The sequence below is a fragment of the uncultured Cocleimonas sp. genome (assembly GCF_947495625.1).
Classification (GTDB): Bacteria; Pseudomonadota; Gammaproteobacteria; order Thiotrichales; family Thiotrichaceae; genus Cocleimonas.
Genome location: NZ_CANLZW010000002.1, coordinates 115,344 through 171,962, shown reverse-complemented (window position 1 = coordinate 171,962; position 56,619 = coordinate 115,344). Strand labels below are relative to the sequence as shown.

The window sequence follows — 56,619 nt, the reverse complement described above, 5'->3', positions numbered from 1 at the left end:
GTAAGCGTTATAACCGAGAAACCTTAAACGTTCATTACAAAGGTAAAAATATCTACGAAGTTCTGGAAATGACCGTCGAAGAAGCCCGAGTCTTTTTCGATGCGATACCAGGCATCAAAACTAAGCTGCAAACCTTATTAGATGTTGGTTTGTCGTATATCACCCTGGGTCAAAATGCGACAACCATTTCAGGCGGTGAAGCACAACGCGTTAAACTCGCAAAAGAATTATCTAAACGCAGTACCGGAAAAACCATCTATATATTGGATGAGCCAACAACCGGATTACATTTCCACGATGTGAAAGTATTGTTATCGGTATTACACCGCCTACGTGACGAAGGTAACACCATCATCGTTATCGAACACAATCTCGATGTTATAAAAACCGCAGACTGGATTATCGATTTAGGCCCTGAAGGTGGAAGCCGAGGCGGACAGATAATCGCCACAGGAACACCAGAAGATGTGGTTAAAGTTAAGGGTTCGTTTACGGGTGAATATTTGAAGCCGATGTTGTAGAGGTATCTAAAAAAGTGCCTATAAGTAGGGGGGTGACATTAAACTTATATTTTTGTGCTTTATTTGCCTATTTGCATAATTAGGACTACGTTTAGTTAGTTATTCATAATTCATCAGTTATATAAATATAATCACTAAATTAAGGAGTTTTAAAAATGGCTACAGTTACATTGCACGGCAATGCAAGCAATACTAATGGAGAATTACCAGCGGTTGGTTCACAAGCGCCTGATTTCGTTTTAACGGCAGGAGATCTTTCAGATGTGTCATTGGCTGATTTTGCGGGCAAGAAAAAATTACTGAATATTGTTCCGAGTTTAGATACGCCAACGTGTGCGCTGTCTACCAAGAAATTTAACGAGTCTGCCGCAAAACACGATGATACGGTTTTCTTAACCGTTTCCGCTGATTTGCCGTTTGCTCAAGGTCGTTTTTGCGAAGCTGAAAGCTTAAATGTAATCAAGCCATTATCTATTATGCGTTCACAGGCTTTCTCTGAAGATTACGGCGTTAAAATTGTTGATGGTCCATTGGCTGGTATTACTAGCAGAGCGATTGTTGTTATGGATGAGAACAATAATGTTGTCTATAACGAAATGGTTCCTGAAATCGGTGACGAGCCTGACTATGATAAGGCTTTAGCTGCGCTTTAATTTTTTGTTTCAGAAATTACGAAAAATAGCCTAAAAGTAGGGGGGTGTGTTTTACATCCCCTTAGCGTAGAATATTCAGATTAGTGTTAAAACCAATAGCTTAAAAGTGAAGTTTACGATACTTTACGCAAAGTTTTAGAAGTACCAAGAACTATCCAGATTTTGGATTCTTAGATGTTAATTAGAAAAGGAAAGAAATAATATGGCCAGCATAAATAAAGTCATTCTTGTCGGTAATTTGGGGCAAGATCCAGAAGTAAAATACATGCCAAGCGGCGGTGCGGTAACTAATATTAGTATTGCAACGACGGATTCGTGGAAAGATAAGGCGAGTGGCGAGAAGAAAGAAAATACAGAGTGGCACCGAGTGGTATTCTTCAATCGTCTTGCGGAAATTGTTGGCGAATATTTACGTAAAGGTTCTCAGGTTTATATCGAAGGCAACTTAAGAACGCGCAAATGGCAAGATCAAAACGGTGTTGATAAGTACACGACTGAGATCGTAGCACGTGAAATGCAAATGTTAGGTGGCAGAACAGGTGGAAGCAGCGATTTTAATCAAGCTCCACAAAGAGAATCTCGTCCACAGCAAAGTAGCGAAGGTGGAGAAAGAGGCGGGCAAAGAGCTCCACAAAAATCTCCTGCACGAGATAATACGCCTCCACCACCACAGAATTTTGATAACTTTGATGATGATATTCCGTTTTAAGCGACACCTTGTAGTGTGATTGCAGTGATTGAATGGAAATTTCTGTAATTTAAATAAACAGACAATAAAAAACCCGCTTTAAAGCGGGTTTTTTATTGTCTGAATTGTTTTTAAAGTATATCCAGAGAATTTGGATCTTGTTGAGTTATTGATTACTGTCCAACAACCTCACAACATCCCGTATAAAACTCACGATTTACCGTTGCATTTACTTCGTAGGTGAACCGAGTTTTTGATAAACCGTTGTAACAAGCATTGGTCTTTTCCAGATTAACTTCTACGTTGTTACGCCCCTGGTTGCCTCCAATATTCATACGCACCTGATTGGGTGTTGCCCAAGCGTGATAGTTAATTGGTACATTAAAGGCTTTGTTTTTGCCAAATTTGATATTCATATTGCGATTAGCAACATTCATTTTAATGTTCCATAACTTAGGGCTTTTGCCGTTACAAAGCAGCATTTTCGCATTAGGCTGATTCGATTCGTTAATGTCAAAAGCTGTTTTCATTTCAGTGGCAGCACCTTCTAAGGTCTGATCATAACGATCCCCTGCATACCCTTCCTGATCTTCAACAGGCATAACATCAAGTGACTCCACAGGAGCTGCTAAGACTTTAGCTGTTCTTTGCGGTGCATTGATAGATTTATTGTTTCTAGAAGCTGCGGCAACGTTCGTGTTTGGTTGATTTGGTCTTAATAAAACGCCCGTTTTTACGAGGTAATTAGAATTTACCCAGCCTTTATCTTTTCTCCAGTTAACTTCCACCCATTTAGTGCCATTGATTACACGCTGCTTGCCTGTTTCAGTAAGATCGATAGCATTGTAAGGTAATCTTTGTTTGATTCGAGATTTGGTGCTTGGCCACGCACGAAGTTTAAGTGTGTTACTTGGTGAGACTTTATTGACTTTAAATATTGTAATTTTTTTATCTGTAGTTTTTGCATGAGCCATTGTGATGGAAGCATCAACAGTGATTAATGCAAACACAATGAGCGTCGATATTGATACGCGCTTCATAGCTAATTCCCCTTTTTTTATGTACATATCTACTTAAGATTTATACAGCCCGTGGCTATATTAGCGCAAACTATAGGATATATCAAACAGTTTACTTTAAGTGATAAGGTCTAAGGTATTGCTAATTATAGGAAATTTGGCTTTTTAGGGTTTTGATGACAATAACGCTAACATCGCGGATAATAGGCGTCCAATTTGTTAGATAGTAAATAGTTATGTCCGTTAAAGAGCCAAATGAAATGGCAGATACAAACATTAAAGAAAGTACTGGTGTAAACCTAGGCAAGGATGTCGGAAGAAAAGTCGACGCACAAGTCGATTCACAAACCATAGACACCAGTAATACTTCAGGCAAGAAAGCCGGTAAGATTTTTATCCAGACACATGGTTGTCAGATGAATGAGTATGATTCAGCGAAAATGGCTGACGTACTCAATGATGCCAATGGCATGGAATTGACAGATAACGCTGAAGAAGCCGATGTGCTGTTATTGAATACCTGCTCGATTCGAGAAAAAGCACAAGAGAAAGTATTCCACCAACTGGGTCGCTGGCGAAAAATCAAAGAGAAAAACCCTAATGTGATTATCGGGGTAGGTGGTTGTGTGGCGAGTCAGGAAGGTAAAGCCTTGCATGATCGTGCACCAGTAGTGGATGTGGTGTTTGGCCCTCAAACCTTACACCGTTTACCTGAAATGGTCGCTGAAGCAAAAAGAGATAAAACGTTTGTTATTGATACTACATTTCCAGAAATCGAAAAATTCGACAATTTGCCAGAGCCTAAAGCTGATGGTGTGAGTGCGTTTGTTTCGATTATGGAAGGTTGCAGTAAATACTGTACGTTCTGCGTAGTTCCTTATACGCGTGGTACCGAGATTTCCCGTCCTTTTGATGACATCATTGTTGAAGTAGCAGAGCTTGCTAGTCAGGGTGTGCGTGAGATTAATTTACTGGGTCAAAATGTAAATGCATTCCGTGGTCCCATGCATGATGGTGAAATTGCGGATTTAGCGATGTTGATTCACTATGTTGCAGCAGTTGAAGGTATTGATAGAATTCGTTACACCACATCTCATCCCGTTGAATTCAGCGACAGTTTGATTCAAGCGTATGCAGAAGTCCCTGAACTTGTTGATCATTTACATCTACCAATTCAAAGTGGCTCTGATAGAATTTTGGCTGCAATGAAGCGTGGGCATATGGCTGTTGAATACAAACAGAAAATCCGCAAGCTGCGTGAGATTCGTCCAAATATCAGTTTATCGTCTGATTTCATTATTGGCTTCCCGGGTGAAACCGATAAAGACTACGAAGACACGATGAAACTGATCGAAGATGTCGGATTTGATAAAAGCTTTAGCTTTATCTATAGCGCTCGACCAGGTACGCCTGCGGCATCGTTTGAAGATAATGTGCCAGATGCAGTGAAGAAAACGCGTTTATATCGTTTACAGCAACGGATTACTGAAATGGAGCAAGAAATCAGCCAAAAGATGGTTGGAACTGTTCAGAAATTATTGGTTGAACGGGTCTCTAAAAGAGGTGAAGGACAGGTTGCTGGCCGAACTGAAAATAATCGTATTGTTAATTTTGATGGCGATGAGTCATTGATTGGTAATTTTGCCGAGGTTGAAATTACTGAAGCACAACCCAATTCTCTAAGAGGTAAGCTTGTTTAGGGCTCTCTTTAGAATTTTTTTAGAGTTCTGTTTAGAGTTATAACAAGTAATTTAAAAAGCAGTATCTTTACAAGCATTCTTTACAAGTAAAAAAGGTTTTAAATATGAAGTGGCGTGATAGAAAACAAAGCACAAATGTTGATGATAGACGTGGACGTAGCGGCGGCGGAGGTGGTAGAGGTTTACCTTCAATCGGGACATTAATGTTTTTATGGCCATTAGTTAAGCCATTATTGCGTTCTAAATTGGGTATTGCGGTTGTCGGTATAGGCGCTGCTGCTTATTTCATCGGTCCATCATTATTGGGTATGGGTGGCGCTTCAAGTTCAAAAGATGTTGATCCAAACAGTGAAGATGTCGCTTTTATTAAAACTGTGCACGGTGATATAGAAACTGTTTGGGCGAAAATATTCGCAGAAGCAGGACAGCGTTATCCGGTGCCGGAACTTGTTTTATATACAGGTTCGACCACTAGTGGCTGTGGACCTGCGAGTTCACGTATGGGGCCTTTCTATTGTCCAGCGGATACAAAAATTTATGTAGATATGGGCTTCTTTGAAGACTTAGAGCATAAACATGGAGCCGGTGGAGATTTTGCCCGCGCTTATGTATTAGCACATGAAGTAGGGCATCACATTCAAAATCTGGAAGGAACGCTGGATAAAGTTGAAACGGCTAAACATCGAGTAACCGGAAATGACAAGAATCAATTGCAGGTTCGGGTAGAGCTTCAAGCCGATTGCTATGCCGGTGTTTGGGCGCATCATGTACAAAAGCAATTTAAAGCGTTAGAGCCAGGCGATCTGGAAGAAGCGCTTACAGCAGCTGCATCCATTGGTGATGATCGTTTGCAGAAACAAGCTCAGGGTTTTGCGATACCGCATACATTTACCCACGGTAGTTCAAAGCAACGTGCTGAATGGTTTGCTCGCGGTGTGAAAAATGGTCGTGTACAAGATTGCCAAACATTCGGCAGTTAAATTAGCTACTTTAAAAATTGAAAATCATTATCGAACTCCAGCTATCTGGAGTTCGATAATGCTTAGTCGGGTGTATTTGTTTACGTGCCTAGTTATGATCTAGTCATGATAAAAAAACACACCCCCCTACTTATGGGCCTTTTTTTAGTCATGGTGTTTAGTGAAGTGTTAAGTTAAACGCTGTAAGATTTTTTGTAATTCTCCCTGTTAAATTTCTTTGCCCTTGAATATTCATGCTAGAATAAATTTATTAAAGACAACTATGAAACGGAAACATAACCACATTTGAATATCACAAAAGCAGCTTCACCTGCAGACGGCTCAAAGCACGTCGTTGACTCTAATCGTCACTCTCTTTCTTTACACCTTGAACCAGAAGATAATCAACGACTGACAAATTTATGTGGTCAGTTTGATCAGCATTTGCATCAAATAGAAAAACATTTTGATGTGACTGTGAGCAATCGTGCGTTTGATTTCACTATTTCTGGCTTGCCGTTACAGATTCAAAAAACCATCAACTTGTTACAAGAATTGTATGATTTGACCGCGACTGAGCAATTGGCTCCTGAAAAAATTCATTTATTTTTGCAAGAATCTAATCATGCCGTCTCTGAAAAAGATGAGAATGGGGATATTAAAGATGCCAGTGTTACTGCGACAATAAGAACCAAACGCGGTTTATTACGTGGCCGTGGTCCAAATCAGAATTTCTATATCCGCAGTATTCAAACTCATGATTTAACCTTTGGTATTGGTCCTGCAGGAACGGGTAAAACATATCTTGCAGTTGCCTGTGCAGTAGAAGCATTAGAGCGCGATGAAGTCAGACGTATCGTGTTGGTTAGACCTGCGGTTGAAGCGGGAGAGAAACTTGGTTTTTTACCGGGTGATTTATCGCAGAAAGTAGATCCCTATTTGCGCCCTATGTATGACGCGCTTTATGAGATGCTGGGCTTTGAAAAAGTCGATAAGCTGATTGAAAAAAATGTCATCGAAGTTGCGCCGTTAGCCTATATGCGTGGCCGTACCTTAAATGATTCTTTTATCATTATGGATGAAGCGCAGAACACCACCGCCGAACAGATGAAGATGTTTTTAACTCGTATTGGATTTGGTTCTACTGTGGTTGTTACGGGTGATATTACTCAGATTGATTTACCGAATAATCAGCGTTCTGGTTTAAAGCATGTGCTCGATATTCTTCAAGGTGTTAAAGAAATACGTTTTGCTTTTTTTGAATCTAAAGATGTTGTCAGACATAGTCTGGTCCAACGTATTGTTGATTTATATGAAAAGTACGAAGACAATTAAGACTCCTGCTAATGGTTTTATCTACATAAGTTAGAAAGTTAAGTCATGAATATTTCAAAACAATTGTCAGATGTTCTTAGCGAGCATTTAGTCACTGTAGTTGTGGAGCTACAAAATCCTTGTGATTTTCAATCGTTGCCCTCTGAAGAAGACTTTAAAATCTGGTGTTCGGCTGCATTACAAACGCAATACATCAAACAAAAAAAACTGCCTGAAAGTGGGGGGGTGACTATTGTTGTGCGCGTAGTTGATGATGAAGAGGGGTTGGCGTTAAATCAGACATATCGGCAAAAACCAAGTACGACGAATATTCTTTCATTCCCTTATGAATTACCAGAGGAACTCTTGGCAATTCCTGAGCTCCAAGAGCAACCAGCCCATTTAGGGGACCTGGTTGTTTGCGACAGTGTCGTAAATAAAGAGGCCGAAGAGCAAAACAAAACACTGCAACAGCATTGGGCTCATCTGATTATTCATGGGGTACTTCACCTGCAAGGATATGATCACATTGAAGATGATGAAGCTGAGCAGATGGAAGCTTTGGAAATAGAAACGTTAGATAAATTGGGATTTAAGAACCCGTACAAATGAATCAAGAAGATAAACAAGTCAAAACCAGACCGTGGCTCCATAAATGGATAAGAAACACCATAGACACCAGTGTGCTAGATCAGGAGGAATTGGTTGCGGAGTTAAGGCAGTCTCAGAAGAACAATATCATTTCATCTGAATCGCTGGGAATGCTTGAAGGTGTGATGCAGGTAGATAATCTTCAGGTGCGGGATATTATGATTCCCCGCGCTAATATTGGATTTTTGCATCTAAACGATAGCTATCACGATATTTTAAAAATGGTAATGAAAGCAGGGCATTCACGCTATCCTGTTTTTGACGAAAATAAAGATGATGTGGAAGGCATTCTACTCGCTAAGGACTTACTCAAGTATGTCGGTAATGAAAATAGTTTCGATATCGATGACATCATCAGGCCGCCTTCGTTTGTGCCGGAAAGCCAAAAACTCAATACACTGCTAAGCCAGTTCAGAAATAGTCGAAACCACATGGCGATGGTGGTTGATGAGTATTCAGGGACTTCTGGATTGGTAACTATCGAAGATGTTCTGGAGCAGATCGTCGGTGATATCGATGACGAACATGATGACGTCGATGAAAAGAAGAATATCCTTGCGCAAAGTGATGGCCGATATACGATTCAGGCAAGCACTGAGCTTGAAGAGTTCAATGAGTATTTTAAATGTGATATGCCATTGGATAAATATGACACCTTGGGCGGATTGATTTCACAAAAAGCGGGCAAGATACCGGGGCAGGGAGAAGAAATTAAAATGAATAAATTCTCCTTCAAAATATTACGCAGTGATGGTCGCAGGATTCAGTTGGTTGAAGTACGAAGATTAGAGAAATTATAAGAATAAAAGTATGAAACTGCCCGGGATTCAATCACATTTATCTAAATGGAATTACTTGCTCTTATTGATTGCTGGCGCGATGCTGGTTTTTGCGTTTTCCCCTTTTAATATTTATCCATTGGCGTGGTTTAGTCCTGCCATCTTGTTTTATTCCTTAAGCAAAGCACAAACAAAAAAGCAGTATTTTATGCTGTCCTGGGTTTACGGCATCGGCATGTTTGGTGCAGGTGCATCCTGGCCTTTCTATAGTTTATACTTCTTTGCGCATGCTCCTTTGTTGGTCGCGCTATTGGCTACAACGGCATTTGTCTTGATTGTTTCTTTGTTGAGTCTCGGCTCTTTTGGTTTGCTCGCCTCATTATTTAGGTACAGACCGTTATTTTTAAAATTGCTGATTTTCTATCCGGTATCATGGGTGATCGCTGAATGGTTTCGCTCATGGTTTCTCACGGGATTCCCGTGGTTGTATTTAGGGAATAGTCAGATTGATACCTTTTTTGCGGCTTTTGCACCACTGGCGGGTGTGTTTGCGGTGAGTCTATCGAGTGTCATCATCGCTGGTGCCTTATTGAGTTTCGTCTTGGGTAATTCTGTGCAACGACAAGTGCATATTAAACCTGATCCTGTGCATCAATCTGTCAGTGATAATGCCTTGGTGGAAGAGCGTTTTGGCTCGTCTATTCGTATTTTATCGGCGCTAATTATTGTACTGTTGGTGAGTAGTGCGTTTGCATTACAAAACATAAACTGGACAGAGAAAGTTGATAAGCCATTGAAAGTGAGTGTGCTTCAGTCGAATATTGCCCAGCTTGAAAAATTGAATCGGGATAACTTGATACCCTCGATAGATCTTTATCGCAGTATGACGCTTAAAAGCATGAGCAGTGATTTGATCGTTTGGCCGGAAACAGGTTTATTTGATTCATTTGATCGGCACATGGAATCACTCATTCAGCCATTACAAAAATCAATTGCTAATACCAATAAAACAATATTGATCGGTGGCTTTTATATCAATGAAAATCAAGGAGTAGAGAATAGTGTGTTGGCAGTTTCTGCGGATAATCGGGAAATATATTCCAAACGACACCTGGTGCCCTTTGGTGAATACACACCATTATTAGAGTACATCCGTTGGTTGAGTAAATGGATTCAATTGCCTTACGATAATATTACCGCTGGCGTGAATGACGGCACACTCAATATTGGTGACCAGATTGCCCAAATGACAATTTGTTACGAAGATGCGTTTGGTTCTGAGATTATTCAATCCTTGCCGCTTGCGACTTTGCTAATTAATGTAACGCACGATGGCTGGTTTACGGGGTCTTTAGAGCCGCAACAACACATGCAAATAGCCAGAATGAGAGCGTTGGAAACAGGGCGTTATATGGTGCGTGCTACAACCACGGGACCATCGGGAATAATAAATGAAAAAGGTGAGTTGATTGAAACTGCGCCATTAAACACTAAAAGTATTATCACAGGCAAAGTTCAGCCATTTGTTGGCGTGACGCCTTATGTGCGTTGGGGAAATTGGTTGATTATTGGCATCTTAAGTGTCATTTTACTACTTGGTATAAGCTGGAAAAGGGAAAGTTAAACAATGGCTACGATAAAGAATGTCGCTCAATATATTCATGAATTACTAGACGTTGATGCATTTAAAGATTACGCACCAAATGGCCTGCAAGTTCAAGGCAAAGAAAAACTGAAGAAAATAGTCATGGGTGTTTCTGCGACTCAGGCATTCATTGAAGCTGCCATTGAAAAAGAAGCCGATGCCATACTCGTTCATCATGGTTGGTTCTGGGATAAAGAAGACCCAAGAATAATCGGTATGAAGCATAAACGACTCCAGTTATTGATGGAGCATGATATCAATCTACTCGCGTATCATTTGCCTTTAGATGCTCATCCTGAGCTTGGGAATAATGCTCAGCTAGCCAAAGTATTGGATATTCACATGGAAGATGTGATGGATGGACAAGGCGTGGGTAATTATGGTCGTTTAGATGAATATATGAGCCTTGAAGAACTGGGGCAAAGTATCGAAAAGAAACTGGGGCGTAAGCCAATGCTGATAAATGCAGGTGACCATGCTATCAGAAGAGTTGCCTGGTGTACCGGCGGCGCTCAGGGATATATTGATAAAGCAGCTAAAGCAGGTGTTGATGCTTATATCAGTGGAGAGATTTCAGAACATACCACGCATACAGCGCGTGAAAATGGTGTGCATTATATAGCGGCAGGTCATCATGCGACCGAACGTTATGGTGTACAGGCGTTAGGAGAACATGTTGCCGCTAAATTTGGCTTACTCTATGAATTTGTGGATATCGATAACCCTGCTTAAAAAACGCCTAAAAGTAGGGGGGTGACTTATAGAATTGTTTGGTAGAAGTATCTGATCTAACTCGGATATGTTTATAAATGTTCTATTATAAATGTTCTATTGTGTTGTTACCGTTACGGTCACGACATCTCTATAAATTCCAGCCGGAATAAAAGCATCAAATCCAGCCAAAGACCATCCGACAAGAATAAAATCTAAATCAGTAGGGTTTGTATTACATGGAATGCTTAGCTGGGGATTGCTTGTCTCTTCAAAAGTCACAGTTCTATAAATGATCCTATAATTAGCTAAATCATCATTGTTTACTGTGTGACGAAGTTTAAAATCATTCTGTGTAGAAAACTCTAAATCACAATCTCCCGATACATTTGATGCAAGTCCCATCGTTCCCAGATTTACCTGAACTGGAAAGATAAAATTCAATACATCGCCATTGTCGTAAAAACGTGACGCACCAGGTGCTGTCCCTGTGAAATTCACATAAGGGGCGTAAGTATGAGATAGTGTTATTTCTGTATTATCCGACGCTGCGTGAGCCGTAGAAAATGCAGATACAGTTAATAGTAAAGCTATTGCTGTATTTAAGGGTTTGTTTAATTTCATTATCATTATTAGTATTATTTGGTGGGTTGCCAAATTTATATGCCTAAACCTTATCTGAATTTAGCTGAACAATACCTTAATAAGCTGTTCAGTTTATCGGAATAGCTTTAATTTAAGTGATATGTCTTTGTTAATTAGGGTAGGTGGTATCCTTTGAGTCGGAGCATCTCGGAAAGTTTAATTAATGGAAGACCGATTAACGATGAGGGGTCATCTCCTTCTAATCGTTTAAATAAAGTTACACCTAGGCCTTCAGATTTAAAACTGCCGGCGCAACCATAGGGTTGCTCTACCTGAAGATACGATTCTATTTCTCTTGCAGATAAATCACGAAAATCAACATGAAAAGGGACCATCTCTAGTTGATAGCTTTGGTCGCTGCAATCATAAAGGCATAGACCTGTAAGAAAGCTCACGCGATTTCCGGAGCTTTCTGTCAATTGTTGGACTGCGTTAAGATGATTACCTGGCTTGCCTCTTATTTTACCATTCAAAACTGAGCATTGATCTGAAGCAATGATCAAAGCATCGTCATGTCTTGCTGCTACTGCTTTCGCTTTTTCCAGAGATAGGCGAATCACATAGTCTTCCGGAGTCTCGTTTTGTAGTGGAGTCTCGTCAATATCAGGTGAGTCAGTGGTAAAATCGAGTCTTAACCTTTCCAGTAGTTCTTTGCGGAAGGCTGAGGTAGAACCTAAAATGAGGTGTTTTTGTTGGATATCTGGCATGATTGTTTAATTGGCTCTGATGTAAAATCTATGATAAATACGGCTTGAATAGTATTCTAGCTTTAGCTAATAGAATAAAGAAGTAAATAAAAACACCCTAATAATATTAATAATACTTTACAGCAGGGGTATATGCTTAATATAATTCCGCTCTTATGTCGGATAACAGTCAAATACAGCGTTTACCGGTTGAGGTAGACCCATTCAAGCTAGTAGAACAGGGTCGTCAATTCGAAGGAAGAATGCCTTTAAGTGATTTTCCTCGCCTCAAGGACTTACTTTTTAAAAGTGAATCCACGGAAAACGATAAGTTAGTTAAGGTAAGTTTAGAATTTGCTCGTAACGAAACAGGCTTGCCTGTTATCAAAGGACAGATTGCAGCAGAAATGCAGATGATATGTAATCGATGTCTTGATGCTACTACGTTAAACGTTGAAACCCAGACTGAAGTAGTTCTGGTTGGAAGCGATGCGCAGGCAGAAAGATTGCAGGATAGTTTTGATATCTGGTTGGTAGAAGACCAGACACTGGTTTTAAAAGATTTCATCGAAGATGAATTATTATTGGCAATGCCTCTAGTGATTGCGCACGATGAATGTGAGCCAGCAAGAAAGTTGATCGAAGCTTTACCTGATGAATACAGTGACGAGCAGCAAGAGAAAGAAAATCCTTTTGCTGCTTTAAAAGATTTAAAACTTAATTAAGAAAACTTGAATTGATAAATATAATATTTGTTAATTTCTAACGCATTGGAGTAACCCATGGCAGTACAAAAAAGTAAAGTAACGCGTTCTAGAAGAGGGCAGCGTCGCTCACACGATTCTTTATCGAATCCTACATTATCTGTTGATCCAGTATCTGGTGAAACTCATTTACGTCATCACATGACTCCTGACGGGTTTTATCGTGGTCGTCAAGTTATCGCTTCTGCAGTAGAAGTTGATGAAGAGGATGATGACGAGTAAAATTATTGTTTTACTATATTGATCAATAAAATCGCGGGCATAGACTCGCGATTTTTTGTATATAAAACATAAAAAGGTTTGCACGTTAATGACAGAGTTACATCGTATTGCTATAGATACAATGAGTGGAGACAACGGCTTATCAGCTGCGATACCAGCAGCATTGTCATTTCTAAAAGAATACAACGATACCGCTCTAATCCTGGTTGGTGATGAATCTAAGATATTAGATGAGTTAAAAAAGCATAATCAACAACCAAACGATCGTCTTAAAGTTCAGCACGCATCTGAAGTCGTGTTAATGAATGAGTCTCCAGCATTGGCCTTACGGGGTAAGAAAGACTCTTCAATGCGCGTCGCAATAAATCTTGTTAAAGCTGAAGAAGCAGATGCAGCAGTAAGCGCTGGTAATACTGGAGCCTTGATGGCAACAGGGCGTTTTGTGCTACGTACTCTTAAAGGTATTGATAGACCCGCAATTTGTGCACCAATCCCTGCTGCCACTGGTCATACTTATGTGCTAGATCTAGGTGCAAATATAGATTCGACATCAGAACATTTATATCAGTTTGCTATTATGGGTTCAGAGCTGGCGACAGCTATTGATGGAGTTGAAAAGCCACGTGTTGGTTTACTCAATATCGGTTCTGAGGACATGAAGGGCAATGAGCAGGTAAAAGCTGCACATAAACAATTGCAGGATGGCGGCTTTAATTATATTGGTTTCGTGGAAGGTAATGATATCTTTCATGGCGAAGTAGATGTAATTGTTTGTGATGGCTTTGTGGGTAATGTTGCATTAAAAACGTCAGAGGGTTTAGCTAAAATGCTCTCAGAAGAAATTAAAGCGGGATATACCAAGTCTATCTTTACCAAGATTGCAGCGTTAGTTTCTTACCCTGTACTTAAAGCTTTTCGTCAACGGTTTGATCATCGTCGTTATAATGGAGCCAGCTTTTTAGGTTTGAAAGGTATTGTGATTAAAAGTCACGGTGGTGCAGATGACGTGGCTTTTGCAAATGCGATAGGCATTGCGCGTAAAGCAGTTATTGAAAAAGTACCGGATAAAATAGAAGAACAATTGCAAAAACATTTGGTCGATTAGTTCTGTAGTATGTCTGTAGTAATATAGTAACCAAATATAATAGAGAAAATAATAGGATACAGGATGAATTCTAAAATCACAGGCACAGGTAGTTACTTACCTGAAAAGGTATTAACCAACCATGATCTTGAAAAAATGGTTGATACTACTCATGACTGGATTGTAGAGCGCACAGGTATCGAAAAACGTCATATTGCAGCAGCTGATGAAACGACTTGTGATCTTGCTGAAAAAGCCGTCTTAAAAGCCATGGAAATGGCCGGTAAAACCGTTGATGATATTGATCTTATTGTCTTTGCTACAACAACTCCCGATCTTATTTTCCCCAGTACTGCATGTCTGTTACAAAAAAAATTAGGTATTAGCGGCTGTGCTGCTTTTGATATACAGGCTGTTTGTACAGGCTTCGTTTATGCATTGGGTGTTGCTGATAAATTTATCAAAAGTGGTTCGCACAAATGTGCACTAGTCATTGGGGCAGAAAAATTCTCTAATATTATCGACTGGACTGACAGAGGAACCTGTATCTTGTTTGCGGATGGCGCTGGAGCAGTGGTGCTCGAGGCAACTGAAGAGGAAGACGGAATTCTTTCCACGCATTTGCATGCTGATGGACAATACGAAAATTTATTAAATACCACCGCGGGCGTTTCTAAAAACAAAGCCTTGATGGATTCTGGTGGGGCTTTTGTGCAAATGAAAGGCAATGAAGTTTTTCGTGTGGCGGTTAATACTCTGGGGCGTATTGTTGACGAAACACTTGAATATAATAATATGGAAAAGTCTGATATAGATTGGTTGGTGCCACATCAGGCTAATATTCGCATTATAAAAGCAACAGCAAAAAAGTTAAAAATGCCAATGGATCGAGTTGTTGTTACTGTCCATGAGCATGGCAATACTTCTGCTGCATCTGTTCCTTTAGCATTGGATGTGGCGGTTCGCGATGGACGTATTAAACGTGGTGAGATTATTCTTCTAGAAGCGTTTGGTGGTGGTTTTACCTGGGGTTCTGCGCTTATTAAATTCTAAAAAGTCACTCCCTACTTGTGAATGATAACTCGTTTTTGTTTCTAAAAAACGATATTGGAATTTATGCTTCGTGAGGTCCTTTTTGCCATTATTTTGCAGTAAGCTACTGTTATCTTCATTAAAATTATATGAGTAATGATTCTAAAAAAGGCGCAGAAAATCTAGATGGAGATAGTCAAGACTTTGATAGCAAGTCTTTTTTAAAGACTGTTCCGCATAAACCTGGGGTTTATCGAATGATTTCGGAGGATGAAAAAATCCTCTACGTTGGTAAAGCCAAAGATCTCAGAAATAGGGTATCAAGCTACTTTCGTGGCAATATTGCTAATTCTCGAACCTATTCAATGGTTAAACAGATTCAGGATGTGCAAGTCACAATTACTGCTACCGAAGCTGAAGCTTTGCTGCTTGAAAGTAATCTGATCAAGAAGCACCAGCCTCGTTACAATATCCTGCTGCGGGATGATAAAAGTTATCCATATATCTATCTGTCTAATCATAAATATCCTCGTTTAACTTTTCATCGTGGCGCCAAGAAAGGTAAAGGCCAGTATTTTGGTCCTTACCCCAGTGCAGGTGCAGTCCGTGAAACCCTCGCTTTATTACAGAAGCTTTTTCAGGTTCGCCAATGTGAAAATAGTTATTTCAGCAATCGTTCTCGACCTTGCCTGCAATATCAAATCAAACGATGCACTGCGCCTTGTACCAATGAGATTTCAGTAGAGGATTATCAGCATCAGGGTGTGAGTCATACGATTAAATTTCTTCAGGGTAAAAGCCAGCTGGTAATTGAGGAATTGGTAGAGTTGATGGACAAGGCTTCAAATCAGTTAAATTTTGAACAAGCAGCTAATTATCGTGATCAGATTGAACAGCTGAGGCAAGTGTCTCAGCAGCAAAGTATCAGTGTAGGTCAGTCTAGTGTGGATGTTATTGCTCTGCAGTTTGCTTCTGATATTGCCAGTGTTCAGGTGCTAACCATTAGAAATGGTCATAATCTTGGTAATAAGAATTTTTTTCCCAAGTTGCCAACTTTCTTTAAAGAGAAGGTGGGTAATAAAGAAACTAGTGATGATAATGAGACTAGTAATAAAGATGAAAACTTTGAAATCAAAAACCCGGAAAAGAATATTCTTGCATCATTTCTTTCTCAATATTACATTTCCCGCGAAATTCCCGCTGAGATCTTATTAAGTCACAAACCTGAAGATAATGAACCGCTAGAAGAGATGTTGTCACTGAAAGCCGAAAAGAAGGTGACTTTAGCTTACAAACTTCGCGGAGATCGACAGCGCTGGGTGGATATGGCGATAAGAAATGCGCAACATGCTTTATCTACACATTTGGCATCTAAAGCTGGTGTTCAAAAGCGTGTATTAGCTCTTCAGGAGGAGTTGGGTTTAGATTATATTCCTGCGCGTATGGAGTGTTTTGATATCAGTCACATGATGGGTGAGGCGACAGTTGCATCTTGCGTGGTATTTGGTTTGGAAGGTGCCATTAAATCCGAATACCGACGTTATAATATCAGTGGGATTGTCGGTGGTGATGATTACGCCGCAATGCACCAGGCTTTAGAAAGACGCTATAAGAAGGCCATAGAAAAAGACAGTAAACTACCTGATATTTTGTTTATTGATGGAGGTAAAGGCCAGGTTACGCAAGCTGTTGACGTACTCAATGAATTACAAATTAGTGGTGTTGATATAATTGGTGTGACCAAAGGTGAAGGTCGACGTCAGGATATGGATACATTGACAGTGCTTTCGCAGGAGGGCGGTGTTTCATCTGTTAAAGAAAAGATTATGTTGCCAGCACATTCAAGTGCGCTTCATTTGATACAGCAAGTGCGTGATGAGGCGCATCGATTTGCCATTAGTGGGCATCGACAGCGGCGTAAAAAAACGAGAAATACTTCTCCTTTAGAGGGTATTGAAGGGCTTGGTCCAAAGCGACGACAAGATTTGTTAAAACGTTTTGGAGGGATTAGAGCAATCACTCGAGCGAGTGTAGAAGAGTTGAGCAAGGTTAATGGAATTAGTGCGAAACTGGCCCAAAAGATTTATGATGTATTTCATTCTGAATGATTTATATGAAACCGAATAAACACCTAATTTATAAAGGTAACCGTGACTTTTAATCTACCTATTTTTCTTACGATACTAAGAATACTTGCGATTCCTTTGGTGGTTTTGTTTTTCTATCTGGATATGCCGCTCACTGCGTCTACCATTTTTGGTTTAGCTGGGCTTACTGACTTTGTTGATGGTTATTTGGCGCGAAAATATAATCAAGAATCACGTTTTGGTGCTTTTCTTGATCCTGTAGCAGACAAGCTCTTAGTCGCTGTGGCGTTACTGTTGATTGTAGAGCGCGAAGGCATGATGTGGATAACAATGGCAGCAGTGTTAATTATATCGCGTGAAATCACAATATCTGCACTTAGAGAGTGGATGGCCGAAACAGGTCAGCGAAGTAAAGTGGCTGTCGCTTATATTGGAAAAGTAAAAGCCGTTACCCAGATTTTATCTCTGATATTCCTGCTCTATAACCAGGATCTTTGGGGCTTGCCATTAAGAGAAGTCGGTCTAGTTTTCTTGGTAATCGCTACGGTATTGACCGTGATTTCAATGGTTCAGTATTTGCATGCGGCGTTTTCGTCAGATAGCACAGAGAAGTGAATTAACAAAAAAGTGCCCGAAAGTAGGGGGGTGTACTAAATGATTAAATTACCCCTCATTCAACGATATTCACTAAAGTGCCTACTTCAACTTGATCGAACAGATCAATTATTTCTTGATTTCCCATGCGGATACAGCCATGAGATGCTGGCGTACCTAAGCGTCCCTCTTCGTCGGTGCCGTGAATATAGATATATCGATCTTTAGTATCGACATCACCGCCCAGATTTACTCCTTGTTCTATTCCTGCGAGCCATAGAATTCGTGTCGTGATATTGTCAGCATCGCTTTTCTCATAAGGTTCTTTGAGGATTTCTACGATGTTTTGAGTGTTCTCACGCGCTTTGAAAATTGCCCCAATTTCTGCGCCATCACCAATTTTGCTATCTATTTTGTGAACACCTAAAGGTGTTTTATAGCTGCCTGAAAGATTCCCCAGACCTGCCTCTGCAGTGGATATGGAATAGTGTGAGACTATCTGGTTATTCTTAATTAGAACTAATTGCTGATCGGTTGCAGAAACAACGATGAGAGTGCTTAGAAGGGAGTCAGGAAAGCGCTGCTGCAGATCATCAAGCATAGCTCGGAAGGCTAGGATGTCGGGCTTAGCAGCGCTCATAATTTATTGCATTGTATTATTTATTGGATAAATTAATCAGTATCTGACATGTCTATAGCAACCATATTAGCTTTGTCTTTCTTTTTACCGTCATTGCGTCGCGCTTCTAAGTCAGTAAAGTAACTATCTGTTTCGCCAGTGATATATTTTCCTGTGAAAACCGAACAATCAAATTGTTTTAGTTTCGGATTTCCTTTGGTAATAGCATTGATTAAATCATCGAGCTCTTGGTAAATAAGTCGATCTGCGCCGATTTCTTTAGCAACTTCAGATTCTGTTCTACCATGAGCGATAAGCTCTTTGGCAGCAGGCATATCAATACCGTAGATATTTGGGTAGCGTATTGCCGGAGATGCAGAGGCAAAGTAAACATTCTTCGCACCAGAATCTCTTGCCATTTGAACGATTTCTTTTGAAGTTGTTCCACGAACGATCGAATCATCAACAAGCATCACGTTCTTGCCTTTGAACTCAATATCTAGTGGGTTCAGTTTGCGACGGACAGATTTTTTACGTTGTTTTTGTCCCGGCATAATGAAGGTGCGGCCAATATAACGATTTTTGATATAGCCTTCACGATAAGGTACGCCTAATGTAATTGCCATTTCAAGCGCAGAAGTTCTGCTGGTGTCAGGAATAGGGATGACGACATCAATGTCATGATCTGGCCATACTTTCATGACTTTTTCAGCAAGGTTATGTCCCATTCTCATACGAGCCTTGTGAACATAAACCTGATCAATCACCGAATCTGGTCGGGCGAAATAAACATATTCGAAAATACAGCTATTGTAAGTTGCTTTGTCTGAACACTGTTTGGTATGAACTTCACCTTCTTTGGTGATATAGATCGCTTCGCCAGGTTCGATATCACGAACCACTTCGTATCCTTGAGTTACCAGAGCAACACTCTCCGAAGCAAGCATGTAATCAGTTCCATCTTCTGCCTCGCGCTTTCCAAGAATTAGCGGGCGGATACCATTAGGGTCACGAAAGCCAACGATACCATCACGAGTAATCATTGCGATAACTGCATAAGCACCTACACAGCGTTTGTGAACACCTTCTACGGCAGCGAAAACTTCTTCTGGGTGAACTCTGTAAGCTTTGTATTTCTGAAGCTCCTGAGCAAATATATTGAGCAGAATTTCAGAGTCAGACGACGTGTTGATGTGTCTTCGATCCTGTTTGTAGAGTTCTTTCTTCAATTCGTGGGCATTGGTTAAATTGCCGTTGTGGGCCAAAGAAATACCGTATGGGGAGTTGACATAAAAAGGCTGAGCTTCTGAGTTGGAAGAGCCTCCCGCGGTTGGGTAACGAAGGTGGCCTACGCCCATATTGCCGACAAGGCGCTTCATATGTTCTTTACGGAAGACATCGGTTACTAAGCCGTTTTTACGACGAATATAGAGTCGCTTGCCATCGCTGGTGGCCATTCCGGCTGCGTCCTGGCCTCGGTGTTGTAGGACGAGCAAGCCGTCGTAGATTTCTTGATTGACGGGTGTATTACTTAAAATACCAATTATTCCACACATGGAAGATGACCTGAAAAATTAATTACTAGAAGGGATGATCGTGTTGATGGGGATTTCTGTATCATCTGTGGCAGAGTCGCCAGCATCAGATCCATCAGAGGGTGTCAATGTCGTTGTGCCACTCTCACTATTGTTATCATTAATGTACTGATTAAGATTATCAGGAATCAACGTTTGTAACCATGCTGAAGCTTCCTGGAATTTTGGTATCAACAGAGAATTACTCCATGACTTTTGATTGGGTAACTCGGTTAATCCCAATAGCATGGTGAGTAAAGTGATAGCTAATGCACCCAGTGCTACTCCAAGTCCTGCACCTAAAATTCTATCAAAAGCGCCCAAGCCAACAGCATCTACTGCTTTACTAAAGAGGAAATTTATAATCGCCCCGACTATAAGTACACCAAGAAAAATCAGTAGGGCGGCTAAGCCTGTTTGAGCAATTTCACTACTTAGTTTAATTGGTAAGGCTTGAGCGACAGTATCTTTATATTTTATCGCTAATAAAATAGCTGCAGCCCAGGTAGCAAGGAAGATTCCCATCCACACAATGCCACGCATAAAACCAATCAAGGCAGTAATCAAGATTATGACGACTATCCCTATATCAAAATAGTTTAAATCCATTTAAATATCCTGTGTCTTTAATACGTTTCTAAAGAGTTCTTCACATTTTATTTCTAATTAGAAATAGTAAAGTAAAAAGATTACTTTGAAACTACTAAGCTGTTTTGTACAAAGAAATTCTTCTTATAGCGTCTTTTCATAGATTCTTGAGCTTTAATCGCGCTGTTACGATCGTTGTGGCCACCGACACGAACTCTGTAAAGGATTTTGTTGTTGCTGGTAGTTTGTGTAATAAATGCCACATAGCCTTCGCCATTCATGGTGCTGGCAAGTTTGTTAGCACGAGATTGGCTTGAAGTCGCTAATAACTGGATAGAGTATTTTCCACCGGTTGGGTTTGTGTTAGCTGCAGGGGCTTTTGTTGCTTGTTTTGGCGCAGGTTGTTTCTCTACTTTCTTTGTTGCTACGACTTTTTTCTTGGCAGGTGCTTTTGCTTTTGGTTCTTCTTCGATTGTCGGTTTGAATGCTTTTTTAGCTGGTTTTGCATTATTACTGCTAGCAACTACCGTGTCATTATTTACAGGATCTGCAGTTACTGCTGTTGCGGTTTCAGCAACACTTTGAGCTGATGTACCTACATTATCAACGATTTCTTTCTGCTCATTAACATTAGGTGGTCTAAAAGAAAAACCGGGTTTAATATTACCGTTGGTTGCAGAGTTTCCAGTGTTTGCTGAGGTTACGCTTTCAACGGCTGTGTTAGTCACGGATTTAACGCTATCCGTTGCTGACTTTAAGGTTCCAGTAGCAGATGCGACAACGGCATTGCTTGCAGAGGTGACTTTTTCCTTAGCTTCATCAACTAAAATTGCAGCAGAGTCTGTGACTTTACTGGTCGCTTCGGAAAGGCTTGGTATATTGATTTCTGGTGCACCAGGAAGTTTCATATCAACCACTTCCTGTCGCTCACGGCTTTTGTCTTTAAGCAAGTACCCTAATAGTAACGCTGCAATTATTGCTAAAACAATTGCCCCAATTCCACGTTTTACCATTGCATTATCCATGATTAAAAAATCTCCTAAAATTACTATTATCTAATACTTCCGATACTACCAGAAAAGAGCCAAAGGCAACTACTCTATCTTCACCTTTAGTGATGTTTTTAAGTGTTTGGTAGGCATCTGAAAAGAGTTTATGTGTGACTAATTTTGTATCTATTGAACTATCTATAAATCTTTGTTTTAACTCATTTAACTCTATTCCACGTGACCCTTCTAAAGGCACAATATGCCATTCGTCAATAACTGGATCCATGAGATTTATCACTTCCGCAATATCTTTGTCTGCTAACATTGAAAAAAGTGCAAAAGTCTTACCCAATACTCTGTGAGTATTGATATATTTTGCTAATTCTTTAGCTGAATGAGGATTGTGGGCAACATCTAATAGCCATTCTGGAGATTCATTGATAATTTGTAATCTGCCAGTGACGCGGGCCTTTTGTAGGCCTGCAGAAATTGATTCTTGAGTCGTAGCTAGGATATTCTGGATCGCCATTAAACCAGCGATAGCTGTTGCGGCGTTGTTGATTTGAAAATCACCCTGCATTTTGGGTTTTGGTAGAAAGAGTTCAATATCTCTATTCTTCCAGGTCCATTGATCTGGGTCGTTATCATCAGTGATAAAGCTAAAATTTGTATTGATTTGGGTTAAAGGTGCGCCTATGCGTAATGCTTCAGTGCTAATCATTTCAGGTGGGTTTGTGTCACCACAAATGACGGGAACCGAATTTCGCATGATTCCTGCTTTTTCTCTGGCTATTATTTCACGATCATCTCCTAACCAATCTATATGATCGATATCGATGCTGGTGATGATTGCTAAGTTAGTATCCCAAAGATTGGCGGCATCTAATCTTCCACCCAAACCCACTTCAAGTACCGCAACGTCTACTTTCTGTTGCTGAAAACACCACATTGCAGCGAGCGTTGAAAACTCGAAATACGTTAAGCTTACTTCTTCTATCTCATTGTTTTTGTTATTGATGAATCTTGCTGCGTCTATAGCTTCGAAGGCTTCGATAATTAGATCATCAGTGGCTTCGCTGCTATTAATTGTGATGCGTTCATTATAGTTAATCAGATGTGGGGATGTGTAAGCACCTGTTTTATAGCCTTGTGCTTGCAAGATCTCATTCAGAAAAGCAACTGTTGACCCTTTGCCGTTTGTACCAGCAACCGTAATGATGGGAAAAGGAGGATTGACTAGCTGCAGTTCTTTTGCAACACGTCCTATTCTTTCAAGTCCAAGATCTATCTCAGAAAGATGAAGTGTTTCTTGCCAGGTCAGCCAGTCGTGTAAAGTTTTTTTCATTAGTGGTTAGTAAGGAACGCGTGAAGAGAGTTCAAATTTAATCTGGCATTTAAATAAATAGGATTTTATAAAGTGTCATTAGTTTAGTAAGCACAAAATATGCCCAAAAGTAGGGGGGTGACTTTATAGATTAAATCAAATTGAATTTATTGCTATAGAATCGCAATTACAAGGAAACCTAACAGAATTATTTATTCTGCCGGTTTCTCTTCAGTTTGAGCTTCAGACTCATCCTCTTCAACGGGTTTAATAACTTCTGGCTTTGCGATAGCATCAATCTCTTCCATATTTGCTGGTTGAGGCTTGTGCGTCAGCATGCATAGCATATCGACAATATCAGCACGAAGTTTATGACGAGTGATAATTCTATCAATCGCTCCTTTTTCAATCAGGAATTCGCTACGCTGGAAGCCTTCAGGAAGTTTTTCTCCCACAGTTTGTTCAATCACTCGTGGTCCGGCAAAACCAATCAATGCGCGAGGTTCAGCTACAATTATGTCTCCAAGCATTGCAAAACTTGCTGATACACCACCCATGGTTGGGTCAGTCAGCACCGAAACATAAGGGATGTTAGCTTCAGCCAATTTGGTTAGAACGGCACTTGTTTTAGCCATTTGCATGAGCGATGACAGCGCCTCTTGCATACGCGCTCCGCCACTGGCAGAAAATACGATATATGGGATGTTTTGACGTAACGCTTCGTTAGCACCCTGAACAAAACGTTCACCGACTACAGATCCCATAGAGCCGCCAAGAAAGCGGAAATCAAAGGCTGCAGCAACTAATGGAACACCATGCACCTGACCTTTAATGACAATTAACGCATCTTTCTCATCGGTTTCTTTTTGTGCTGCCGAAAGACGGTCTTTGTATCTTTTGCTGTCTTTGAATTTTAAGAAATCGATAGGCTCAACATTGGCGCCAATTTCTTCACGATTAGGTTCATCGAGGAACATTTCAAGACGCTTACGACCACTGAGTCTCTCGTGGTGATTGCATTTAGGGCAAACTTCAAGATTTCGCTCTAAATCGGCACGATAGAGAACCGCATTACACGCAGGACATTTATGCCAGAGACCTTCAGGTATGGTTTTCTTTTTTGCCGTAGTAGCATCAGTACGAATTCGTGATGGTAATAGTTTTTCAAACCAGCTCATATTGAGGGCGTCTCTCATTTGTTTGTCTCAGTGTTGCTTTGTGCTAAATATTCTATAAGTAACTGTAATGTAATACCTAAGCTCAATACGAGCCACGTATTATTTATCCATGGCTTCGCGCATAGAACTTAGTAATGCACCAATTTGATCTAATATTGTATCAGTATCATCTGGATTATTTTCAATAATTTTAACAATCGCACTGCCAACAATAACCCCATCAGAAACTGCTGCTACAGCTGAGGCACTTTCAGCGTCTTTGATTCCAAAACCCACACCAACTGGTAAGGTGGTTTGAGTTTTGATTTTAGCTACGTTTGTAGCCACTTCATCAACATTTAATGCGCTAGAACCAGTTACGCCTTTTAATGAAACGTAGTATAAATAGCCAGAACCGGCATGGACAATTTTACCAATACGATCTTCCGTAGTTGTTGGTGACAGCAAGAAGATAGGATCGATGTCGTATTTTTTCAACACGGCTACCAGTTGTGTACTCTCTTCTGGAGGAAGGTCTACGGTTAATAATCCATCGATGCCACATTCTTTGGCAGCTTTTGCAAACTCTTCATAGCCAAATGCTTCAACTGGATTTAAGTAACCCATCAATACAATCGGTGTCGTTGTATTGGTCTGACGGAATTCAGTCACCATGTCAACAACATCGTGCAAGCTGGTGTGATGTTCTAGTGCTCTTTCGCAAGCTAGTTGTATCGTCGGGCCATCCGCCATCGGGTCTGAAAAAGGGACGCCTAATTCAATGATATCAGCACCTGCTTCAACCATGCGATGCATTAAAGGTACGGTGATTGTAGGATTAGAGTCGCCAGCCGTAATGTAGGGAATTAAGGCTTTGCGGTTATCTTCTTTGAGAGTGGCAAAGCACTCGGTTAATCTGCCGCTCATAACTTGATACCTTCTAAAGCTGCTACTGTATTAATGTCTTTATCACCACGTCCTGAAAGGTTGATGATAATGGTTTTATCTTTGTCCATGGTTGGTGCAAGTTTCATTGCATACGCAAGTGCATGACTGCTTTCAAGTGCCGGGATAATGCCTTCAATACGTGTTAATGAATGGAACGCTTCCATCGCTTCGTCATCAGTCACGGCAACAGCATGTGATCTACCCAGATCTTTGAGTAAACAATGCTCTGGTCCAACACCCGGATAATCCAAACCCGCAGAAATTGAATGCGGCTCAACGACTTGACCATCTTTATCTGCCATTAAGTACATGCGATTGCCGTGTAAGACGCCAGGTTTTGCCATGCTCAACGGTGCGGCATGTTCACCTGTTGCTAGACCATGTCCAGCAGCTTCTACACCATAGATTTTAACATCCAGATCAGCGAGGAACTCATGGAACAAGCCGATGGCATTTGATCCACCGCCAATACAGGCGATCAGTGCATCAGGTAGTCGACCTGTTTGTTCGAGGCATTGCTCTTTGGCTTCACGACCAATAATGGTTTGGAAGTTACGTACCATGCTCGGGTATGGGTGTGGACCTGCCACAGTACCGATACAGTAAAAAGTATTATCTACATTGGTTACCCAGTCACGCATCGCTTCGTTTAATGCATCTTTAAGTGTCTTAGATCCGGAAGAAACCGGTCTAACTTCAGCGCCTAAGAGCTTCATTCTATAAACATTGGGTGCTTGTCTTTCAACGTCGACTTCGCCCATATAAACCACGCACTCAAGTCCTAAGCGAGCAGCAATAGTAGCTGTTGCAACGCCATGCTGTCCCGCCCCTGTTTCAGCGATGATACGAGGCTTACCCATGTGTTTAGCTAATAAAGCCTGGCCAATAGTGTTATTGATTTTATGCGCGCCGGTATGGTTTAAATCTTCTCTTTTAAGGTAGATTTGCGCACCACCTAATTGTTTAGACCATCTTTCTGCATGATAGAGTGGGCTAGGGCGTCCAACATAATTTCGTAAATCATTGTCATAACTAGCCTGGAATTCGGGGTCATTTTTTAATGAATTATAGGCTTCATCGAGCTCCTGGATTGCTTCCATAAGTGTTTCTGAAGCAAAGCAACCTCCATAGATACCAAAATGCCCATTTTCATCTGCTAAGTTGTCCCAATCAATCGTGCTTAAATCAACATTGCTTAAGTCGTGATCGTTTAGATCATTTTTTATTTGGCTATTTTTACGGCCATTTACTGTTTCAGTTCTTACAGTGGACACGGTGTACCTCTTTCATTAACTGTGTAATTTTTTGGTTGTCTTTAATTCCTGGCTGGCTTTCTACGCCACTGCTGAGATCAATACCATAGACATCGCATGCTTGCATAGCATTAGCAACATTTTTGGGGTTTAATCCACCTGCTAAAATTATGGGTTTAGCGTAGTTTTGTGGAACATGACTCCAATCAAATGTTTTGCCTGTACCGCCTGCTTTTCCTGATGCATGGCTATCGACTAAAAAACCTTTCGCGGTTGTGTATATATCTGCGAGCTTTTTAAAATCATCTTCTGTATTTACAGATTCCATGCCTATCGCTTTGATGTAAGGGCGTGGAAATGACTTGCAAAACTCAGGTGTCTCAGAGCCGTGAAATTGTAACAAGTCTAAACCCACATTAGCTAGAACAGTTTCTACAAATTCAGTAGTTGGATCCAGAAACAACCCAACGCAAGTCACAAACGGTGGAAGTGAAGCGCAAATCTCAGCTGCCTTTTCCATACTTACATTTCTAGGGCTTTTTTCATAAAAAACAAGGCCAATAGAATCACACCCTGCATTTGCCACTGCCTGAGCAGCTTCAACCGACGTGATGCCGCATATTTTGACGCGCACTCTGCTAGGTGATTGATCTGTTTTTTCTGAAATGTTGTGAGAATCCATAAATTTGCTCTAATCATAATATTTGGTGATTTATCATTTGTTGAACTATCAATGAGTAACTTTCAATGAATAAAGAGAAAGGTCAGAAATTCAATAATAGATCGCTCTTTTCATATCAGCTAGTCATTCCTGAGTAGAAAAAATCGTTCTAGAGTATAAGGCATCATTCTAAAATTCAAAGTGGTATTCAAAATAACATAAGTAACTAAATGCTAGTAGTTACAGTCATCCATGCTATTAGCAATAACAGGTATTGTAAGACATCAGTTTTATGTAGAGGTTTTAAAAAAAATAGCTCTGCATATGATTCATCAACGATTACAAATCGCATAAACGTAAAAACAGTCAAAAAGTAGGGGGGTGACCCTATTGTTTGATAGACATGATTAGCTTAGCTATTACTTTTGGGGTAATTGAATCAGCATATATATTATTATATTCTAATATACTTAATTATATTATTGGTTATTTTACTAGGAGTTAAATATGGCACTTTGGACGCTTATTGTTTGGTTGGTCGTTGGCGCAATCGCTGGTTTTTTAGCCCGTAAGATTATGGGCGGAACTTCACCATTCGGTTTAATTGGAGATATGATTTTAGGCCTTGCGGGTGGTGTAGTCGGTGGTTATTTGATGGCACTTGCAGGATTAGGCAACACAACAGGTGGCTTAATTGCGACAATTATAACTGCAATAATCGGTGCTTCTATTCTGATTTGGTCGACTCGATTTATCAAAAAATCATAAATTATTGAGTGATTTCAGAAAAATTAACCCATATTTATACACGAATTTAAGGTGAAATTAATCATGGACGAAAATAAGAAAAGCTTTTTTGAGCGTATGGGAGAAATTCTCAACGCACCTTTGCCCGGAACTCAATCGGAATCTATACCAACTGCGGGTTCTTCTCCGGATGATGAGACTAAAGAAAAAGCTGATGTGAATGATGATTCTCTGTTAGCTAGAATTAAAGATATTTTGAATACGCCTTTGCCAGGTAATGATATTTTAGAAGGGAAGTTGGTGGATTTAGAAGCTTCTACCGTAGAGATTACCGAAGCTGACGTTACTGAAAACTGGTGGGAAGACGATTGGGCAGTTTTTAAAGCGCACCAGGAACAAGATCGCAAAGGACTAAATATAAAGCAACGCCAGGATCAAGAAGGCTTTGCACAATATCAGGAATTAGAGCGCGAACAATTCAATGCCTATCAAGCTAAAGAATTTGAGTTATTCCAGGCACAACAACAAGCTAAAATCAGCTGGATTCAGCATCAGCAATTAGCTCAAGCAGCAGGAGTTCAAGTGGCAGGCGCAGTACCGCCGCCAGCACCAGTAGCTCCTTTGCCACCAGAGATGCCCTCTCCTCCATGGGTTTCTTAAGTGGAATGAAGCTATGGACGTTACCGTTTAAAATCGATCACGAAAAAATCGCTTAAAGTGGGGGGGTGTGTTTCAATATATATTCTTCTTTAATTGGCGTGTTTAACGCAGTTTTTAATCATGAATTTATATGAACAAGCTTTTGCCTGTTTGATGCAAGTAGACATCAGTGAGAAAAAAAAGATGGTTTCTTTACTGCAAGAAGCCTGGCAAAACGGAGAGTTAAATCGAAACGATTCCGCATTGGTTTCGATTCCTGTTCCTGGTCGTCCAGATAGTCCAGATTTGTTAAATCCTTCATTACTCAAGCAGCGTAAATTAGGCTCGGATTTGGGTCGTGCAACACTTGTTCATGCGATATTGCATATTGAATTCAATGCGATTAATTTGGCGCTTGATGCAGTTTATCGTTTTCGCGATATGCCCGAACAGTACTATTCAGATTGGCTTAAAGTAGCTGCAGAAGAAGCTTATCATTTCTCGTTATTGGAAAAGCGTCTGGCCGATTTAGGATATTCTTATGGAGACTTCCCTGCGCATAATGGTTTGTGGGAAATGGTTTTAAAAACTGATCATGATGTGTTGATTAGAATGGCATTAGTGCCTCGCGTCCTAGAGGCTCGAGGCCTTGATGTAACGCCAGGTATGATAGAACGCTTATTAAAAGCCGGAGATAATGATACGGTAGATATTCTGCGTATTATCCTTCGAGATGAAATAGGTCATGTGGCAATAGGATCTCACTGGTTTAAATATTGTTGTAAAAATAAAGAACTGAATCCAGAAGAAACCTTCCGTAATCTTCTTATCGAATATATGGGTAAGGGCTTAAGTGGTCCTTTTCATGAAGAAGCTCGTTTACAGGCAGGCTTTAGTCAGGAAGAAATCGATGAATTAGTCAAAATGGTCTAATTTTATACGTTATTATCCATTTTCACTTTTAAGTAAAAAGAAGTTTTCGTTTAAATATGTTTTCTGAAACCCTTTAAACTATCTATGTATTATCTTCGATTGTTTTCATTTCGCTTGTTTTCCCCAAGATCTGGTGTGGCTCTTTTAAAGTCATGTCTTCTGATTGTCCTGTTTGGCTATGGAGTAACTGCGAGTGCCATAGACACAGAGTCTCATCCGGAAAAGTATTGTAGTGTAGGGAAGATAGAAAGCTTTAAGAAAAAGTTGAAGACTTATAATCAGTTAATTTCAAAATACAGTCAAAAGTATGGGGTGTCAGAATCCCTGATTAAAGCTGTTATTACTGCGGAAAGTTGCTTTAATTCATCGGCTGTTTCTCCAGTGGGCGCCCAAGGTTTAATGCAGTTGATGCCTGCCACAGCAGCACGTTTTGGTGTTCTCGACAGTTTTGATCCAGAGCAAAATATCCAGGGTGGAACCAAATACCTGAAATTTCTACTGTCTTATTATGATCAGTATATCCAGAAAGCGGTTGCTGCCTACAATGCAGGAGAAGGTGCTGTAGATAAGTATCAGGGTATTCCTCCATACAAAGAAACGATTAACTATGTTTCGAAGGTATCGCAGTTACATAAGATCTATGCTAAAGGGGTTAAGGTTCATGCGGTGTTTCGGCAAGGTAAATCTCGATCCTATCGTCCTTTTAAAACGACGAAATCTCGCCTAAGTCCTTATAAAAACGGCAAACGAAATTATGCGCGTAGTAGCTGTTTTAAAACAACATCTCGTCTTAAAAGGGCAACTCGATACGTAAAAAGAGGCAAGATAAAGCAAAGGCTTTATTTTGCAAAAAAAGGCGATACCTTGATGAAGGTTATGCGTAAAACAGGAGTCAATAAAGCTAAAATTAAACTAATGAATAATTTACGTTCCAATACCAGGCTTCGCAGAGGACAAAGATTGTTATTGTGGGAGTGCAGGTAATAATAAATTTGTACTTAGCAAAATTAACGAGCTCATTTTTTGCTCAATAGATTTTAAGAATGAACGGTAAGGAAATACTTATCTACATAAGTTATAATAGTGCGCCATAAATGTGCTTTTCTGGGCTTGATAAGCACATATTTAAGTTGGTAAATAAGAAGCTTAGTCAAATAGATAAAAAAGAGTTGTTGAAAAAGCACAAAAATAATTACTAAAAAGTTATCAGAGAATAAATATGAGACCTGCAAGAGTCGTTCTGAATGCTAAATCACCGTTAATCAATACACCCGCCTGGGTTGCACTGCTTGAACACTTTGAGCGTGTAAAGAAAGTTCATATGGTTGAACTTTTCGACCAAGATCCTGAAAGATTCAAGAAATATTCTATCCAGTTCAATGACATGCTTTTGGACTATTCAAAAAACCGCGTTACTGATGTCACGATGAAATTACTTTTTTCATTAGCTGAACAAGCAGGTGTGGAAAAGTGGCGCGATAGAATGTTTTCTGGTGAGAAAATCAATAATACTGAAGGCAGAGCAGTTTTGCATACCGCACTAAGAAACAGATCAGGTAAACCTGTTTTTGTGGACGATGAAAACGTCATGCCCCTGGTTGAAACAGAACTAGAGAAAATGCGTGTTTTCTCAGAAAAAGTGCGAAATGGACAGTGGATTGGTTATGCGGGCCTGCCTATTACCAATGTTGTAAATATAGGTATTGGTGGTTCTGATTTGGGTCCACATATGGTTTGTAGGGCATTAGAGCCTTATTCGCATAAAAGCTTACGTGTACATTTTGTTTCAAATGTTGATGGCTCACATATCGACCAGATTCTTAGTCAGCTTCGACCTGAAACGACATTATTTATCGTGGCTTCCAAAACATTCACCACACAAGAGACACTCACCAACGCCAACACCGCAAAGAAGTGGTTTTTAGAAGGCGCTGGGCGTGTTACTGAAGGTGATATTGCAAAACATTTTGTCGCAGTATCAACGAATGAGAAAGAAGTAGAAAAGTTTGGAATAGACCCGGTCAATATGTTCCGTTTCTGGGATTGGGTGGGTGGTCGTTATTCATTATGGTCTGCCGTAGGTCTGGCTAGTGCGATTTATGTTGGCATGGATAACTTCATCGAAATGCTGGAAGGCGCTCATGAAATGGATAATCATTTTCAAGAGCAACCACTTGATCAGAATATTCCGGTGATTCTGGCAATGCTAGGAATCTGGTATGGTAACTTCTTCCATGCCGAATCCAGCGCTGTTCTTCCTTACGATCATAATTTGCGTATGCTACCCGCTTATCTTGAGCAGGCAGATATGGAAAGTAATGGAAAGTCTGTAGATCGTGAAGGCAGACAGGCAACGTATTCCACAGGAAAAATTATTTGGGGTGCTGAAGGTATCAATGGTCAGCATGCTTTCTATCAGTTGTTGCATCAAGGTACGCGTTTAATCCCGACGGATTTTATTGCTTCCATCCAATCTCACGGCAATCATAAAGAACATTGTGACATTCTTGCTTCTAACTTCCTCGCTCAAACAGAAGCGTTGATGAAAGGAAGGACGATGGAGAAGACGCGAGAACAGTTAAAGGAAGCTGATATCGAGTTGCATAAGGCGGAAAAACGTTTACCCCACATGATTTTCAGTGGAAATCAGCCGAGTAACTCAATTGTTATCAAGAAACTAACGCCAAAAGCTTTAGGTTCTCTTTTGGCTATGTATGAGCACAAAATTTTTGTGCAGGGTATCGTATGGAACCTAAATTCTTACGATCAGTGGGGGGTTGAGTTAGGTAAGAAGTTAGCAAAAAATATTCTTGAAGAGCTCGAAGACGGTGAAGACCTGTATGAACATGACAGTTCAACGCAGGGTCTACTCGATTGGTTTAGAAAGAACAGTAGAGATTAAATATATAAAAAACCCCTATAAGTAGGGGGGTGTGTTTTGTTCTTTATAGATCTTTGTTTTGCTAAATAAAAGCAAACGCTAGCGTTTAGTCACTTTAGAGAGAATTCCGCTTTTGCCTAAAACAAAGATACTGCTTCCATCTACTTCCGGCTCTATAGAATAACCAAGCGGATCGCCTTTAATTCTAGCGCTGAACTTCCCGTTGGCCGAATTTATCCAATGGATATTGCCTTGTTTGTCAGTAACAGCAATGTCAGAGTTTCCAATGATAGCCGGAACAGAAGGTAATCGTCTTTGAAGGTCGTCCATACTCCATACTGGTTCACCAGTTTGTGGATCATATTTCCAGATGTTGCCTTTATCGTCGCTGCTGTAAAGTCCTAATCTATTGGCGTTAACACCTGTTGGTGTTGAATAAGCTCGAGACCAGGCTTTTTTACCATTCTCAATATTGATTCCAGCGGAGCTACCATTCATTGATGCAGCAAATAAGGCGTTACCGAGCTGTTTGATTTTTCCGTCGACATCAGTGATTTGCTCAGGCTCCGTACTGGCGCGAGGTAAGGCTAGAATTGCTTCCCAAATTCCCTGTCCATTTGCAATATTGTAAGCAGCTACTTTGCCATTATCAAAACCTGCGATTACTAATGGCGGAACTACCAGAGGAACACCACCGCCCAATTGACTAAGAGCGGGAGGGCGTTGAGAACGTTGCCAGATTAATTCTCCAGTACTTTCAAGTAAGCCATGAAGTTTTCCATCAACGGTTCTGAAGATTACCCGATTATTAGCACTTGCTGAGACGGAAAGTATTTCGCTGCTGAGTCTTTCAATCCACAGAATTTTGCCGGTTGCGGCATCCAGTGATATAGCGTTGCCATTTGTGGTGCCAAGGAATACTTTGCTAGCGCTAGCATTGTTTGACGTACTGAGGTTGCCATTTACACCCGCACTAATTGTTTCATCAATAGCTGTTTTCCACAGCATTTTGCCATTACTTTTTTGCCATGCGCTGGCAGTTGTGCCGCCAGCAATATATACCAGCTTGTTATCTATAAATGGGTGAACCTTGTTTTCCCCCATTGCACTACCGGTAGCAACTTGCCAATCGGTCTTGACGTTAATGGTAGGGGTAACTGCTTTTAGTGTTTTTAATGGAGCAGGGCGAGATTTCTTGCCGCTAATTTGGCTACATCCACTTTGAAAAGCGAATAATCCAATCAAAAGCAGTACGTAAGGTTTTAAAGTCACTATTAAGCTCCGCTTTTTAGTTGGTTACCCAGATCATCGCGCTTCATTTTTAACAACTGTGTATTTTGATCGCCTGCGCTCAAAATAGCTTTATCATATGCTTCGTACGCTTGTTTAAATTCTTTTTTAGCAAAATGGATGTCACCATTCAGTTCACTAATCAGGGATTGATAAGAAACAGGCATTTTTCCAGAAAGAATCGATTTAGCTTCATCTAGTTTACCAGTGCTCACTAGCGTTCGAGCGAGACGAAGTTTAGCGAGATTTGCTAGGCTGTCTTGTGGGCTCTCAGTGGCTTTTTTTAATTCAGCAATACATTCCTCTGTTTTACCCGCTTCGCAACTTGTTTTGGCGGAGCTAAGTGCAGCAAGATATGCGTAAGATGTACTTCCATATTCATCTTCCAGCTTTTTTAAGACATCAGTAGAATCGGCTCCCACCTGGTCTAATTGGGAATATAACTTTGAAGCGCCTTCAGACTGAGTAACTTTGTGTTCTTTCCAGTAATTCCAGCCAAACATGCCGCCAACGGTAAGTGCAACGCCTGCAATTACAGAGGTTCCGTTTGAACGCCACCAGGCTTTCAGTTCTTCTGCTTTTTCTTCATCTGATTTAAGATCGTAATCTGCCATTTCTGCTACTGTCCTATAAATAAATTGTGTCTTTCAATATGGTAATTCTTAAGGTGGTGCGACTATACCATGTTGATAATATGTTCTGCTACGAATTCACTAAGTGCTTGTTGTGATAAGGTTTGTTGTTGAAAATTATCTTGTAAGCTTTTTAGTAAAGGTTTAACCGTAATTTCGTTATCAGCTAGCTCATTTTCACCAAGAATTAAGGCAAAGGCTGCGCCAGATTTATCTGCTCGTTTGAGTTGTGATTTAAAGCTCCCTGATCCCGCATTGCACATTAAGCGTAATTCAGGGTTTGAATCACGTAATGACTCAGCCAAAGCAGTACCCGCTAATTCAGCCTGTTCTCCAGCCATCACTAGGTAAGCGTGTGGCAGTGTTTCATTCTTATTAAGGCCTTGCTCTTCAACCAATAGTTGAAGTCGATCTAAGCCGATGCCAAAACCACAGGCTGAGGTTTCTCTCCCACCTAATTGCTTTACTAAACCATCGTATCTACCGCCCGCACAAATAGTGCCTTGGGCTCCAAGATCTTCAGTAATCCATTCGAACACTGTGCGGTTATAGTAATCAATACCACGTACTAAACGAGGGTTAACTTCGTAGCTAATTCTGATTTGGTCTAAACGTTGCTTCAAGCTTTCAAAGTGTACCTTTGATTCTTCATCTAAATAGTCAAGAAGGTTAGGGGCGTTCTCAACCAGCTCTTTCATCGCTGGATTTTTTGTATCCAGAATTCTTAGTGGGTTTTTGTGTAAGCGTCTTTGAGAATCTTCATCTAATAGTTCTTGATGCTTACTAAAGTATTCGATTAATACGTTACGATAATCTTGGCGTGCTTCATTACTTCCCAGCGAATTGATTTCAAGTCTTACGTTTTTGAAACCAAGTTTCTTCCAAAAGCGCGCAGCAATCGCTATCACTTCTGCGTCTATTTCTGGGCCATCAATGCCGTAGGTTTCAATGCCTGCCTGATAAAATCCTCGATAACGTCCTTTTTGAGGGCGCTCGTGACGGAACATGGGGCCGATATACCAGATGCGTTGTTGTTGGTTGTGAAAAATACCGTGCTGAATTCCAGCTCTTACACAACCAGCAGTGCCTTCAGGGCGTAATGTGAGGCTATCACCATTTCTATCTTCGAAGGTGTACATTTCTTTTTCAACGATATCAGTGGCATCACCAATTGAGCGTTTGAAAAGGTCAGTAGACTCAATAATTGGAGTGCGTAACTCGCTATAGCCATAGCTGTTAAAAAGCTGGCGTGCGGTGTTTTCGATATATTGCCAGGAAGAAGATTGTTCAGGGAGAATGTCTCGCATTCCGCGAACTGATTGCAGATTTTTTGCCATTATATGTACCGAACTTTTTCCTGAAACTATTAAACGTTTATTCTAAGGTGAAATTGGCAATACTGCCATTGATATACTGGCTGATATCAACTGCTTTGTCATCAACAAATAGCGATAAACCCTGAGCATTTCCTACTCTAAATGTTAAAGGTTTTTCGATGGTTAGATCTTTATTAGTACCCAGTTTATTTAAGCCTTCAAAAACTGTTTTGTTGTCTTTGTTTCTGATTCTTAACCAAACATCTTTGTTAAACACTAATTTAATCTTAAGCTGATCACTGCTAGAACTGGTTGCCGGAGTTTCTTGCTCTGCGGCTGCTTGTTCCGCTGTTTGCTCAGTGATGCTTGGGTCATCTGAAGAGGTTGTTTCGGTATTAGCTGTCTGTTGAGTATCTTCTGTAGTGGCTTCTGCATTTACAGTATTGTCAGTTGAGGAATCTGTTTGAGTTCCCGCTGAGTTTGTATCGTCTGTATTATTTTGATCTGCTGAATTAATATTTGATTGAGTATTGCCATTATTCAGTGGCAGACTAGTAGTGTTGTTCTCAGAAACATCAGAATCAGGCAAGGGAACGGGTACTGGTAAAGACCCTGTTAATAATGGATTACTTCCTGACTCACCATTCGGTGATTGTAATTGGGTTGATAAGCTACTCCAGGTGGTTTTGAACCATTGGTTAACCCCTGGGATCATGGCTAATAAAGTGATGCCACCAATTAACAACGCTAGCAAAATTAGCTGCGCCCAAATTGGGGACATGCTTTTACGTTTGCTTAAATTTATATTGGCGGAAGTCTTAATCTGGTAATGGAGTTCATTCGCGTCGGCGCCACGTAAAGATTCATAACGGCTAATCAGTTCATTTGGGTCAGTATCACCAAGTTTTGCGTAGTTGCGTAAATAGCCGCGTATATATGGTGGCTCTGCTAACTGGTCGAAGTCTTCGTTTTCTAGGTGAAGGATGACTTCTTCTGATAAACACATCGCGTCCGCGAGTTGTGAAGTTGAAAATCCTGCATCTTCACGAAGTTGAATCAGGCGCGCCTGTAGTTCACCTTCTAGGACGACAGGTTGCTCAGTTTTATTTTTTTCTTTAGCCATTTGATGTTCGTGTCTGGTTGGTTTTGCAGTTGTATAGGTCAGGGTAGATGGAATGTTAATTTGCTTGTTGTGCTTCTTTACTAGCAGGGAAAAGTCTTAATAATGCTGCTTTACAACTACTGGCTTTCGCATGATCGCCCATCTTGGTGTTGATTTTATTACATAAATCCAATGCTTCAGGAGAAGATTGTCCCACACTTTCATAGCGTAACATGAATGCTTGTGCTCTAGGGTAATTCCCTCGATCACTGTAAAGTTTCGCCATTTCTAACAACGCTGAAGGAAAGGCTGATTTTTTCTTTAATGCCTGGCGAAAATAAGTCTCAGCTTTCGCATCGTCATTGGTTTTTCTCAAACAAATTCCGGCGTTAGTATAGGCAAATTCTGGGGTGCGATATAGTGGGTCGTTTATGGCAACAGTGAATTGTTTAACCGCTGCTCGTGGACGTCCTGAATCACACAAAAAAGAACCATAGTTATTTCTAATTTCTGGATCTTTAGGATTTAAGTTAATCGCTTTTAAAAAATATTGTTCAGCTTTTTTATTGTTACCTAATTTCTGTTGCAAAATCGCGTAGTAATGATTCGATTGAGCAGAGCTCGGATTCTGTTCAAGTGCTTTTAATAACTTTTCATTGGCAAGATTCAAACGACCTTTCTGTAGATAGCGAATACCCAGGTCAGAATTGTAGTTTGATGCTTCGTTTGATTTAACACTGGTTGAAGAACAAGCACTTAGAAATAGAGTACTCGCAATAAAAGCGGTCGTGAGAAGCGTCTTGGTCTTAATCGGTTTAAAAGAGCTTACATCGGCAACCGAAGTCTTAATGTTATTAATCACGGAGCTGTAAATGGTGCTCATTGAAATTCCCCTTTAGAGTAAGCATCTTAAGCATTCTAAGTTATGCTGATTAGCAATCAATCATCAAACTTTTCTTGTTTTTTTAAATCCTAAGTTATTAAAAGCCAAACTATAGACTAGGATCAAAGTTTCGATAGAAGGTTCAGAATTAAGATTCTATCCGCGCAAAATGAATTTCTCTGCGACTTTTGTCATTAACTTTTCCAGCTAACTGCCCACAAGCTGCGTCAATATCTTCACCCCTTGTTTTTCTGGTCATCACGATTAGCCCACCGCTTTCCAGAATTTCCCTGAATCTGTAAATTCTATTATTTGAAGAACGTTTATAACGTGTTTCAGGGAACGGGTTAAATGGTATCAAATTCACCTTTACAGGTACATCCTTTAATAAGGTAATCAATTCACGCGCATTTTCATCACTGTCATTGACCTTATCTAACATCACATATTCTATAGTGATTTTTTCTCTGGCAGCTTTGCCGTCCATAAAGCGCATGCACGATTCGAGTAGTTGTTTGATTGGGTACTTGCGATTGACAGGTACCAATTGGTCACGTAATGCATCATTAGGTGCATGCAGTGAAATCGCTAAACTTACATCAACCCGGTCACGTAATTTGTCTAGTGCGGGCACAACACCTGATGTACTCAATGTAACGCGGCGTTTACTTAAGCCGTAGGCATTATCATCGAGCATTAACTCCATCGCTTTTACTACTTTTTCGAAGTTAAGCAATGGCTCGCCCATACCCATCATCACTACGTTACTAATAACGCGGTCTGATTCTGGATCGGGTTGTAGAATTTTTTTGGCAAGCCATAATTGTCCGATAATTTCGCCAACGGTCAAATTACGGTTAAAGCCTTGTCGTGCGGTCGAACAAAATGTGCAATCGAGTGCACAACCGACTTGAGAAGAAATACACAAGGTTCCGCGGCCATCTTCGGGGATGAATACTGCTTCAATACAGTTGCCATCATCCAGACGGAGCAACCACTTGTGTGTGCCATCTTCAGACTTTTCATCAATAGCGACTTCAGGAGCGCGTATCTCAGCGATACTTTGTAAATCTTCACGAAGTGCTTTGCTGACATTGCTCATATCATCAAAGTTATCAACGCCATGCTGATGAATCCACTTGATTATCTGCGTGGCACGAAAAGGCTTTTCTCCCCGTTCGAGGAAAAAAGCTTTTAAGTCTTCTGAGGTATAATCCAGAAGGTTGATTTTCTTTGTTGTAGTCATTTTATATTTTTACTCTTAAATTGCGCTAACAATTTTAAGATCAAATTATTAACGAGTACGTGGGCAGATTTCGTCTGCTGAGAAGAAGTAATCAGTTTCAATTTGTGCATTCTCAAGACTATCAGAACCATGAACTGCATTCTCATCGATGCTTTGAGCGAAATCAGCACGGATAGTTCCAGCATCAGCTTCAGCAGGGTTAGTTGCACCCATAAGCTCACGGTTTTTGCTCACTGCATTTTCGCCTTCAAGAACCTGAATCATTACAGGACCAGAAGTCATGAACTCAACTAGATCACCAAAGAAAGGACGCTCTTTGTGTACTGCGTAAAAACCTTCTGCGTCAGCTTTAGAAAGGTGCTTCATTTTAGCTGCAACGATTTTAAGTCCGCCTTTTTCAAAGCGAGAATAGATTTCACCAATAACGTCTTTACCGATTGCGTCAGGTTTGATGATAGAAATAGTGCGTTCAATAGCCACGGTATTATACTCCAAAAACTTGAATTCGCGTATTTGCGAATTTCATTTAAATAAGGCTCACAGCGGAAATTCCTGAAGTGAGGGTCAAAACCGCGCTATTGTACTGTTGTGTTGGGGATCAGTAAAGGGTAGGTTCACTTTAAAAGATTAAAAATAAAGGGTTAATCAGTGCATAAATAAACAATAAAGTAGTTGGATTAAGAGCCTCTCGCGGTTATATTTTCCCCCTCATTTATTATTACATGGCTTTAGATATGGCAGACGATCAATTAAACGAACAAGAAAGCAAAGAATTTTACGCAATGGCAGATACATTTATCGATGTGGCAAATAGTCATTGTGATAACAAAGAAACCAACCACGTAGGTTCCGCGATGCTTTTTGCGACTGCCAGATTCAGCTCATTTGTTGTCGCATCACAATCACCCGACAAAGATGCATATGAAGCAGAAATAGAAACAGCAACTGAATTTTTTACCAAAGAATTCAAACGCATGCTGACGCAAAACCTTGATGACTATAAAACAGCGTTTAAAGCTCATGAAGATGAGCCACGCTACGAACACCTAAAGAAAAAGGATTAGCCTTAAAAAAACACCCTATAAGTAGGGGGGTGACTTAAGCTATAAAAATTGGAACAACAGATTGAAACTTGAAGAGATTATCGATTTAAAGCGTTATCCGATTACGGATGACGCATTTAAAGAGCAATCACGTCAAACGGTGGCAGAAAAAGGCGCGCTAGCGATGCCTGAATTTTTAACCGGGGCAGCTTTGGAAGCAATTCGTAAAGAAGGCGAGCAGAAACAAGATCAGGCGTTTTTCAGTCGACAGTTTCATAATGTCTATCTTACCGACAACAATCCAGAGTTTGCAGACGATCACGCATTTAATCGTCAGGTAGTTTCATCTAAAGGTTGTATTACCGATGATATCGTTGGTGATGAATCAGCATTGCGCGAGTTGTACAACGCACAATCATTCAAAGACTTTTTGAGTTACGTGTTTGGTGAAGACGCGTTGTATCCTTATGCCGATCCGCTTTCTTCGATCAATCTACACTACGCGAAAAAAGGTCAGGAACTCGGATGGCATTTTGATAATTCCTCATTCGCGATTACCTTGATGATTCAACCAACCGAAAAAGGTGGTCAGTTCGAATACATCAAAGAAGTCCGAGATGCTGATGCGGGCGAGATGAATTTCGATAAAGTAAATAGCGTTCTCGACGGTAAAGAAACCCCACAACAGTTATCAATGGATGCTGGAGCGCTGGTTTTATTCAGAGGCCGTAATGCGATACATCGGGTTACGCCAAATGAAGGTGATCGCACCAGAATGTTAGTTGTTTTGGCGTATAACTCTCAACCCAATATTGCGCTTTCAGGATCTGCGCGGATGACGTTCTACGGTCGATTGGGCGAGTAATTTTCTGTTACTACTTACTTATTGGAAGTAACTTAACCCTGCTTCGTTGATGTGAATTTATCATCGGCTCTCCAGATACGATATCTCACTGACTGTCCTTGCGGCGCATAAATCACTATCGGTAAACGGCTATTGTAACGAATTGTTAATGGTTGACCCGACACAAAAGTTTTTATCGATTGCGTACCAGCGGGAACTCCCATCATGGTACTCATGCCCACATCTTTGCCTGTTATCTCGTAATACGTATAACCCCAGCCTTTTAACGGGCGAGGTTCGATACGAGTCCCCAGTCGAACGCGATTCACGCCATCTGTCATCATCATTTTTCCTGGCATCAACTCAACTTTAAACGCATCTTCCTCGCCACGTTCTTTATGCGGCAAAGTGATTACAAAGCGTTGCATACCCTCTGCTGCTGCAGGGAAGGCTTTGAGTTCTTTATGCTCAGGAGTTTGTGACATGACTTGAGGAATAATAAGAAAAAGTCCAAAAGATAAAAGTAAAAAGGAGATTATATTATTCATGCTGAGTTTGTCTGTTGAATCTAACATAGGTTCAAAAAATGCCTGAGCTCTGCATAAGTTCTTTTAGTCATTTCAAGCAACGAAATGAAAAATCACTTAAAAGTAGGGGGGTGACATTCATTGAATATCACCCTAAGACCGATTCATTAACCACGCGTCATGATCGGTACACCTGCAAAGTAAGGATGTAAAAACATCAGAATCAGATACAACACTACACTCACCACAAATAGAATCACCAGCGATTTCATGCCTTTTGAATCGGTCGGCATCACTCTAGCGCTTTCGCGTTTGTTAATGGTGATTTGCGAGATAATTGCCCAAAGGCCTAAGCCACCAAATAAAATTACAGAACGGATATCACCATTCGCGAGTAAATGGCCAATACTCCACACTATCATACCTGTCAGCATCGGGTGACGTACCCATTCACGAATTTTTGTTTTAGTATTCGCCGCACCGAATAAAATAATCGCTATCAAAATCAATAGCATGGTTGCATGCCTTCCCCACGCAGGAGGATTATAAACCGCAGTCGGTATCGTATTTTTCCAGCCGATCACCATCAACACAATCGAGCCAACAATCAGCAGCGCATAAGCACCTTGATAGCCATTGCCGAATTTCTCAGATAATTGATTACGATGCGAAACCGCAACGCTAGGGTAAAGATGAACAACACTCCACAGAGCCACGCCAAGAATTAGCCAGATCATAATAATACCAACAGGTTTTAAGTAGTATTGAGTATAACAGCCTAAAAAATGTAAGTGTGAAACAGCATAAGTTACAAGTATTTATCAGGAAAAAACTCATATTATCAGAAGTTTATGAGTAGTTTGAAAGAAGAAAAAATGAGTTGATGAGTCTTTACTATACTTAGATAGATTTAATAAAAGACAAATGTATAGGTATCTAAGGTCTAACAACCAGAGAGAAAAACGAGAGAGATAATAAAGAATAAAGAATAAAGAATAAAGAATAAAGAATAAAGGTTTCCATCTTTGCCGTAATGAAAACCTTTTCTATATATTAAGCGGCACAGAAAATGAGTAAAAAAGGAGAGAGAAAATGAGTAAAATAGTCGATGAAGTAAAATCAGCAAATGCCGAATATGTATCTAATTTCGGTGATAAGGGAGATTTACCCATGCCTCCCGGCCGACAGTTTGCAATTCTGACTTGTATGGATGCGCGTCTGGATCCTGCAAAATACGCCGGGCTGGCAGAAGGTGATGCGCATGTGATTCGAAATGCCGGAGGCAGAGCAAGCGACGATGCGATTCGCTCCCTGGTAATTTCCTATAAATTACTGGGTACCAGAGAATGGTTCGTTATACATCACACCGATTGTGGAATGGAGACATTCACCACTGAAATAATGGGTGATTTATTATCAGGCAGTTTGAAAACTGCAAACGTTGATGCCACAGGCTGGCATGACAGCAATGCGGGTGGCGGAACAACAGATGGCAAATACATCAACTGGTTAACCATCAGTGATAATGCAAAAAGTGTGGTTGAAGATGTAGAACGAATTCGCAGCAACTCAATGGTGCCTTCAGACATCCCAATTTACGGATACATCTATGATTGCAAAACGGGTGAATTAGTTGAAATACCCGATGCTACAGCAGCAGGGAAAGCGAGTTAGCATTGGTCAGTTTATGGTGGCTTTGTAATCACAAAGCCACTAATTAGTATGAAGAATTGTCAATATATCGTGTTTGATTAGAAGTAATCCTCTAAAAAGTGCCTATAAGTAGGGGGGTGACTTATAAAAATATAACCACCCAGTTGCATTGTCCTATTGCTATTTATTCGTTTGTTTAACCCACCACTAGCTCATCAATATAAATCATAACTGAGCGGGTTATGTTAATTGCATATTTAACATCGGAGTTATTGACGTGTTTTTCATTTGTATTCTGATAACTTAAATCATCAATCGTTTCTATCAGCAGAGTTGAAGTCCGCAATATTGAGAGAGATGAATCGTTTAGGTTAATACTTTTTTGGCTGGCGCTATTTTTTTGTTTTAAATGCTCATTAACCTTAGCCTGCAAAATAGAAACGGAGTCTTTGTCATCCGTAGTGATTTCTAAATTTTTGCATGTTTGTTGTAGAAAGTTTTTTAAAGCCGCATGCATTAAGCGCATCGATTGGGTTGTGTTATTTGAATCTAAAAGTTCTTGAGCAGCATCTAGAGTTTCATAAGGATTTTGATTTTCATCAGGAAGGTTAGAATTATTATCTTTGTCAGAAGTAGCAATGATTTTATTGTCTGTACTTTGGTCTAATGCGTCCTCGATGATTGCTTCAATTTCCGCATGGAAGTTTTCATCTTTTCTGAGGCTCATGGTTTTTACACCCGGCATTTCCCAGATCACTTTCAAATGTCTGCTGTCTTTGTTTAAGATAAAAGCCACAGCTTCGGCACAATCCTTTTCCAGAGTGTCTTCTATGCTGCCAGTATCCCAACTGTCATCATCATAAAATTGTGTCTGTTGTTTTGCGAATGCTTCGCTATCGGTCTTTTTAAACAACCCTTTCCAGTCACCCATGTTTAAATATTCCATCAGAACGACGGATAGTATTTTTTGTTGTTGCTTAGTTAGTTGGTATGCCGCTGGATAAGTCAGTTCATCGGTCAAATCGGACATCGAATCTTCTCGCTAGCTGTGATTATGGAATGATTTGTACAAGCTTATCCTAACACTTCCATAAATAACTCTTATAGTTAGCGTTCTTTTAAAATGAGTGAAACAGGGCGAATGGCATTTTGTTTATCAAGCCCGCAACCTTAGTTGTTAACAGTTGCGGGGATATTTCCAGTAATTACGGTATTAACAGAGTCATATATGACCCTAACATGTTCACTTGCTGAGGAATTAAATTCATTATTGGTGATTTTTGTATCAGTTACGGGCTTAGACAGTGCTTCAGTTCTATATTTCGTACCAATCTGAACATCATAATCTACATCACCGCTAAATTTATTCCCATTAATTGTATTGTTATCATCTTCTACTATGATACCTTTTATAACATCAATAAAAGTATTTGAATTTACATTGTTAAACTTTGCAAAGTCTTCATAAATAAAAATATCTTCTTCAACAGGCCCATATCTTACGGTATCAGTTGCAATCTTAGGGATGCCACAATTGAAAGCTTCTAAATCTTTACTTTGTCTAGAAGCTATCCACACCCCCACTCTTTGATCTTCAAATTTATTTCCAGTAATTACATTATTATTTGCAGACTGATATCGAGGTAAAGATGTAGGACTAGTGTGATATTCATAACAGTTTTTATATAAAAAGATTCCACCACCTGAATTCTTGGCAAAAGTATTATTCTGAATTGTGTTCATGGCTGAGGAATCTATAGCTATGCCCTCTCTAGCATCCTTTTCCAAAATTCTTTTTCTAACGCGCTCACCACTATCGTAAATAGAATGACCATTCTCTGAGATTACTGAATTTTGAATAATATTGCTCTGTGAGCCTGATTCTAAATAAAGACCAGCGCCACTCGTATACTTTATAGTCGTATTATCAACGACTAAACCAGTAATATAACGGTTTATAAAAAGCCCATTTCTGTGGCTATAATTTATAATATTATTTTCAAGTCTTACATTCTTAAGTGAACTGTTTCTCAAATGGTCTTCCACAACTTCAGCGTTTATATTATTTTTTAAATCTGCGATTGTTTCATCGATGAAAACAGTTTGAACAGATATACCTGTTAGAAAGTTTGTAATTACACAGTTTTTTACAGTTACATTTCCACTAGGAATGGTTTCAAGAGATAGAATTCTGATACCAATATCAGATGGTGCATCTGAAGCACTATATGGAACCCCAACGGCCTGCCTAAATTCTTTGTCTAATCCATTAAGTTCTGCACCATTACAATCAAGAGTCAGATCAGATTCATTTTCAATAAGAATTCTCACGCGGTCGTACTTACAACCTTCTGGTAATGTCAAACTCTCAGTCACTCTATTAAGTATGTTCTTTTCCCAATTCGGACATCCTGTTGGATTAGGAGGTAAAACTCTTGCAGGATCAGAAGGCTTTGAAGTTGTTTCATCGAGAGGTTCAGCAAAATCAACAAACTCTTCTTCTATCGCGTCTTTTATATCATCCGTGTTGCATCCTAAAAATTGCGTAATTACAAAAAAAAACAAAAAAAATGTTAGGCTATATTTCATAATTCTAAACGATGATATTTCATTCTCGCGCATAGTTAATTCCTTATGTTAGTACTTCTTATGTAGAATTATGGATAACAAAAAAACTTTTTATAGCCCATATTGATCTATGTAAAGACATTGCCAAACAACTACTAAGATTCAGACCAGTTATAACGTGTAAAAGTTCCAAGTCAAATATTACGAGGGGTCAATTCAATACAATGTTTAATTTGTCATATTGAAAAAAGATGTGTTGGCTTTGATCTGGTATTTATGAAAATTAAGTGAGAGAAAGTAGGATAAATCAGTATTCATTTGAATGACATGTGATAACTATAATTTATGTTTTATTTTAATCTTAATAATCTTAATAAAAAACGGTCTATAAGGAGGCGGTGGATCTCTATGAATAAGAGTTTTTGTGAGTAGATGAGGTTTATAGCCTTTCATTTTTAAACTAAGAGCCAAAAGTAAAAAAGCTAACCACTAACTGATAAAGGTTAATAACAGTCGGTGGTTAGCATATTATTTTTATTTTTTGAGATCTGGCTGATCAAGATAGCGTACATCTTTTACCGATAGCGGCAGTGGATTAACGTATTTGTAGCCTTTTGATTGTAGGTAAGCAATCTCAGGGAAACCTGCGGGTACTACAGTAATAAATCCATGCATATCATCAGATTTAAAGCCGGCGGCTGTCATCGCATTGTTACACATGCTGAACTTAACACCCATTTCAGAAAGCTCGGCCATCTTGTCGACTATGCCTTGGTATTTTTCATAGTTTTCTTTGGCAAATACACGTAATTCAGGGCCATGTGTTACAACCACCATGTCTCCTTTAAGTGGTTTAGCGGTGTTCTTCATAAAATTATAAAGTATGTTTAATTTTTTTGGATCTTCGTAGTTAACATCAAATACGGCATCAATTTTTGGATATTCATGCATATCAACTTTGGCGGTTCCGTAAGGTGCGAAATCTTCAGCCATTGCCGTGCTGTAACTAGCTGTAACTAATAGATAAGCTTCCAACTAACAAAAGTGCAGGTATTAATTTATTCATATGATCCTCCCAGAATTCATAAGATTAAAATGTGTTAAAACCAACATATTATTTTTTGGGCAGGATAACGGGGGAGTGACTCAGTTGCTAAATTGCTACCCACGAAATATCGATACCCAATGGGAAATCATATCAAGTATATTTAAAAACTCAATGCTTTTAAAAACTACCTAAGTTTGCATAGATTTCTCAATAGATTTTTAAGGTTTATTATAAGGAAAGACATAGCCGCTAAAAACTGCTTCAAAGTAGGGGGGTGACTTTTAGTCTATATTAAAGGCTGACTCTACGTTTTTAAGGCATGGGTGCTCTATGAAATTATTAGTTACGACGTCGTTACTGGCTTTTTGTGTGTGTATGTTTCAGGTGCAGGCTGATGAGGTGTGTGATTCTCAGGCGCTGTACGAGAAGTTAGATGCTGAAAACCCGGGTGATACTTCCCGTTGTGATATTCAGATTAAAGATCCTAAAATCGAAGATTGCCCTTTGCCCAAAACCTTTAGCGGTGGGGAACGTCCGGCATCCCATGTGGTGTTACTGATTGATGCGTCTGGCTCAATGGCTGGCAAGTTGGGTGGTAAGTCGAAGATGTCGATTGCTAAGCGTGAATCTTTGCGCTTTCTCGGCGCCCTACAAAAAGATGTACCGGTCGGGATGATTGTTTATGGGCACAAGGGCAATAATACTAAATCTGGGAAAGCGGAATCGTGCAGTTCGGTTGAATGGGTACATAAGCTCGGAGCCGGCATGCATACCCTGAAAAAGAGTATCAAATCATTGAAACCAGTTGGTTACACGCCAATGGGTGATGCGCTGGATTACACACTGGACGAGTTGAAAAAGGTGCGCAAATCAAAAAAGAATAAGGAGTCTGTTCCCATTGTTTATTTGTTATCTGACGGAAAAGAAACCTGTGGTGGCGACCCTGTTGCATCAGCCAAAGCATTGCATGAATCTGGCGTGCGTGCGGTGGTGAATGTTATTGGTTTTGATGTGGGAAAGGAAACGCGCCAGCAGTTAGAGGCAATTTCTGAAGCGGGAGGAGGAAAGTATTTTCCCGCGAAAGATGCGAAAGCATTACGCAAACAACTCAACGCGGCGCACGATACCGAAATGTCTTTATTGCACTATGAACGTTGCTTATTCTCAAATTTATCGCATACGGTTGGGGTCCATAACAACGCTTTGCTTGATGCGATTAAGTGTCAAACTCGGGAAATCACCAAGCCATTTAGCGCTTTGCAAAAAACTTTAAAGGCGATGGTTGCCGACGGAACAATCAGCAAAGAATGCGCCAGTAAAACTAAATCACTTGCCTACCAGCAGCAAGTCAAAGATGGACGATGGCTTCTTGAGAAAAATAAAGAAATTCGGGCACATCAGGAAAAAGCCTTAGAAAACATGAAAAAAGGTTCTATCTGGAAGGGCTTATAAAAGGATTCGTTAAACTTTTTGTAGATAAATCCATTAAAAAATGACTAAAAAAACGACCTGAAAGTAGGGGGGTGACATTTGACGTTACGCTCTTTCTGTTAGCCGCCTTTTTAAGCATACGTTTTAAACATAACTGTCATATTCATTAAATAATTCTGTCACATTGGCGATATATGCTTCACCTATTATTTTTTCATAAGGTGTGGACTAAGCAATGTCTAATAAGGAAGACCAGCAAGATAATATCGAGTTTGACGATCACTATTTAGATGACGGCATGGATATGGATTACGATTCTGTTTTTAAGGGTTCTAAATCTAGAAAACAAGACTACAAAGAAAAGTCGAAAAAGAGCGCTCGCCGTCGTGTCGAAGACTATATGGAGCGTAAAGCGTTCAAAAAGCAAATGAAGGATTGGGACATTCATTTCGATTTTTGAGGTCGGTTCTATCGTGATAATAGCCGACACAGCATGGCTAGTGAATATTGCGAATAATATTCCCTGAATTGGAATCAATAATTAAAAAGCCATCTTTATTTTCTGTTGTCGACTGAAAAGGAACGGCAATTAAGGACTTATCGGGACTCTGTGTAATGTTGCTTTGAACTCCGTTACTAAGCGCAGCTGAAATTTTATGTACGCCTAAACCACTGTTTTTAAGCCTGCCAGTTTGTATGTCGGCAGTGGTGATTTTTCTATCTGCAGGGCTTATCGCAATAATGCTTCGACTGTTCTTTGAAAACCCCGCAAAGGTAAAATTACCCAGCTTGAGTGTTTTTACCGTTTGTGAATTCAGATCGATAAGTTGCACACTATTGCTCGGTAAACTACTGGTGTAACTGATTAATTGTTTACCCGTTCCATCAAATTTCAATGCATGTTGATTCATACGAGTTTGGTTGTTTTTTACAGCGTTTGTGAGTGGAATAGCGTTTAGCTCTACCTGATTATTGATGTCATAAATATGTACGGTGTTTTTCAGGTTTGATTGGGTCTGATACGCAAAGACTTTACTGTTTGGGCTAAATGCCATTGCGGTGATAATGGTGCTGTTTTTCGCGTTCTTGGGGCTAATGGCGAGGTTAATGGTGCGAAGAATTTTTCCAGTTCCTGTATGCACAAAATATATCTTGTGATTAGTTGATGGGACAGCCATATACACGGTGTTGTAGCTGATAACGGGGGTGATCGGCCAATAACGAACGCCGTTGGGATAAGGCAAAGTTCGCAGCGTTTTGCCCGTTCCGTTATGAATAACCGCGATGCCTTTGGCGGATTTGGCGAGAAATTTGAAACCATCCGGGGTAGCAGCAAAGGTCTCTAATTTTTCATTATTATAAAATGATACATTGTTGATGATGTTTCCATTTCTGGTATCTATTTTTAGTAGATTTCCTGCACCAGACAGGTTTGTTGTTTTGATGTAACTGAGAGTGCCATTAGATTTTGTAAATGACAGCAGTTGAGCCATTGCAGGGTTGTGAGATACGGCGAAAGATTGTGTCGTTATAAAACTGGCGAGCAGTATCACTAATAAAGTGGTGAGTTTAATTTTCATTCTTTCCTTGAGTCCCTTTTCTTCCTTTCTTGTTTTTTTCTCTTTCTCTTGCTCTTTCGACAAGCATTTGAAGCAAATATTGCAGCGTGTCATGGCGTATTTTACCATTCATTTAATTAGACAGGCTAAACTATAAAAAAGTCCTCCAAAGTAGGGGGGTGCCAAATTCAATCTTAATAAAGGTCATTATGACAACAATAAAATTAGGGAAATACAGACATTTCAAAGGCGGTGAATACGAAGTGGTAGGCGTGGCGAAACATTCTGAATCTTTGGATGTGATGGTCATTTATAAACCACTTTATCCCTTGGAAGATGGCGAACTAGAAACCTGGGTAAGGCCTATCGAGATGTTTTTTGATACCAAACAGCATGAAGGTAAGGAAGTTTTACGCTTTACCTATTTGGGAGAGTAACTGTTTAATCGATTGATTTTACTGTATCTTTCAAATGTAACCGATAAAAACGCCTATACTGTAATGAATAGTAAATGGCTAATTATTCACATTATTTAAAAAGGAGTGGTCGTGATTAAGGGAATAAAAAACGAATCGAAGAGTAGTTTGTTTTCTGTAATGAATAGACTCATTTTTATCATGGTTTCCAGTCTGTTTTTAGTGGCCTGTGGTGGCGGAAGTTCTAGTTCAAATGATGATGATCAAGAGATACCGGCTGATCCAGCCCGTGGTGAATTTAAATCAATTAGCAGTAAAACGGCCAATTCTATAACGGATATTCAGACTGCGATTAATGTCGCGGGTGGGCAGAATATTACGGTTCAATATGCAGTTGATACCTATAAAATAGAGTATATGACGGTTGATTCATCGGGTGAGTTGATTTTAGTGTCTGGCATGATAGCCATTCCTGCCAAATCGTCACCTAGCCCTATTATTAGTTACCAGCATGCCACCACCTTCACTAATGATGAAGCCCCTAGTGAGCAGTTAACACCCAGTGAAAAGAGCATTGAAATTGCGCTCGCCTCTTTGGGGTATATTGTTTTCTCTGCGGACTATATTGGTTTTGGTTCGTCGCTAGGCGTCGATCATCCTTACCTGCAAAAAGATACATCTGCCTACACCGTGACTGACATGCTGAAGGCATCTAAAACGTGGTTAGACACAACGTCCATTCAAAGTAATGGCCAATTGTTTATGACGGGTTATTCGCAAGGTGGTTATGTAACCATGGCGGCATTGCAGGATTATCAGGCTAATCCTCAGCAAGGGATGGATGTGGTTACTGCGGTGATGGGAGCGGGTCCATACAATTTGAATTTGGCGCTGAATGAATTGGTAGAGGAAAATCTGGGCTTTTCAATTCCTACGATTAACCTACCGGGTGATTTGGCCGATGGTATTGTCAGCATTATCGAATCGGCATTTATCCCTCAAGATGCAGATGTGGGATATGAAACGACCTTCCTTGATCGCTTTTTAGAGAATGATCGTCAGGATAACGTGCATGACTGGAAACCGAATGTGCCAGTGACATTATTCCACGGTGAAGATGACGAGACTGTGCCCATCATTAGCTCAGAAAGCACGCTAAGTACGATGCTGGCTTTGGGGGCTGATATCGAATTAATCAAATGTACTGCGGTCCCATCAGGTCACAAAGATTGTGTGCCAGAATACGTAGAGTTGGTGGTACAGATATTTGGTGGATTGCGTAACGATTAATCTGGTGACAGATTAAGCTTAATCGATACTGATCAGATGATCATAATGAATAGAATTATCAATCAATAATAGTCATCCCCCTATCACGTTTTATAAACGTAAAAAAACTGCCTCAAAGTAGGGGGGTGACTTTAAAAATCCTTGTTTCCAGAATGCTTGCTTCCAGAGCACTGACTTTCAGGTTGTCTAAACCAATTATTCACCAATTTTGTGGCGGCGTCCTTTTGCTGCTTTTTTCTCGGCCTTGGCAACCTTCTTTTCTTTTGCCGTCATTAAAGGCTCTTTCTTGGTTGCTTTTTTACTGTTTAATCCTTTGCTCATGGTGTACTCCTGACTTTTATTGTGTGTTATTTACATTATTGCTGATGGCAATAGGGGTAGCCTCTGTACTGTTTGGGATGAAAATGATACCTACGAAAATAAAAAGGAATGATCAGAAATCAAAAGGAATTATTTAAAAGTAGTCCGGCTTCAGTGTGTTTTGGCAAGGGCGCCATTCGGCAAGAAGTTGCGGAGGAGGGATGAAAAACCAATATACCCTATATAAAAATACGTTGTCGGATTAAACAGAAATAAAGTCAGTTTCATTCATTTTGTTATAAATCGATGTTATTGACGATAAACGGTTATACTTGGTACTGCAGAGTTCTGCGATTAATTATTATAAAAGAGAAAAATATGAGTAAAGGTACAGTTAAGTGGTTCGACGCGGCTAAAGGTTTTGGTTTTATTACACCTGAAGACGGTAGCAAGGATTTATTCGTGCATCATTCAGAAATTCAGGCAGGCGGCGAATACGCAACACTAGCTGATGGACAAGCAGTAGAATATGAACTTGGCCAAGGCCAGAAAGGTCCTTGTGCAAATAAAGTGACTGCAGTTTAAGTAACACCGTTAAGCAATATCGTTTAAGCAGCACAGTTTAAACAGTAAAAATCTTTTGGAGGTGTTTAATATGCCTCCAAAAGTATCAGTAATAAGTCTAGGTTTTAACTCACTTAAATCTACGTTATTGATTTCAATATTCATCTAGTCAGATTAATCAAATAGCTGTAATCACCAACACGCTTAAATTTCCCAATCTGGAATACCCTTGAAGCGTTTTACCAGAAAATCTAAAAACGTCCTTTGTGCGGCGGATACATGATGTCGCGATAAATAAACACCCCAGATGCCAAGCTCCGCTGGCTCCCAATCGTTTAGTAACTTTACCAGTTTCCCCTGTTGAATCAGTGGTCCAACAATATAGCTAGGTTGAAGTGCGATACCGGCGTTATCAAGAATAGCTTGTGTGATAGCCGCTGCTTCATTTACTCTTAAATTTCCTGTCACCGGGACGGCTATTTCTTCATCGTTACCTTGACCATTGCCAACAATACCATCAACAACATCGCCATTGCTGTTTGGATTTATAGGAGACAAGCGCCATTCGCTTTTACCAAAATTAGTGTAGGTCAAGCAGTTGTGATGTTGTAAATCGTCCGGATGTTCGGGCGCGCCATGGCGTTCCAGATATTTAGGCGTTGCACAAATAATGGATTTACAGGGTGCAATTTTCCGAGCAACGATATTGGGGTCGAGCTCGCCAGCTATTCTAATCGCTAAATCGACCCGCTCTTCGATTAGGTTTACGCTGCGATCAAGTAATAATAAATCGATAGTGACCTTTGGGTAATGTTCTAAATAATCGGTAATCGCCCGCGTTAAATGGGTGGCTCCAAATGAAACGCTGGATGTGATTCGTAATTGACCGTGCGGTTCAATGTCTCTTTTACCAGAGATGTCCTGTAATTCCTGACTGATTGCGAGCATCTGCCGACAGCTGTTCAGGCAGGCTTCTCCTGCATCGGTGAGGCTTACTTTACGCGTGGAACGTTGTAACAATCTGCTGCCTAACCAGCGCTCAAGTTCGGTGACATGTCGCGTAACCATCGAACGTGATAAGTCTAAGTGTTCTGCCGCAGCGGTAAATCCGCCCCTGTCAGCCACTTCGGTAAAGATTTTCATCGCCATTAATTTATCCATTAGTTCGTATATTGCAACAATGAAGCGCGATATGTCACGTTTATTCGTCCGATTTTAGTACATATACTTTCTCTCATCGAAGCATTACATCGAAAAGCAATTAAAGAAATATAGGAATAAACACTATGAAAACGACTATTTTAAAAGGCATCAGCCAATTTTTATTACCCGCTGTACTAACACTTACGACAATGTCATCGGTACAGGCGGCAACGGAATCTGAGTTAGAATTTCAGGTATATAACGGCGGAGAAAATAGCTTTTTTGTCAATTCAGTATTGGTAACCGGTGAAAAGGATGCGGTATTGATCGACACACAATTTACCAAAGCCAAAGCACATCAGCTGGTTGCAGAGATTTTGAACAGTGGCAAGCAGTTGAAGATGGTATACATCAGCCACGGCGATCCTGATTACTACTTTGGACTGGAAGTGATTAAACAGGCATTTCCTGACGTTAAAGTGTTCGCCACCGAGCCAACCGTAAACTGGATTAAAAAAACGGTTGATAAGAAAGTTGGATTCTGGGGGCCAAAAATGGGTGCTAATGCACCGACAAAGCCAGTCATTCCCGAAGTAATCAAAGGGTCATCGTTCGACTTGGAAGGGCATAGTTTTAACATCGTTGGTTTAGATGGTGATTTACCGGGCAGAACATTTCTCTGGGTACCTGATCTCAAAGCTGTAATGGGTGGCGTTAATGTGTTTGCTGGTTTGCACTTGTGGACAGCAGATACGCAAACTAAAGCGTCGCGCAAAGCGTGGGCGAGTACGCTGGATAATATCTTGGCATTAAATCCGACTACGGTTATTCCGGGGCATGCCGCGAATCAGGATGTTCAGGATAGCTCTCTAGTTACATACAACCTCAAATATTTAGCCGATTTCGAACAAGCCCTTGAAACGCATAAAACTTCTGCGGCTTTGATTAAATCTATGCAGGCTAAATATCCTGAGAATAAGTTAGGCCTTGCCTTGGAGATTGGTGCGAAAGTAAATACAGGCGAGATGAAGTGGTAAATCCCCTTCATTTTGTCTTGCTTGGATACGGAAATAAATAATATGAAAATGAAAACACTAGAGTATATATTCGACCCGCTTTGTGGCTGGTGCTATGGCGCTGCACCGTTAATTGCGATGCTAGAAGCACACGCCAATGTGTCTTTAAAATTGCACGGTGGCGGAATGATGTCGGGTTCGAACACTAAGGCGGTTACCTCTCAACTACGTGACTTTGTGCAACCACATGATGCGCGAATTGCAGAATTAACGGGGCAATTATTCAGTGATGAATATAACAATGGTTTATTGAAAGATGAAACAGCCATATTGGATTCAACCCCACCTATCGCAGCCATTATTGCTGCAGAACAGTGGGATAAAGCGCCAGCTATGTTACATGCCATTCAACAAGCCCATTATGTAAAAGGCTTAAAAGTGGCAGATGTAGAAGTCTTGAAAGCGTTGGCTGGTGATATTGAAATCCCTGTCGATGAATTTGAGCGGGTGTTCATAGACGTTATGAAAAATCAGGTCGATGCACATATTCAACAGAGTAGGGAGTTACTGAGTAAGGTTGGTGGTAATGGTTTTCCAACGTTGTTTGAAGTCAGAGAGTCGCAAATAATCAGTCATCCTATTTCTAACTATTATGGAAAGCCTGAGGCATGGCAGGCGTATCTGGATAGTCAACTATTCACCTAATCAACCAACTAAATAATCAACTAAAGCAATCTACATAACAGGCAAATGCCTTGGATAGCTTAACAAAAATTTGGAGACAATAATGAATACAGCACTTAACACAACAATTAACACGACAATGAAAACACCATTACTTAATAGAATATTTACTACAGATGAGAGTCTCTCATCACTTATCTTACGAATTCCCATCGGAGTGATTTTTATCGCTCATGGTGGGCAAAAGTTATTTGGACTATTCGGTGGATATGGACTTGAAGGTACGGCTAAATGGATGGCTTCTATCGGTTTAGAACCTGGCTATTTAATGGCGCTAATGGCTGGTAGCGCTGAGCTTTTTGGTGGTTTAGCATTGATTCTTGGGTTATTGGTACGACCAGCAGCCTTGGTTCTGTCGGTAACCATGCTAGTAGCGATCTTTAGTGTTCATTTTTCGAATGGTTTGTTTATCAGCAATAAAGGTTATGAGTTTGCTCTTGCACTGTTCGCTGCATCGGCGGCTCTGGTTTTCAGTGGAGCAGGTCGTTTTTCATTGGATGGAATAATAAGCAAGTGAGCGTAATCGATTTGATATATGAAACACGCGGAGAAGTTTAGATGAATAGGAGACAATGGTTAAAATTCAGTACGCTTGCAGGTCTTGGTTTGGTAACCAGAACCTGGGCTGATACTTTCAGCAACTCAACCTTAGAGTCACTCAAGGCTCTGCCTAAATCGCCCACGATGCCTGTGATGTTTATTGGTCACGGCAGCCCGATGAATGCCATCAATGAGAATGCATTCAACCAAAGCTGGCGAAAAATAGGTAAGCAGTTTGGTGAAGGCAGTGACGCCAAGTGGGCTAAACCTTCGGCTATCCTAGTGATTTCGGCGCACTGGCAAACAACTGGGGGAATTGGTGTTCTCGCCAGCGAAGAGCCTGAGACTATTTATGATTTTGGTGGTTTTCCACAAAAACTTTATGATCAGACCTATCCTGCTCCCGGTTCTTTAACAACGGCTGAAATAACAAAGCAACTATTGCAAACACAGCGACACACGCCCAATACACCCATTATCTTAGATGAAGACCGCGGTTTTGATCATGGTGTCTGGTCGGTTTTGTTGCCGATGTTTCCCAAGGCAGATATTCCTGTGCTACAAATAAGTCTGGATCGGAATTTGCCACACGATATTCACTATGATTTGGCGAAACAGCTTTCTGTTTTAAGAGAACGCGGTGTGCTTATCATTGGAAGTGGAAACATGGTTCACAACCTGTATGCAGAGCGCATGCCGAATAGCAAACCGCATGATTGGACTTTGGAATTTGAACAAAAGATGACGAATTGGATAGAGCATCGTGACGATCAATCCATCATTAAAATATCGCGAACGATGCCCAAGCTCACATCTTTAGCGCATCCAACACATGAACACTTCTTACCGCTTATTTATACATTAGGAGCAAAGAGCGCGAAAGACAAAATCAGTTTTTTCAATACAGGATATGGGTCGAGTGCGATAGCGATGCGTTCGGTAATATTTGAGGCGTAGTGTTTCTGATAAACTTAAACCAACAAAAACCCCCTATAAGTAGGGGGGTGACTATTATATTTTGTCTTAATAAAGCAAAGACCTAACAAAACCCAAATACTAATCCAAGACCTTATTCAAGGCTATTTGTGATTGAAAATCTGGCTGGTTAAAATCAGTTTTTAACGAATGATTGAAAGGATATTGGGATGTTTTTTAAAACGATTAATTTGTGTGGCTTAGCCCTTTTCTATGAAGATTGCTAAAGCGCTCTTAGTTTTATCAACGGTTCTGATATTTTTAATTATTGCGGGGTGCTCGTCGATGAAATCAACAGACGTTTTAAATTTCGTTTTGCCTGCGAGCGGCTATGTTAAAACAACATTGCATTACGGAAGTAATCCTCGGCAGTCTCTGGATGTTTATAAACCTAAAATAGAAGCAAATACAGAAACTAAAGC

Annotated in this window: 61 protein-coding genes (2 of these 61 running past the window's edge); 34 read left to right on the top strand and 27 right to left on the bottom strand. The window is 40.2% G+C overall.

All coding sequences use genetic code 11. The annotated features are described in order from the left end of the window. The 3 genes from uvrA to ssb all read left to right on the top strand — a co-directional run. Positions 1 to 521, top strand: partial view of an excinuclease ABC subunit UvrA gene (gene uvrA, locus Q1A31_RS01995; RefSeq protein WP_299871599.1) — the end only. 2,308 nt of this gene lie to the left of the window's left edge; the window shows 521 of its 2,829 coding nt (coding positions 2,309-2,829); its start codon lies off the left edge, out of view; the stop codon is at positions 519 to 521. Between the two features lie 155 nt (positions 522 to 676). After that, positions 677 to 1,174 (top strand): thiol peroxidase, encoded by a 498-nt coding sequence (gene tpx, locus Q1A31_RS01990; RefSeq protein WP_299871597.1) that lies wholly within the window; start codon positions 677 to 679, stop codon positions 1,172 to 1,174. 202 nt (positions 1,175 to 1,376) lie between these two features. Beyond that, positions 1,377 to 1,883: a single-stranded DNA-binding protein gene (gene ssb / locus Q1A31_RS01985; RefSeq protein ID WP_299871594.1), complete on the top strand. Its 507-nt coding sequence runs from the start codon at positions 1,377 to 1,379 to the stop codon at positions 1,881 to 1,883. A 152-nt stretch (positions 1,884 to 2,035) separates the two neighbouring features. On the opposite strand, the gene Q1A31_RS01980 is transcribed toward ssb, so the two are convergent. Next, positions 2,036 to 2,902 carry an SH3 domain-containing protein gene (locus Q1A31_RS01980; protein ID WP_299871591.1) on the bottom strand — a complete coding sequence of 289 codons (867 nt, stop codon included), beginning with the start codon at positions 2,900 to 2,902 and terminating at the stop codon, positions 2,036 to 2,038. A gap of 239 nt (positions 2,903 to 3,141) precedes the next feature. Here Q1A31_RS01980 and miaB point away from each other — a divergent pair, with 239 nt between their 5' ends. From miaB to Q1A31_RS01945, 7 genes are all read left to right on the top strand, one after another. Beyond that, a complete protein-coding gene (miaB, locus tag Q1A31_RS01975; protein WP_299871588.1) occupies positions 3,142 to 4,581 on the top strand; it encodes a tRNA (N6-isopentenyl adenosine(37)-C2)-methylthiotransferase MiaB in 1,440 nt (479 codons plus the stop codon). Positions 4,582 to 4,685: 104 nt separating this feature from the next. Then, the gene (locus tag Q1A31_RS01970; protein ID WP_299871585.1) at positions 4,686 to 5,561 is read left to right on the top strand and encodes a neutral zinc metallopeptidase; all 876 of its coding nucleotides are present in this window, start codon (positions 4,686 to 4,688) and stop codon (positions 5,559 to 5,561) included. Between the two features lie 390 nt (positions 5,562 to 5,951). Next, complete coding sequence (locus tag Q1A31_RS01965) at positions 5,952 to 6,875, top strand: PhoH family protein (protein WP_299871747.1); 924 nt, start codon at positions 5,952 to 5,954, stop codon at positions 6,873 to 6,875. Between the two features lie 45 nt (positions 6,876 to 6,920). Beyond that, positions 6,921 to 7,466, top strand: coding sequence for an rRNA maturation RNase YbeY (ybeY, locus tag Q1A31_RS01960; protein WP_299871582.1), 546 nt, complete (start codon positions 6,921 to 6,923; stop codon positions 7,464 to 7,466). Continuing rightward, on the top strand, positions 7,463 to 8,305 hold the full coding sequence (locus Q1A31_RS01955; protein ID WP_299871579.1) for an HlyC/CorC family transporter: 843 nt from the start codon (positions 7,463 to 7,465) through the stop codon (positions 8,303 to 8,305). The genes ybeY and Q1A31_RS01955 overlap by 4 nt, the downstream gene beginning before the upstream one ends. 10 nt (positions 8,306 to 8,315) lie before the next feature. Next, positions 8,316 to 9,908 (top strand): apolipoprotein N-acyltransferase, encoded by a 1,593-nt coding sequence (gene lnt, locus Q1A31_RS01950; protein ID WP_299871576.1) that lies wholly within the window; start codon positions 8,316 to 8,318, stop codon positions 9,906 to 9,908. Between the two features lie 3 nt (positions 9,909 to 9,911). Continuing rightward, complete coding sequence (locus Q1A31_RS01945) at positions 9,912 to 10,661, top strand: Nif3-like dinuclear metal center hexameric protein (RefSeq protein WP_299871574.1); 750 nt, start codon at positions 9,912 to 9,914, stop codon at positions 10,659 to 10,661. A 96-nt stretch (positions 10,662 to 10,757) separates the two neighbouring features. Here Q1A31_RS01945 and Q1A31_RS01940 read toward each other — a convergent pair whose 3' ends face one another. Continuing rightward, the gene (locus Q1A31_RS01940; RefSeq protein ID WP_299871572.1) at positions 10,758 to 11,264 is read right to left on the bottom strand and encodes a hypothetical protein; all 507 of its coding nucleotides are present in this window, start codon (positions 11,262 to 11,264) and stop codon (positions 10,758 to 10,760) included. Positions 11,265 to 11,398: 134 nt separating this feature from the next. Beyond that, positions 11,399 to 11,992, bottom strand: coding sequence for a nucleoside triphosphate pyrophosphatase (locus tag Q1A31_RS01935; RefSeq protein WP_299871570.1), 594 nt, complete (start codon positions 11,990 to 11,992; stop codon positions 11,399 to 11,401). A 155-nt stretch (positions 11,993 to 12,147) separates the two neighbouring features. Between Q1A31_RS01935 and Q1A31_RS01930 the strand changes: the two genes are divergently transcribed. From Q1A31_RS01930 to pgsA, 6 genes are all read left to right on the top strand, one after another. Then, the gene (locus Q1A31_RS01930; RefSeq protein ID WP_299871569.1) at positions 12,148 to 12,696 is read left to right on the top strand and encodes a DUF177 domain-containing protein; all 549 of its coding nucleotides are present in this window, start codon (positions 12,148 to 12,150) and stop codon (positions 12,694 to 12,696) included. Between the two features lie 57 nt (positions 12,697 to 12,753). Next, the gene (gene rpmF / locus Q1A31_RS01925; protein ID WP_299871567.1) at positions 12,754 to 12,957 is read left to right on the top strand and encodes a 50S ribosomal protein L32; all 204 of its coding nucleotides are present in this window, start codon (positions 12,754 to 12,756) and stop codon (positions 12,955 to 12,957) included. Positions 12,958 to 13,045: 88 nt separating this feature from the next. Next, positions 13,046 to 14,062 (top strand): phosphate acyltransferase PlsX, encoded by a 1,017-nt coding sequence (gene plsX, locus Q1A31_RS01920; RefSeq protein WP_299871564.1) that lies wholly within the window; start codon positions 13,046 to 13,048, stop codon positions 14,060 to 14,062. A 63-nt stretch (positions 14,063 to 14,125) separates the two neighbouring features. Then, a complete protein-coding gene (locus Q1A31_RS01915; protein ID WP_299871561.1) occupies positions 14,126 to 15,094 on the top strand; it encodes a beta-ketoacyl-ACP synthase III in 969 nt (322 codons plus the stop codon). A gap of 128 nt (positions 15,095 to 15,222) precedes the next feature. Continuing rightward, positions 15,223 to 17,181 (top strand): excinuclease ABC subunit UvrC, encoded by a 1,959-nt coding sequence (gene uvrC, locus Q1A31_RS01910; protein ID WP_299871558.1) that lies wholly within the window; start codon positions 15,223 to 15,225, stop codon positions 17,179 to 17,181. Between the two features lie 42 nt (positions 17,182 to 17,223). Continuing rightward, on the top strand, positions 17,224 to 17,775 hold the full coding sequence (pgsA, locus tag Q1A31_RS01905) for a CDP-diacylglycerol--glycerol-3-phosphate 3-phosphatidyltransferase (RefSeq protein ID WP_299871555.1): 552 nt from the start codon (positions 17,224 to 17,226) through the stop codon (positions 17,773 to 17,775). A 55-nt stretch (positions 17,776 to 17,830) separates the two neighbouring features. On the opposite strand, the gene Q1A31_RS01900 is transcribed toward pgsA, so the two are convergent. The 9 genes from Q1A31_RS01900 to Q1A31_RS01860 all read right to left on the bottom strand — a co-directional run bounded on the left by Q1A31_RS01900 (position 17,831) and on the right by Q1A31_RS01860 (position 26,888). Then, positions 17,831 to 18,394 (bottom strand): L,D-transpeptidase, encoded by a 564-nt coding sequence (locus Q1A31_RS01900; protein WP_299871552.1) that lies wholly within the window; start codon positions 18,392 to 18,394, stop codon positions 17,831 to 17,833. Between the two features lie 32 nt (positions 18,395 to 18,426). Beyond that, a complete protein-coding gene (gene purF, locus Q1A31_RS01895) occupies positions 18,427 to 19,929 on the bottom strand; it encodes an amidophosphoribosyltransferase (RefSeq protein WP_299871550.1) in 1,503 nt (500 codons plus the stop codon). A gap of 18 nt (positions 19,930 to 19,947) precedes the next feature. Further along, positions 19,948 to 20,556, bottom strand: a complete 609-nt coding sequence (locus Q1A31_RS01890) for a CvpA family protein (RefSeq protein WP_299871547.1) — start codon at positions 20,554 to 20,556, stop codon at positions 19,948 to 19,950. 80 nt (positions 20,557 to 20,636) lie between these two features. After that, a complete protein-coding gene (locus Q1A31_RS01885; RefSeq protein WP_299871545.1) occupies positions 20,637 to 21,560 on the bottom strand; it encodes an SPOR domain-containing protein in 924 nt (307 codons plus the stop codon). Beyond that, positions 21,553 to 22,869 carry a bifunctional tetrahydrofolate synthase/dihydrofolate synthase gene (gene folC, locus Q1A31_RS01880; RefSeq protein ID WP_299871542.1) on the bottom strand — a complete coding sequence of 439 codons (1,317 nt, stop codon included), beginning with the start codon at positions 22,867 to 22,869 and terminating at the stop codon, positions 21,553 to 21,555. Before folC ends, Q1A31_RS01885 begins: the two co-directional genes overlap by 8 nt. Before the next feature lie 191 nt (positions 22,870 to 23,060). Beyond that, positions 23,061 to 24,026 carry an acetyl-CoA carboxylase, carboxyltransferase subunit beta gene (gene accD, locus Q1A31_RS01875; protein ID WP_299871744.1) on the bottom strand — a complete coding sequence of 322 codons (966 nt, stop codon included), beginning with the start codon at positions 24,024 to 24,026 and terminating at the stop codon, positions 23,061 to 23,063. Positions 24,027 to 24,125: 99 nt separating this feature from the next. Next, positions 24,126 to 24,932, bottom strand: coding sequence for a tryptophan synthase subunit alpha (gene trpA / locus Q1A31_RS01870; RefSeq protein ID WP_299871540.1), 807 nt, complete (start codon positions 24,930 to 24,932; stop codon positions 24,126 to 24,128). Further along, a complete protein-coding gene (gene trpB / locus Q1A31_RS01865) occupies positions 24,929 to 26,128 on the bottom strand; it encodes a tryptophan synthase subunit beta (RefSeq protein WP_299871742.1) in 1,200 nt (399 codons plus the stop codon). Before trpB ends, trpA begins: the two co-directional genes overlap by 4 nt. Before the next feature lie 79 nt (positions 26,129 to 26,207). Then, positions 26,208 to 26,888 (bottom strand): phosphoribosylanthranilate isomerase, encoded by a 681-nt coding sequence (locus tag Q1A31_RS01860; protein WP_299871538.1) that lies wholly within the window; start codon positions 26,886 to 26,888, stop codon positions 26,208 to 26,210. A gap of 486 nt (positions 26,889 to 27,374) precedes the next feature. Here Q1A31_RS01860 and Q1A31_RS01855 point away from each other — a divergent pair, with 486 nt between their 5' ends. The 5 genes from Q1A31_RS01855 to pgi all read left to right on the top strand — a co-directional run bounded on the left by Q1A31_RS01855 (position 27,375) and on the right by pgi (position 32,088). Beyond that, entirely contained in the window at positions 27,375 to 27,635 is a 261-nt protein-coding gene (locus Q1A31_RS01855) for a GlsB/YeaQ/YmgE family stress response membrane protein (RefSeq protein ID WP_299871535.1), read from the top strand. 63 nt (positions 27,636 to 27,698) lie between these two features. Next, positions 27,699 to 28,274: a hypothetical protein gene (locus tag Q1A31_RS01850; protein WP_299871532.1), complete on the top strand. Its 576-nt coding sequence runs from the start codon at positions 27,699 to 27,701 to the stop codon at positions 28,272 to 28,274. Positions 28,275 to 28,394: 120 nt separating this feature from the next. Next, positions 28,395 to 29,186 (top strand): ferritin-like domain-containing protein, encoded by a 792-nt coding sequence (locus tag Q1A31_RS01845; protein ID WP_299871529.1) that lies wholly within the window; start codon positions 28,395 to 28,397, stop codon positions 29,184 to 29,186. Positions 29,187 to 29,270: 84 nt separating this feature from the next. Next, entirely contained in the window at positions 29,271 to 30,170 is a 900-nt protein-coding gene (locus tag Q1A31_RS01840) for a transglycosylase SLT domain-containing protein (RefSeq protein ID WP_299871527.1), read from the top strand. A 235-nt stretch (positions 30,171 to 30,405) separates the two neighbouring features. Further along, positions 30,406 to 32,088: a glucose-6-phosphate isomerase gene (pgi, locus tag Q1A31_RS01835; RefSeq protein WP_299871524.1), complete on the top strand. Its 1,683-nt coding sequence runs from the start codon at positions 30,406 to 30,408 to the stop codon at positions 32,086 to 32,088. Positions 32,089 to 32,166: 78 nt separating this feature from the next. On the opposite strand, the gene Q1A31_RS01830 is transcribed toward pgi, so the two are convergent. From Q1A31_RS01830 to ndk, 7 genes are all read right to left on the bottom strand, one after another. Continuing rightward, positions 32,167 to 33,339: a PQQ-binding-like beta-propeller repeat protein gene (locus Q1A31_RS01830; RefSeq protein WP_299871521.1), complete on the bottom strand. Its 1,173-nt coding sequence runs from the start codon at positions 33,337 to 33,339 to the stop codon at positions 32,167 to 32,169. A 2-nt stretch (positions 33,340 to 33,341) separates the two neighbouring features. Continuing rightward, a complete protein-coding gene (locus tag Q1A31_RS01825; protein WP_299871518.1) occupies positions 33,342 to 33,971 on the bottom strand; it encodes a tetratricopeptide repeat protein in 630 nt (209 codons plus the stop codon). Between the two features lie 62 nt (positions 33,972 to 34,033). Further along, entirely contained in the window at positions 34,034 to 35,326 is a 1,293-nt protein-coding gene (hisS, locus tag Q1A31_RS01820) for a histidine--tRNA ligase (protein ID WP_299871515.1), read from the bottom strand. 37 nt (positions 35,327 to 35,363) lie between these two features. Further along, positions 35,364 to 36,428 (bottom strand): RodZ domain-containing protein, encoded by a 1,065-nt coding sequence (locus tag Q1A31_RS01815; RefSeq protein WP_299871512.1) that lies wholly within the window; start codon positions 36,426 to 36,428, stop codon positions 35,364 to 35,366. A gap of 55 nt (positions 36,429 to 36,483) precedes the next feature. Continuing rightward, positions 36,484 to 37,290 (bottom strand): type IV pilus biogenesis/stability protein PilW, encoded by an 807-nt coding sequence (gene pilW / locus Q1A31_RS01810; protein WP_299871509.1) that lies wholly within the window; start codon positions 37,288 to 37,290, stop codon positions 36,484 to 36,486. A 148-nt stretch (positions 37,291 to 37,438) separates the two neighbouring features. Continuing rightward, positions 37,439 to 38,536: a 23S rRNA (adenine(2503)-C(2))-methyltransferase RlmN gene (rlmN, locus tag Q1A31_RS01805; protein ID WP_299871506.1), complete on the bottom strand. Its 1,098-nt coding sequence runs from the start codon at positions 38,534 to 38,536 to the stop codon at positions 37,439 to 37,441. Positions 38,537 to 38,584: 48 nt separating this feature from the next. Next, on the bottom strand, positions 38,585 to 39,016 hold the full coding sequence (gene ndk / locus Q1A31_RS01800) for a nucleoside-diphosphate kinase (protein ID WP_299871504.1): 432 nt from the start codon (positions 39,014 to 39,016) through the stop codon (positions 38,585 to 38,587). A gap of 254 nt (positions 39,017 to 39,270) precedes the next feature. Here ndk and Q1A31_RS01795 point away from each other — a divergent pair, with 254 nt between their 5' ends. Together Q1A31_RS01795 and Q1A31_RS01790 are read left to right on the top strand one after the other, a co-directional pair. Then, positions 39,271 to 39,600: a DUF3144 domain-containing protein gene (locus tag Q1A31_RS01795; protein WP_299871501.1), complete on the top strand. Its 330-nt coding sequence runs from the start codon at positions 39,271 to 39,273 to the stop codon at positions 39,598 to 39,600. A 61-nt stretch (positions 39,601 to 39,661) separates the two neighbouring features. After that, entirely contained in the window at positions 39,662 to 40,444 is a 783-nt protein-coding gene (locus tag Q1A31_RS01790) for a hypothetical protein (RefSeq protein WP_299871498.1), read from the top strand. A 32-nt stretch (positions 40,445 to 40,476) separates the two neighbouring features. Here Q1A31_RS01790 and Q1A31_RS01785 read toward each other — a convergent pair whose 3' ends face one another. Next, a complete protein-coding gene (locus Q1A31_RS01785) occupies positions 40,477 to 40,998 on the bottom strand; it encodes an ecotin family protein (protein WP_299871495.1) in 522 nt (173 codons plus the stop codon). Positions 40,999 to 41,117: 119 nt separating this feature from the next. Further along, positions 41,118 to 41,687 (bottom strand): NnrU family protein, encoded by a 570-nt coding sequence (locus Q1A31_RS01780; RefSeq protein WP_299871492.1) that lies wholly within the window; start codon positions 41,685 to 41,687, stop codon positions 41,118 to 41,120. 355 nt (positions 41,688 to 42,042) lie between these two features. Here Q1A31_RS01780 and Q1A31_RS01775 point away from each other — a divergent pair, with 355 nt between their 5' ends. Further along, entirely contained in the window at positions 42,043 to 42,624 is a 582-nt protein-coding gene (locus Q1A31_RS01775; RefSeq protein ID WP_299871489.1) for a carbonic anhydrase, read from the top strand. Between the two features lie 175 nt (positions 42,625 to 42,799). Here Q1A31_RS01775 and Q1A31_RS01770 read toward each other — a convergent pair whose 3' ends face one another. From Q1A31_RS01770 to Q1A31_RS01760, 3 genes are all read right to left on the bottom strand, one after another. Continuing rightward, positions 42,800 to 43,633, bottom strand: a complete 834-nt coding sequence (locus Q1A31_RS01770) for a hypothetical protein (protein WP_299871486.1) — start codon at positions 43,631 to 43,633, stop codon at positions 42,800 to 42,802. Between the two features lie 140 nt (positions 43,634 to 43,773). Beyond that, a complete protein-coding gene (locus Q1A31_RS01765; protein ID WP_299871483.1) occupies positions 43,774 to 45,225 on the bottom strand; it encodes a right-handed parallel beta-helix repeat-containing protein in 1,452 nt (483 codons plus the stop codon). A gap of 480 nt (positions 45,226 to 45,705) precedes the next feature. Continuing rightward, complete coding sequence (locus tag Q1A31_RS01760) at positions 45,706 to 46,164, bottom strand: DsrE family protein (protein ID WP_299871481.1); 459 nt, start codon at positions 46,162 to 46,164, stop codon at positions 45,706 to 45,708. Positions 46,165 to 46,549: 385 nt separating this feature from the next. Here Q1A31_RS01760 and Q1A31_RS01755 point away from each other — a divergent pair, with 385 nt between their 5' ends. Both Q1A31_RS01755 and Q1A31_RS01750 read left to right on the top strand, forming a co-directional pair. After that, positions 46,550 to 47,671 (top strand): VWA domain-containing protein, encoded by a 1,122-nt coding sequence (locus Q1A31_RS01755; protein WP_299871478.1) that lies wholly within the window; start codon positions 46,550 to 46,552, stop codon positions 47,669 to 47,671. A gap of 214 nt (positions 47,672 to 47,885) precedes the next feature. After that, complete coding sequence (locus Q1A31_RS01750; RefSeq protein ID WP_299871475.1) at positions 47,886 to 48,110, top strand: PA3496 family putative envelope integrity protein; 225 nt, start codon at positions 47,886 to 47,888, stop codon at positions 48,108 to 48,110. A 37-nt stretch (positions 48,111 to 48,147) separates the two neighbouring features. On the opposite strand, the gene Q1A31_RS01745 is transcribed toward Q1A31_RS01750, so the two are convergent. Beyond that, a complete protein-coding gene (locus tag Q1A31_RS01745; RefSeq protein ID WP_299871473.1) occupies positions 48,148 to 49,230 on the bottom strand; it encodes a hypothetical protein in 1,083 nt (360 codons plus the stop codon). 188 nt (positions 49,231 to 49,418) lie between these two features. Here Q1A31_RS01745 and Q1A31_RS01740 point away from each other — a divergent pair, with 188 nt between their 5' ends. Together Q1A31_RS01740 and Q1A31_RS01735 are read left to right on the top strand one after the other, a co-directional pair. Then, on the top strand, positions 49,419 to 49,646 hold the full coding sequence (locus Q1A31_RS01740) for a DUF1653 domain-containing protein (RefSeq protein WP_299871471.1): 228 nt from the start codon (positions 49,419 to 49,421) through the stop codon (positions 49,644 to 49,646). Positions 49,647 to 49,757: 111 nt separating this feature from the next. After that, entirely contained in the window at positions 49,758 to 50,915 is a 1,158-nt protein-coding gene (locus Q1A31_RS01735; protein ID WP_299871468.1) for a S9 family peptidase, read from the top strand. 195 nt (positions 50,916 to 51,110) lie between these two features. Here Q1A31_RS01735 and Q1A31_RS01730 read toward each other — a convergent pair whose 3' ends face one another. Beyond that, positions 51,111 to 51,236 (bottom strand): hypothetical protein, encoded by a 126-nt coding sequence (locus tag Q1A31_RS01730; RefSeq protein WP_299871465.1) that lies wholly within the window; start codon positions 51,234 to 51,236, stop codon positions 51,111 to 51,113. Between the two features lie 357 nt (positions 51,237 to 51,593). Between Q1A31_RS01730 and Q1A31_RS01725 the strand changes: the two genes are divergently transcribed. Then, on the top strand, positions 51,594 to 51,800 hold the full coding sequence (locus Q1A31_RS01725) for a cold-shock protein (RefSeq protein WP_131906057.1): 207 nt from the start codon (positions 51,594 to 51,596) through the stop codon (positions 51,798 to 51,800). A 183-nt stretch (positions 51,801 to 51,983) separates the two neighbouring features. Here Q1A31_RS01725 and Q1A31_RS01720 read toward each other — a convergent pair whose 3' ends face one another. Next, positions 51,984 to 52,928 (bottom strand): LysR family transcriptional regulator, encoded by a 945-nt coding sequence (locus Q1A31_RS01720; protein ID WP_299871457.1) that lies wholly within the window; start codon positions 52,926 to 52,928, stop codon positions 51,984 to 51,986. Positions 52,929 to 53,065: 137 nt separating this feature from the next. Between Q1A31_RS01720 and Q1A31_RS01715 the strand changes: the two genes are divergently transcribed. From Q1A31_RS01715 to Q1A31_RS01695, 5 genes are all read left to right on the top strand, one after another. After that, on the top strand, positions 53,066 to 53,959 hold the full coding sequence (locus Q1A31_RS01715; RefSeq protein ID WP_299871454.1) for an MBL fold metallo-hydrolase: 894 nt from the start codon (positions 53,066 to 53,068) through the stop codon (positions 53,957 to 53,959). Positions 53,960 to 54,001: 42 nt separating this feature from the next. After that, entirely contained in the window at positions 54,002 to 54,643 is a 642-nt protein-coding gene (locus Q1A31_RS01710) for a DsbA family protein (protein ID WP_299871451.1), read from the top strand. An 82-nt stretch (positions 54,644 to 54,725) separates the two neighbouring features. Then, complete coding sequence (locus Q1A31_RS01705; protein ID WP_299871448.1) at positions 54,726 to 55,199, top strand: DoxX family protein; 474 nt, start codon at positions 54,726 to 54,728, stop codon at positions 55,197 to 55,199. 41 nt (positions 55,200 to 55,240) lie between these two features. Continuing rightward, positions 55,241 to 56,179, top strand: coding sequence for a 4,5-DOPA dioxygenase extradiol (gene ygiD, locus Q1A31_RS01700; RefSeq protein ID WP_299871445.1), 939 nt, complete (start codon positions 55,241 to 55,243; stop codon positions 56,177 to 56,179). A gap of 303 nt (positions 56,180 to 56,482) precedes the next feature. Next, positions 56,483 to 56,619, top strand: partial view of an alpha/beta hydrolase gene (locus Q1A31_RS01695; protein ID WP_299871442.1) — the beginning only. 673 nt of this gene lie beyond the right edge of the window; 137 of the gene's 810 nt are visible here — the first part of the coding sequence; the start codon lies at positions 56,483 to 56,485; its stop codon lies beyond the right edge, outside the window.

What these genes read in the sequence shown, in the direction of transcription:
- tpx (WP_299871597.1), top strand. Translation starts at nt 677, where the DNA reads ATGGCTACAGTTACATTGCACGGCAATGCAAGCAATACTAATGGAGAA.
- Q1A31_RS01840 (WP_299871527.1), top strand. Translation starts at nt 29,271, where the DNA reads ATGTATTATCTTCGATTGTTTTCATTTCGCTTGTTTTCCCCAAGATCT.
- Q1A31_RS01885 (WP_299871545.1), bottom strand. Translation starts at nt 21,560, where the DNA reads ATGGATAATGCAATGGTAAAACGTGGAATTGGGGCAATTGTTTTAGCA.
- Q1A31_RS01740 (WP_299871471.1), top strand. Translation starts at nt 49,419, where the DNA reads ATGACAACAATAAAATTAGGGAAATACAGACATTTCAAAGGCGGTGAA.
- Q1A31_RS01745 (WP_299871473.1), bottom strand. Translation starts at nt 49,230, where the DNA reads ATGAAAATTAAACTCACCACTTTATTAGTGATACTGCTCGCCAGTTTT.
- Q1A31_RS01785 (WP_299871495.1), bottom strand. Translation starts at nt 40,998, where the DNA reads ATGTTAGATTCAACAGACAAACTCAGCATGAATAATATAATCTCCTTT.
- Q1A31_RS01705 (WP_299871448.1), top strand. Translation starts at nt 54,726, where the DNA reads ATGAATACAGCACTTAACACAACAATTAACACGACAATGAAAACACCA.
- Q1A31_RS01845 (WP_299871529.1), top strand. Translation starts at nt 28,395, where the DNA reads ATGAATTTATATGAACAAGCTTTTGCCTGTTTGATGCAAGTAGACATC.
- Q1A31_RS01725 (WP_131906057.1), top strand. Translation starts at nt 51,594, where the DNA reads ATGAGTAAAGGTACAGTTAAGTGGTTCGACGCGGCTAAAGGTTTTGGT.
- Q1A31_RS01980 (WP_299871591.1), bottom strand. Translation starts at nt 2,902, where the DNA reads ATGAAGCGCGTATCAATATCGACGCTCATTGTGTTTGCATTAATCACT.
- pilW (WP_299871509.1), bottom strand. Translation starts at nt 37,290, where the DNA reads ATGAGCACCATTTACAGCTCCGTGATTAATAACATTAAGACTTCGGTT.
- trpA (WP_299871540.1), bottom strand. Translation starts at nt 24,932, where the DNA reads ATGAGCGGCAGATTAACCGAGTGCTTTGCCACTCTCAAAGAAGATAAC.
- Q1A31_RS01770 (WP_299871486.1), bottom strand. Translation starts at nt 43,633, where the DNA reads ATGTCCGATTTGACCGATGAACTGACTTATCCAGCGGCATACCAACTA.
- Q1A31_RS01890 (WP_299871547.1), bottom strand. Translation starts at nt 20,556, where the DNA reads ATGGATTTAAACTATTTTGATATAGGGATAGTCGTCATAATCTTGATT.
- Q1A31_RS01795 (WP_299871501.1), top strand. Translation starts at nt 39,271, where the DNA reads ATGGCAGACGATCAATTAAACGAACAAGAAAGCAAAGAATTTTACGCA.
- Q1A31_RS01720 (WP_299871457.1), bottom strand. Translation starts at nt 52,928, where the DNA reads ATGGCGATGAAAATCTTTACCGAAGTGGCTGACAGGGGCGGATTTACC.
- miaB (WP_299871588.1), top strand. Translation starts at nt 3,142, where the DNA reads ATGGCAGATACAAACATTAAAGAAAGTACTGGTGTAAACCTAGGCAAG.
- Q1A31_RS01945 (WP_299871574.1), top strand. Translation starts at nt 9,912, where the DNA reads ATGGCTACGATAAAGAATGTCGCTCAATATATTCATGAATTACTAGAC.
- Q1A31_RS01760 (WP_299871481.1), bottom strand. Translation starts at nt 46,164, where the DNA reads ATGGCTGAAGATTTCGCACCTTACGGAACCGCCAAAGTTGATATGCAT.
- Q1A31_RS01710 (WP_299871451.1), top strand. Translation starts at nt 54,002, where the DNA reads ATGAAAATGAAAACACTAGAGTATATATTCGACCCGCTTTGTGGCTGG.
- rlmN (WP_299871506.1), bottom strand. Translation starts at nt 38,536, where the DNA reads ATGACTACAACAAAGAAAATCAACCTTCTGGATTATACCTCAGAAGAC.
- Q1A31_RS01715 (WP_299871454.1), top strand. Translation starts at nt 53,066, where the DNA reads ATGAAAACGACTATTTTAAAAGGCATCAGCCAATTTTTATTACCCGCT.
- Q1A31_RS01765 (WP_299871483.1), bottom strand. Translation starts at nt 45,225, where the DNA reads ATGCGCGAGAATGAAATATCATCGTTTAGAATTATGAAATATAGCCTA.
- ygiD (WP_299871445.1), top strand. Translation starts at nt 55,241, where the DNA reads ATGAATAGGAGACAATGGTTAAAATTCAGTACGCTTGCAGGTCTTGGT.
- Q1A31_RS01860 (WP_299871538.1), bottom strand. Translation starts at nt 26,888, where the DNA reads ATGGATTCTCACAACATTTCAGAAAAAACAGATCAATCACCTAGCAGA.
- rpmF (WP_299871567.1), top strand. Translation starts at nt 12,754, where the DNA reads ATGGCAGTACAAAAAAGTAAAGTAACGCGTTCTAGAAGAGGGCAGCGT.
- Q1A31_RS01755 (WP_299871478.1), top strand. Translation starts at nt 46,550, where the DNA reads ATGAAATTATTAGTTACGACGTCGTTACTGGCTTTTTGTGTGTGTATG.
- Q1A31_RS01780 (WP_299871492.1), bottom strand. Translation starts at nt 41,687, where the DNA reads ATGATCTGGCTAATTCTTGGCGTGGCTCTGTGGAGTGTTGTTCATCTT.
- Q1A31_RS01815 (WP_299871512.1), bottom strand. Translation starts at nt 36,428, where the DNA reads ATGGCTAAAGAAAAAAATAAAACTGAGCAACCTGTCGTCCTAGAAGGT.
- Q1A31_RS01970 (WP_299871585.1), top strand. Translation starts at nt 4,686, where the DNA reads ATGAAGTGGCGTGATAGAAAACAAAGCACAAATGTTGATGATAGACGT.
- purF (WP_299871550.1), bottom strand. Translation starts at nt 19,929, where the DNA reads ATGTGTGGAATAATTGGTATTTTAAGTAATACACCCGTCAATCAAGAA.
- Q1A31_RS01935 (WP_299871570.1), bottom strand. Translation starts at nt 11,992, where the DNA reads ATGCCAGATATCCAACAAAAACACCTCATTTTAGGTTCTACCTCAGCC.
- uvrC (WP_299871558.1), top strand. Translation starts at nt 15,223, where the DNA reads ATGAGTAATGATTCTAAAAAAGGCGCAGAAAATCTAGATGGAGATAGT.
- Q1A31_RS01825 (WP_299871518.1), bottom strand. Translation starts at nt 33,971, where the DNA reads ATGGCAGATTACGATCTTAAATCAGATGAAGAAAAAGCAGAAGAACTG.
- hisS (WP_299871515.1), bottom strand. Translation starts at nt 35,326, where the DNA reads ATGGCAAAAAATCTGCAATCAGTTCGCGGAATGCGAGACATTCTCCCT.
- Q1A31_RS01900 (WP_299871552.1), bottom strand. Translation starts at nt 18,394, where the DNA reads ATGAGCGCTGCTAAGCCCGACATCCTAGCCTTCCGAGCTATGCTTGAT.
- Q1A31_RS01850 (WP_299871532.1), top strand. Translation starts at nt 27,699, where the DNA reads ATGGACGAAAATAAGAAAAGCTTTTTTGAGCGTATGGGAGAAATTCTC.
- Q1A31_RS01940 (WP_299871572.1), bottom strand. Translation starts at nt 11,264, where the DNA reads ATGAAATTAAACAAACCCTTAAATACAGCAATAGCTTTACTATTAACT.
- Q1A31_RS01775 (WP_299871489.1), top strand. Translation starts at nt 42,043, where the DNA reads ATGAGTAAAATAGTCGATGAAGTAAAATCAGCAAATGCCGAATATGTA.
- folC (WP_299871542.1), bottom strand. Translation starts at nt 22,869, where the DNA reads ATGAAAAAAACTTTACACGACTGGCTGACCTGGCAAGAAACACTTCAT.
- plsX (WP_299871564.1), top strand. Translation starts at nt 13,046, where the DNA reads ATGACAGAGTTACATCGTATTGCTATAGATACAATGAGTGGAGACAAC.
- ssb (WP_299871594.1), top strand. Translation starts at nt 1,377, where the DNA reads ATGGCCAGCATAAATAAAGTCATTCTTGTCGGTAATTTGGGGCAAGAT.
- ybeY (WP_299871582.1), top strand. Translation starts at nt 6,921, where the DNA reads ATGAATATTTCAAAACAATTGTCAGATGTTCTTAGCGAGCATTTAGTC.
- Q1A31_RS01855 (WP_299871535.1), top strand. Translation starts at nt 27,375, where the DNA reads ATGGCACTTTGGACGCTTATTGTTTGGTTGGTCGTTGGCGCAATCGCT.
- Q1A31_RS01955 (WP_299871579.1), top strand. Translation starts at nt 7,463, where the DNA reads ATGAATCAAGAAGATAAACAAGTCAAAACCAGACCGTGGCTCCATAAA.
- Q1A31_RS01750 (WP_299871475.1), top strand. Translation starts at nt 47,886, where the DNA reads ATGTCTAATAAGGAAGACCAGCAAGATAATATCGAGTTTGACGATCAC.
- lnt (WP_299871576.1), top strand. Translation starts at nt 8,316, where the DNA reads ATGAAACTGCCCGGGATTCAATCACATTTATCTAAATGGAATTACTTG.
- Q1A31_RS01730 (WP_299871465.1), bottom strand. Translation starts at nt 51,236, where the DNA reads ATGAGCAAAGGATTAAACAGTAAAAAAGCAACCAAGAAAGAGCCTTTA.
- accD (WP_299871744.1), bottom strand. Translation starts at nt 24,026, where the DNA reads ATGAGCTGGTTTGAAAAACTATTACCATCACGAATTCGTACTGATGCT.
- Q1A31_RS01915 (WP_299871561.1), top strand. Translation starts at nt 14,126, where the DNA reads ATGAATTCTAAAATCACAGGCACAGGTAGTTACTTACCTGAAAAGGTA.
- Q1A31_RS01930 (WP_299871569.1), top strand. Translation starts at nt 12,148, where the DNA reads ATGTCGGATAACAGTCAAATACAGCGTTTACCGGTTGAGGTAGACCCA.
- pgi (WP_299871524.1), top strand. Translation starts at nt 30,406, where the DNA reads ATGAGACCTGCAAGAGTCGTTCTGAATGCTAAATCACCGTTAATCAAT.